At 43.8% G+C, this 57,671-nt stretch carries 51 protein-coding genes and 6 tRNA genes (2 of these 57 only partly in view); 29 read left to right on the top strand and 28 right to left on the bottom strand.

Translation table 11 applies throughout. The features are described 5' to 3' along the window. A protein-coding gene (locus BM528_RS07965) for a class II 3-deoxy-7-phosphoheptulonate synthase (protein ID WP_071979431.1) crosses the window boundary here: on the top strand, positions 1-1,094 show its 3' portion. It extends 250 nt beyond the left edge of the window; 1,094 of the gene's 1,344 nt are visible here — the last part of the coding sequence; the start codon falls outside the window, past its left edge; the stop codon is at positions 1,092-1,094. Positions 1,095-1,269: 175 nt separating this feature from the next. Here BM528_RS07965 and BM528_RS07960 read toward each other — a convergent pair whose 3' ends face one another. From BM528_RS07960 to BM528_RS07950, 3 genes are all read right to left on the bottom strand, one after another. Beyond that, on the bottom strand, positions 1,270-1,602 hold the full coding sequence (locus BM528_RS07960; protein WP_071979430.1) for a hypothetical protein: 333 nt from the start codon (positions 1,600-1,602) through the stop codon (positions 1,270-1,272). Positions 1,603-1,667: 65 nt separating this feature from the next. Continuing rightward, on the bottom strand, positions 1,668-1,883 hold the full coding sequence (locus BM528_RS07955) for a DUF3820 family protein (RefSeq protein WP_071979429.1): 216 nt from the start codon (positions 1,881-1,883) through the stop codon (positions 1,668-1,670). A 12-nt stretch (positions 1,884-1,895) separates the two neighbouring features. Continuing rightward, on the bottom strand, positions 1,896-3,686 hold the full coding sequence (locus tag BM528_RS07950) for an ABCB family ABC transporter ATP-binding protein/permease (protein WP_071979428.1): 1,791 nt from the start codon (positions 3,684-3,686) through the stop codon (positions 1,896-1,898). 248 nt (positions 3,687-3,934) lie between these two features. Between BM528_RS07950 and moaA the strand changes: the two genes are divergently transcribed. Together moaA and BM528_RS07940 are read left to right on the top strand one after the other, a co-directional pair. Then, positions 3,935-4,903 (top strand): GTP 3',8-cyclase MoaA, encoded by a 969-nt coding sequence (gene moaA, locus BM528_RS07945; RefSeq protein WP_071979427.1) that lies wholly within the window; start codon positions 3,935-3,937, stop codon positions 4,901-4,903. 85 nt (positions 4,904-4,988) lie between these two features. Then, positions 4,989-5,516, top strand: coding sequence for a GNAT family N-acetyltransferase (locus tag BM528_RS07940; RefSeq protein WP_071979426.1), 528 nt, complete (start codon positions 4,989-4,991; stop codon positions 5,514-5,516). Positions 5,517-5,690: 174 nt separating this feature from the next. Here the strand turns inward: BM528_RS07940 and BM528_RS07935 are convergent, their stop codons facing one another. Beyond that, complete coding sequence (locus tag BM528_RS07935; protein WP_071979425.1) at positions 5,691-6,032, bottom strand: carboxymuconolactone decarboxylase family protein; 342 nt, start codon at positions 6,030-6,032, stop codon at positions 5,691-5,693. Between the two features lie 242 nt (positions 6,033-6,274). On the opposite strand from BM528_RS07935, the gene BM528_RS07925 reads away from it, so the two are divergent. Continuing rightward, positions 6,275-10,528, top strand: a complete 4,254-nt coding sequence (locus BM528_RS07925) for a hybrid sensor histidine kinase/response regulator (protein ID WP_083595230.1) — start codon at positions 6,275-6,277, stop codon at positions 10,526-10,528. Between the two features lie 56 nt (positions 10,529-10,584). Here BM528_RS07925 and BM528_RS07920 read toward each other — a convergent pair whose 3' ends face one another. Next, positions 10,585-12,207: a response regulator gene (locus BM528_RS07920; protein ID WP_071979423.1), complete on the bottom strand. Its 1,623-nt coding sequence runs from the start codon at positions 12,205-12,207 to the stop codon at positions 10,585-10,587. 406 nt (positions 12,208-12,613) lie between these two features. On the opposite strand from BM528_RS07920, the gene BM528_RS07915 reads away from it, so the two are divergent. After that, positions 12,614-13,090, top strand: a complete 477-nt coding sequence (locus BM528_RS07915; protein ID WP_071979422.1) for an energy transducer TonB — start codon at positions 12,614-12,616, stop codon at positions 13,088-13,090. A gap of 839 nt (positions 13,091-13,929) precedes the next feature. Here the strand turns inward: BM528_RS07915 and BM528_RS07910 are convergent. The 3 genes from BM528_RS07910 to BM528_RS07900 form a co-directional block, all read right to left on the bottom strand. Next, positions 13,930-14,005, bottom strand: a tRNA-Val gene (locus BM528_RS07910). A gap of 23 nt (positions 14,006-14,028) precedes the next feature. Beyond that, positions 14,029-14,104 (bottom strand) — tRNA-Val (locus BM528_RS07905). 33 nt (positions 14,105-14,137) lie between these two features. Then, positions 14,138-14,213: transfer RNA gene (locus BM528_RS07900), tRNA-Val, on the bottom strand. A 290-nt stretch (positions 14,214-14,503) separates the two neighbouring features. Between BM528_RS07900 and gltX the strand changes: the two genes are divergently transcribed. From gltX to BM528_RS07845, 10 genes are all read left to right on the top strand, one after another. Then, positions 14,504-15,913 (top strand): glutamate--tRNA ligase, encoded by a 1,410-nt coding sequence (gltX, locus tag BM528_RS07895; RefSeq protein ID WP_071979421.1) that lies wholly within the window; start codon positions 14,504-14,506, stop codon positions 15,911-15,913. An 85-nt stretch (positions 15,914-15,998) separates the two neighbouring features. Next, a tRNA-Ala gene (locus tag BM528_RS07890) sits at positions 15,999-16,074 on the top strand. 166 nt (positions 16,075-16,240) lie between these two features. Next, positions 16,241-16,316 (top strand) — tRNA-Glu (locus BM528_RS07885). 235 nt (positions 16,317-16,551) lie between these two features. After that, positions 16,552-16,627: transfer RNA gene (locus BM528_RS07875), tRNA-Glu, on the top strand. A 349-nt stretch (positions 16,628-16,976) separates the two neighbouring features. Continuing rightward, entirely contained in the window at positions 16,977-17,882 is a 906-nt protein-coding gene (locus BM528_RS07870) for a M14 family metallopeptidase (protein ID WP_071979420.1), read from the top strand. Between the two features lie 84 nt (positions 17,883-17,966). After that, positions 17,967-18,155, top strand: coding sequence for a hypothetical protein (locus tag BM528_RS07865; protein WP_071979419.1), 189 nt, complete (start codon positions 17,967-17,969; stop codon positions 18,153-18,155). Between the two features lie 24 nt (positions 18,156-18,179). After that, on the top strand, positions 18,180-18,347 hold the full coding sequence (locus BM528_RS07860) for a DUF1289 domain-containing protein (RefSeq protein ID WP_232230599.1): 168 nt from the start codon (positions 18,180-18,182) through the stop codon (positions 18,345-18,347). A 292-nt stretch (positions 18,348-18,639) separates the two neighbouring features. Beyond that, positions 18,640-19,578, top strand: coding sequence for a tRNA dihydrouridine(16) synthase DusC (gene dusC / locus BM528_RS07855; protein WP_071979418.1), 939 nt, complete (start codon positions 18,640-18,642; stop codon positions 19,576-19,578). Positions 19,579-19,699: 121 nt separating this feature from the next. Beyond that, positions 19,700-21,127 carry an amidohydrolase gene (locus tag BM528_RS07850; RefSeq protein WP_071979417.1) on the top strand — a complete coding sequence of 476 codons (1,428 nt, stop codon included), beginning with the start codon at positions 19,700-19,702 and terminating at the stop codon, positions 21,125-21,127. Continuing rightward, positions 21,124-22,407, top strand: coding sequence for an amidohydrolase family protein (locus BM528_RS07845; protein WP_071979416.1), 1,284 nt, complete (start codon positions 21,124-21,126; stop codon positions 22,405-22,407). The genes BM528_RS07850 and BM528_RS07845 overlap by 4 nt, the downstream gene beginning before the upstream one ends. A 67-nt stretch (positions 22,408-22,474) precedes the next feature. On the opposite strand, the gene BM528_RS07840 is transcribed toward BM528_RS07845, so the two are convergent. The 3 genes from BM528_RS07840 to BM528_RS07830 form a co-directional block, all read right to left on the bottom strand. Further along, complete coding sequence (locus BM528_RS07840; RefSeq protein WP_071981215.1) at positions 22,475-23,527, bottom strand: transposase; 1,053 nt, start codon at positions 23,525-23,527, stop codon at positions 22,475-22,477. 291 nt (positions 23,528-23,818) lie between these two features. Next, entirely contained in the window at positions 23,819-24,013 is a 195-nt protein-coding gene (locus BM528_RS07835) for a hypothetical protein (protein WP_071979415.1), read from the bottom strand. Between the two features lie 53 nt (positions 24,014-24,066). Beyond that, positions 24,067-24,720, bottom strand: a complete 654-nt coding sequence (locus tag BM528_RS07830) for an arylesterase (RefSeq protein ID WP_071979414.1) — start codon at positions 24,718-24,720, stop codon at positions 24,067-24,069. 15 nt (positions 24,721-24,735) lie between these two features. Between BM528_RS07830 and BM528_RS07825 the strand changes: the two genes are divergently transcribed. Together BM528_RS07825 and BM528_RS07820 are read left to right on the top strand one after the other, a co-directional pair. Further along, positions 24,736-25,431, top strand: coding sequence for an ABC transporter ATP-binding protein (locus BM528_RS07825; protein WP_071981214.1), 696 nt, complete (start codon positions 24,736-24,738; stop codon positions 25,429-25,431). Next, entirely contained in the window at positions 25,432-27,954 is a 2,523-nt protein-coding gene (locus BM528_RS07820) for an ABC transporter permease (RefSeq protein ID WP_071979413.1), read from the top strand. Between the two features lie 380 nt (positions 27,955-28,334). Here the strand turns inward: BM528_RS07820 and BM528_RS07815 are convergent, their stop codons facing one another. Both BM528_RS07815 and folX read right to left on the bottom strand, forming a co-directional pair. Then, complete coding sequence (locus BM528_RS07815) at positions 28,335-29,228, bottom strand: TIGR01777 family oxidoreductase (RefSeq protein WP_071979412.1); 894 nt, start codon at positions 29,226-29,228, stop codon at positions 28,335-28,337. Between the two features lie 23 nt (positions 29,229-29,251). Continuing rightward, positions 29,252-29,620 carry a dihydroneopterin triphosphate 2'-epimerase gene (gene folX / locus BM528_RS07810; RefSeq protein WP_071979411.1) on the bottom strand — a complete coding sequence of 123 codons (369 nt, stop codon included), beginning with the start codon at positions 29,618-29,620 and terminating at the stop codon, positions 29,252-29,254. 73 nt (positions 29,621-29,693) lie between these two features. On the opposite strand from folX, the gene BM528_RS07805 reads away from it, so the two are divergent. Further along, positions 29,694-30,740, top strand: coding sequence for an AI-2E family transporter (locus tag BM528_RS07805; protein WP_071979410.1), 1,047 nt, complete (start codon positions 29,694-29,696; stop codon positions 30,738-30,740). Here the strand turns inward: BM528_RS07805 and BM528_RS07800 are convergent. The 3 genes from BM528_RS07800 to BM528_RS07790 are packed head-to-tail and all read right to left on the bottom strand — an operon-like array spanning position 30,730 to position 33,015. Beyond that, the gene (locus BM528_RS07800) at positions 30,730-32,073 is read right to left on the bottom strand and encodes an ATP-binding protein (RefSeq protein WP_071979409.1); all 1,344 of its coding nucleotides are present in this window, start codon (positions 32,071-32,073) and stop codon (positions 30,730-30,732) included. The genes BM528_RS07805 and BM528_RS07800 overlap by 11 nt on opposite strands. Further along, positions 32,070-32,744 (bottom strand): response regulator transcription factor, encoded by a 675-nt coding sequence (locus BM528_RS07795; protein WP_071979408.1) that lies wholly within the window; start codon positions 32,742-32,744, stop codon positions 32,070-32,072. The genes BM528_RS07800 and BM528_RS07795 overlap by 4 nt, the downstream gene beginning before the upstream one ends. A gap of 1 nt (position 32,745) precedes the next feature. After that, on the bottom strand, positions 32,746-33,015 hold the full coding sequence (locus BM528_RS07790) for a PepSY domain-containing protein (RefSeq protein ID WP_071979407.1): 270 nt from the start codon (positions 33,013-33,015) through the stop codon (positions 32,746-32,748). Positions 33,016-33,528: 513 nt separating this feature from the next. Between BM528_RS07790 and BM528_RS07785 the strand changes: the two genes are divergently transcribed. Further along, positions 33,529-33,993 (top strand): pyridoxamine 5'-phosphate oxidase family protein, encoded by a 465-nt coding sequence (locus BM528_RS07785; RefSeq protein WP_071979406.1) that lies wholly within the window; start codon positions 33,529-33,531, stop codon positions 33,991-33,993. 217 nt (positions 33,994-34,210) lie between these two features. Here BM528_RS07785 and BM528_RS07780 read toward each other — a convergent pair whose 3' ends face one another. From BM528_RS07780 to BM528_RS07750, 7 genes are read right to left on the bottom strand one after another with little or no spacing between them, the layout of a single operon-like run. Continuing rightward, complete coding sequence (locus BM528_RS07780; protein ID WP_071979405.1) at positions 34,211-34,510, bottom strand: YciI family protein; 300 nt, start codon at positions 34,508-34,510, stop codon at positions 34,211-34,213. A gap of 4 nt (positions 34,511-34,514) precedes the next feature. Next, a complete protein-coding gene (gene trpA / locus BM528_RS07775; RefSeq protein WP_071979404.1) occupies positions 34,515-35,324 on the bottom strand; it encodes a tryptophan synthase subunit alpha in 810 nt (269 codons plus the stop codon). Next, complete coding sequence (gene trpB / locus BM528_RS07770) at positions 35,324-36,505, bottom strand: tryptophan synthase subunit beta (RefSeq protein ID WP_071979403.1); 1,182 nt, start codon at positions 36,503-36,505, stop codon at positions 35,324-35,326. Before trpB ends, trpA begins: the two co-directional genes overlap by 1 nt. Positions 36,506-36,524: 19 nt before the next feature. After that, positions 36,525-37,922 (bottom strand): bifunctional indole-3-glycerol-phosphate synthase TrpC/phosphoribosylanthranilate isomerase TrpF, encoded by a 1,398-nt coding sequence (trpCF, locus tag BM528_RS07765; protein ID WP_071979402.1) that lies wholly within the window; start codon positions 37,920-37,922, stop codon positions 36,525-36,527. Next, the gene (trpD, locus tag BM528_RS07760; protein ID WP_071979401.1) at positions 37,915-38,946 is read right to left on the bottom strand and encodes an anthranilate phosphoribosyltransferase; all 1,032 of its coding nucleotides are present in this window, start codon (positions 38,944-38,946) and stop codon (positions 37,915-37,917) included. The genes trpCF and trpD overlap by 8 nt, the downstream gene beginning before the upstream one ends. Next, positions 38,939-39,607 carry an aminodeoxychorismate/anthranilate synthase component II gene (locus tag BM528_RS07755; RefSeq protein ID WP_071981213.1) on the bottom strand — a complete coding sequence of 223 codons (669 nt, stop codon included), beginning with the start codon at positions 39,605-39,607 and terminating at the stop codon, positions 38,939-38,941. The genes trpD and BM528_RS07755 overlap by 8 nt, the downstream gene beginning before the upstream one ends. Before the next feature lie 8 nt (positions 39,608-39,615). Beyond that, entirely contained in the window at positions 39,616-41,310 is a 1,695-nt protein-coding gene (locus BM528_RS07750) for an anthranilate synthase component 1 (protein ID WP_071979400.1), read from the bottom strand. A gap of 279 nt (positions 41,311-41,589) precedes the next feature. Between BM528_RS07750 and BM528_RS07745 the strand changes: the two genes are divergently transcribed. The 7 genes from BM528_RS07745 (at position 41,590) to BM528_RS07715 (ending at position 49,299) form a co-directional block, all read left to right on the top strand. After that, complete coding sequence (locus BM528_RS07745) at positions 41,590-42,438, top strand: PHP domain-containing protein (protein ID WP_071981212.1); 849 nt, start codon at positions 41,590-41,592, stop codon at positions 42,436-42,438. 21 nt (positions 42,439-42,459) lie between these two features. After that, positions 42,460-43,080, top strand: a complete 621-nt coding sequence (locus BM528_RS07740; RefSeq protein WP_071979399.1) for an L-threonylcarbamoyladenylate synthase — start codon at positions 42,460-42,462, stop codon at positions 43,078-43,080. A gap of 60 nt (positions 43,081-43,140) precedes the next feature. Next, entirely contained in the window at positions 43,141-43,971 is an 831-nt protein-coding gene (locus tag BM528_RS07735; RefSeq protein ID WP_232230639.1) for a segregation and condensation protein A, read from the top strand. Then, complete coding sequence (gene scpB / locus BM528_RS07730; protein WP_071979398.1) at positions 43,958-44,551, top strand: SMC-Scp complex subunit ScpB; 594 nt, start codon at positions 43,958-43,960, stop codon at positions 44,549-44,551. The genes BM528_RS07735 and scpB overlap by 14 nt, the downstream gene beginning before the upstream one ends. Before the next feature lie 42 nt (positions 44,552-44,593). Next, positions 44,594-45,493, top strand: a complete 900-nt coding sequence (gene rluB / locus BM528_RS07725) for a 23S rRNA pseudouridine(2605) synthase RluB (RefSeq protein WP_071979397.1) — start codon at positions 44,594-44,596, stop codon at positions 45,491-45,493. A 261-nt stretch (positions 45,494-45,754) separates the two neighbouring features. After that, the gene (gene dkgB / locus BM528_RS07720; protein ID WP_071979396.1) at positions 45,755-46,558 is read left to right on the top strand and encodes a 2,5-didehydrogluconate reductase DkgB; all 804 of its coding nucleotides are present in this window, start codon (positions 45,755-45,757) and stop codon (positions 46,556-46,558) included. 563 nt (positions 46,559-47,121) lie between these two features. Then, positions 47,122-49,299, top strand: coding sequence for a methyl-accepting chemotaxis protein (locus BM528_RS07715; protein WP_071979395.1), 2,178 nt, complete (start codon positions 47,122-47,124; stop codon positions 49,297-49,299). Positions 49,300-49,410: 111 nt separating this feature from the next. Here the strand turns inward: BM528_RS07715 and BM528_RS07710 are convergent, their stop codons facing one another. The 3 genes from BM528_RS07710 to BM528_RS07700 form a co-directional block, all read right to left on the bottom strand. Further along, a complete protein-coding gene (locus tag BM528_RS07710) occupies positions 49,411-50,340 on the bottom strand; it encodes a hypothetical protein (RefSeq protein WP_071981210.1) in 930 nt (309 codons plus the stop codon). 152 nt (positions 50,341-50,492) lie between these two features. Continuing rightward, entirely contained in the window at positions 50,493-51,356 is an 864-nt protein-coding gene (locus BM528_RS07705; RefSeq protein ID WP_071979394.1) for a formyl transferase, read from the bottom strand. A 35-nt stretch (positions 51,357-51,391) separates the two neighbouring features. Next, entirely contained in the window at positions 51,392-51,811 is a 420-nt protein-coding gene (locus BM528_RS07700) for an MAPEG family protein (RefSeq protein ID WP_071979393.1), read from the bottom strand. Positions 51,812-52,128: 317 nt separating this feature from the next. On the opposite strand from BM528_RS07700, the gene BM528_RS07695 reads away from it, so the two are divergent. Then, complete coding sequence (locus BM528_RS07695) at positions 52,129-53,394, top strand: GGDEF domain-containing protein (protein ID WP_071979392.1); 1,266 nt, start codon at positions 52,129-52,131, stop codon at positions 53,392-53,394. Positions 53,395-53,423: 29 nt separating this feature from the next. Here the strand turns inward: BM528_RS07695 and BM528_RS07690 are convergent, their stop codons facing one another. Next, positions 53,424-53,993, bottom strand: a complete 570-nt coding sequence (locus tag BM528_RS07690) for a sugar O-acetyltransferase (protein WP_071979391.1) — start codon at positions 53,991-53,993, stop codon at positions 53,424-53,426. Positions 53,994-54,039: 46 nt separating this feature from the next. Then, positions 54,040-54,711 (bottom strand): hypothetical protein, encoded by a 672-nt coding sequence (locus tag BM528_RS07685; RefSeq protein ID WP_071979390.1) that lies wholly within the window; start codon positions 54,709-54,711, stop codon positions 54,040-54,042. Positions 54,712-55,192: 481 nt separating this feature from the next. Between BM528_RS07685 and BM528_RS07680 the strand changes: the two genes are divergently transcribed. Further along, positions 55,193-56,479, top strand: a complete 1,287-nt coding sequence (locus tag BM528_RS07680) for a DUF445 domain-containing protein (protein ID WP_071979389.1) — start codon at positions 55,193-55,195, stop codon at positions 56,477-56,479. Positions 56,480-56,700: 221 nt separating this feature from the next. Continuing rightward, a protein-coding gene (gene zapE / locus BM528_RS07675) for a cell division protein ZapE (RefSeq protein ID WP_071979388.1) crosses the window boundary here: on the top strand, positions 56,701-57,671 show its 5' portion. Its footprint extends 511 nt past the window's final position; only the first 971 of its 1,482 coding nucleotides appear in the window; its start codon is at positions 56,701-56,703; its stop codon lies beyond the right edge, outside the window.

Genomic DNA, 57,671 nt, shown 5'->3' with positions numbered 1-57,671 from the left:
TTAAAGTGCTGTTACAAATGGCCATTGTGTTGACGTTTGCCGGTCGCTGTCCGGTAACAAAGGTGGCACGTATGGCTGGCCAGTATGCCAAGCCTCGCTCATCAAATTTTGAAACGCGAAACGGTGTGACACTACCAAGCTATCGCGGCGATATCATTAATAATTTTGAGTTCACTGAAGAGGCTCGCCGTCCCGATCCAAATCGTTTGCTTGAGGCTTATCACCGCAGCGCCTCTACTCTTAACTTATTACGCGCATTTGCACAAGGTGGTTTGGCAGATCTTCACGAGGTCAATCGTTGGAATATGGCTTTTGTCGAAAACAGCCCTCTTAAAGAACGCTACACCGACATGGCTACAAGAATTCAAGACTCGTTAGAGTTTATGGACGTTATTGGTATTAATGCGAACTCAAGTTCTACATTGCACGAGACGTCGTTGTTTACGTCTCATGAAGCACTATTGCTAAACTATGAGCAGGCACTGACTCGCACCGATACATTAACCGGAAAACCTTACGATTGTTCTGCGCACATGGTGTGGATTGGTGAGCGCACTCGTCAACTCGATCACGCTCATATTGAGTTTTTCCGTGGGATCCACAACCCTATTGGGGTAAAAGTGGGGCCGAGCATGGAAGAAGACGAACTCATTCGCCTAATTGACAAATTGAACCCCCTCAACGACCCAGGTCGCTTAACGCTTATCACCCGAATGGGAGCTGATAATCTTGCTGAAAACCTACCGCGTTTATTGAAGCGAGTGAAAGATGAAGGCCGTCACGTGGTATGGAGCTCGGATCCTATGCACGGCAACACTTTCTCTGCATCTTCTGGCTACAAGACCCGGAATTTCGATGCAATATTGCGAGAAATTAAGCAGTTTTTCCAAGCCCATGAATCTGAGGGAACCCACGCAGGTGGTATTCATTTAGAGATGACGGGTCAGCATGTGACTGAATGCACCGGCGGAGCCTATCAGATAAGTGATGAAGATTTGGCGCAGGCGTACAAAACCCAATGTGACCCAAGATTAAATGCAGACCAAGTGTTAGAAATGGCGTTTCTAGTTGCCGACCACTTGCGAAACGCTTAGGTTAAAAAATACTGCTCATTTTGAAAAAGCGCTGTTGGAGAGGAATCTGACAGCGCTTTTTTGTTCCTATAAAGATAAGGTAACAACCATAATTGGCGATTTTGAGATAGTCGCGCTGTTAGTATGCATTTGTTAGCATTCAGCTCTTCGTATGAGTTTGAAGTAAAAGGCCTTGCTATCCTTTTAAACCGCTTAAGATTTGCTGACGCTCATCCTCAGAGAGTACGCCCGTAAAAATTGTTTCTCGCCTAAGATTTGCCGTCCTTTCATCATCGCTAAGTAATAAAGATTTGAACAGCTCTGGGTTATCAAAAGTCTCCAAAATACTCTGCCACAGCATATAGCTGCCGTACCGCATAAGCTTATTTTTATAACGCTGCTCTAGGGTTTGGTGCACCTGACCTAGCAATTCAGGTTGATTCACGACTTTTTGCGCGATAGCTTCGTGAATTTTCAAGATTCGTGCGTTTACTTCGCTTCGTTTTTGTTTTCGAGGTCTTACTGACATTATCTGCTTTTATTTATGGTTGGTGATATGTAATGGCCGCTAGCGCAAGGCTCAGTTGCCAAGGCTCAATCATCAATGAGCAGAGGTTCAACTACCGACTCAAGACCGTTGAGCTTTATCTCGTACATTAGCGCAAGTTGTTCACCTAACTTACCTGCTGGAAATCCCTGCTTGTTGAACCATACCAAGTACGGCTCCGGAAGGTGAAACAAGCGTCTTCCCGCATACTTTCCAAAAGGCATGGTTTGATTGATAGCGTCTTTAATATCAGCTGGGTCCATTTTACTTCTTCGCTAGTTTTCAAGTTTATCGCGTTGCTGATTTTGCCAAAGTGAGGCGTATTCACCCTGCTTAACAAGTAATGTCTCGTGGGTACCACGTTCAACTATTTGTCCATCATCAATCACCAAAATTTCATCGGCGTCAACTATGGTAGATAAACGGTGGGCAATAACAAGACTTGTATGACCTTTTGCTGCGTCTCTAAGCGCGGATAAAATGGCTTTTTCCGATGCGCTATCAAGAGAGCTGGTCGCTTCATCAAATATCATAATAGAGGCGCCTTTCAATAGAGCTCGAGCAATAGCCACTCGCTGCTTTTCGCCACCAGACAGTTTGAGGCCTCGCTCTCCCACGGTGGTATTTAAACCTTCGGGTAATTTTTCAATAAATGCTTCAAGGTGAGCAAGTTTAATGACTTGTTCAATCTCCTCATCACAGGCATCCGGGTTTCCGTAGCGAATATTCTCACGTAACGACGCGTTAAATAGCACTGTGTCTTGCGGAACAATTCCAATATGTGAGCGAAGACTATCTTGTGTCAGTGTATTTATGGGCTGCCCGTCGATACAAATTTCACCTGAATTCGGTTCGTAAAACCGAAAAAGCAGTTTCATTATGGTAGATTTTCCCGCACCGCTTGGACCAACCACGGCTACCTTTTTTCCTGCAGGAACGCTGAAGCTTATGCCTTTTAAAATTTTGCGTTTTTCACCATAAGAAAAGTGAACATCGTTAAAGCTCACAGTAGGATTTGAGGTTTGCAATGTTTTTGCGTCAGCAGCGTCTTTTATAGCGGGAACCTGCTCGAGCAGATTAAATAGCTTATCGATATTGGCTAGGCTGCCGCGAATTTCTCTGTAAACAAACCCAAGGAAATTAAGAGGCATAAATATTTGCATAGTAAACGCGTTTATCAGAACAAAGTCACCAATGGTCATCTCTTCATTTAAAACCCCCAGCGCAGCATTAGCCATCATGGCAGTCATGGCGATGGCAATAATACTGGCCTGGCCCGCGTTAAGCGTAAAAAGTGATAGGCGGTTCTTGCGCCTGGCAATTTCCCATGCGGCCAAATCTTCGTCGTAGCGGTTAGCTTCAAAGCGTTCATTGTTGAAATACTTAACTGTTTCAAAATTCAGTAAACTATCTACAGCACGAGAGTTAGTTGTTGAGTCTGCTTCATTCATTTGCTTCACAAACTGGGTTCGCCAATCTGTGGCTTTCATAGAGAATCCCACATAAACAACAACGCTAATAACAATAATTAGCGCAAAAGAAATACCGAATTGAAATAACAGAAGACCAACCACTAAGCTTATTTCCAATAAGGTAGGCACAATGTTGAACACCATAAAACGCATTAAAAAGCTAATGCCGTTTGTGCCCCGTTCAATGTCTCTGGATAGCCCTCCAGTTCGGCGATTTAAATGAAAACCAAGATCCAAATTATGCAGGTGCTTGAAAACCTTAAGGCCGACACGACGCATTGCTCGCTCGGTAACCCGACCAAATAAGGTATCGCGAATTTCTCCCAATAATACATTGAGTAAACGTAGAACACCGTAGGCAACTATCAAGCTGATAGGCACTGCCACCGCAAGGGTTGAGAGATCCCCATTTAGACTGTCCACTGTGTATTTCAAAACGTATGGCAGCCCTATACTGGCGAGCTTAGCGGCTACTAGGCACAAAATAGCCAAAGCAACACGCTGTTTAAATTCAAAAAGATAGGGGATGAGTTGTGATAAAACTTGCCATTTTACTGGTTCGTCGTCGTTAATGGGTTGGCGATTTCTTCTCATTTTATACTGCAATAACTACCTGAATTAGGTTTGTAAGTAGGTGCATAGCACGCTTAAACAAGAGTGCTCGCGCTGGGTCGTGTCATTTTTACGTATCTAGGATACGAAATGAAATAATACAAAGATTATATTGGTCTTATTTAACCTAATGAAAAGCATTACAATGCTAAAGTAGAACTTTGTGTAGGGTACACAAAATATAGCACTGTTAATACGCTGAAAATAAGGCCATAGCAATAGGAGTTAGTTTGTTAGAAGATAGTTTTGGAAGACAGTTTCATTATTTACGCTTATCGGTAACTGAAGCATGTAACTTCCGCTGTCAGTATTGCTTGCCTGATGGCTACGACGGCCCCACAAGCGAACACTTTATGACGCTAAAAGAAATAGATACCTTACTTCAGGCATTCGCTCGCTTGGGTACCTCTAAAGTCCGCCTCACGGGTGGCGAACCCACTCTACGACGAGATTTTATCGATATTCTTAGGCTTACTGCCAATACCCCAGGAATTGAAAGAGTTGCAATGACCACGCATGGCGCTCGTATGGAAAAGTTCGCATCAACGTGGAAAGAAGCCGGACTGGACCAAGTTAATGTGAGCATAGACAGCCTAGATCCCAGGCAATTTGCTGCAATAACGGGGCAAGATAAATTGCGCTCAGTATTAAGAGGGTTAGATGCAGCCATCGAGGCTGATTTAGAGGTTAAAGTAAACTCAGTTCTACTTAATGACTTCTCGCAAAGCCGATTACAACGTTTTTTAAGCTGGCTGAAAGATATGCCTGTAACGCTTCGTTTTATAGAACTAATGGAAACTGGCGACCTTGCGCAATTTTTCAATAAGCAGCATCAAAGTGGGTCTCCGCTTAAAAAACAACTGGAAAATATGGGATGGCAGCCCCTGTTAAGAAGAAAAGATGCTGGACCTGCACAAGAGTTTTTTCATCCTGACTATGCCGGTAGAATAGGGTTAATCATGCCTTACAGCAAAGACTTTTGTAAAACCTGTAATCGGCTGCGTGTTTCTGCTCCAGGTAAATTGCATCTGTGTCTTTTCAGTGAAAATGGTATTGATATGAGAGACTTGCTGTCTACAGGAAATGTAGAAGAGGTTATTCAGTTTTTACAGCACGCCTTAAGTCAAAAAGATGCTACCCACTACTTACACGAGGGCAAAACGGGAGCGACCAAACATTTAGCCATGTTAGGTGGTTAAATGACCAGAGCCGATTAAAAAATTATTTGGATCTGGATAAAAATAGGATATATTCGAAAAAAATAATAAGATCGACAGGAAGTATATGCAAATCAGGGATAGTGAGCGTCTTACCTACCATTACGTAACGGAAGCCGATGCTGATTTTCTTTGGGAGCTTGACCAAGACGAAATGGTCATGAAGTTTATCAACGGCGGCAAAAAATCCTCCAGAGAAGACATTCAAAATATATTTGTTCCCCGCTTCCAAGCTTATTCCAATCCCGCATTAGGTTGGGGTCTTTGGCGTGTAGAAACCCTCGATAACAAAGAAAGCATTGGATGGGTTTTGGTACGTCCTTTTGGCTTTTTTACTAAAAGCCCAGAAAGCGATAATATTGAATTGGGCTGGCGTTTTAAACGCAGTAGCTGGGGAAAGGGCTATGCTACCGAGGCCGCCAATGCAGTTAAAGAGAGTCTCTACGAAATAGGCATGGATAAGTTTTCAGCCATTGCAAACCCTGAAAACCAAGCGTCTATCAACATTATGAAAAAATTGGGTATGCGGTTTAGCCACGAACTAGAATACAAAGATAGCGTTTTTCAAGAATTAGTTGTGGTTTATACAACCTGAATACATAGGTACAACACTCAAAAGCCCGCCGATTTAACATTGCCTGACTTCCAAGTGGAACTATTTTGGTTGGGCCTTATATTCACATTTGCTAGCTCAAACTCAAAACCCGAAAAATAAATCTATATAGTGCTGATTTCTAAAAATACGGTTACCCATTAGCGTTAGCGCTTTTTAGTCGCTAAATTCGTCAAAAGCGCGAAGTGCATCAGCCGCATACATAAATGACGGCCCGCCACCCATATAAATAGCCATACCACAAACTTCTTCAATTTCGTTTCTTGTTGCCCCCAGATGAACCAGCGCTTTCGCGTGAAAACCAATACATCCGTCGCAACGAGTGGCGATGCCAATGGAAAGTGCAATGAGCTCTTTAGTTTTTTTATCCAGAGCACCATCGGCGGTAGCCGCTTTCGCCATTTCAGAGAACCCTTTCATCACCTCAGGCATGCCTTTTTTTACTTCGGCCAAATAAGGGTTAAGATCCTCGGTAATTTGTTTATACGATTTAGGCATTGTTTTCTCCCAATGTTTGTACTTGAGCAAGTAGAAAAGGGTTCCAGCTCAACACTTTTGATAGTTGATACTAAGAGTATAGCGACTGCAGCCTACGTTATTTTGATTAGTATCAAAAATTATACGAAAAGCGCTGTAGAATGCGTCTTTGGTAGCATAGAAATAGAACGCATTATGGACTATGGTTTAAGGCAGTGGTCGGCCCGACATAAAACTATTTAGAGAGCGTGTGTTTGCTTAAAATGACGACCTTTCCCTCCTTTTTTCTACACGTGCTTTACGTATCGTTTTTGTTTTTTCTGTTGAGTGCAAAAGGCTATTCAGCTGCTTCAGACACGCTTACTAATGATTATTCTATCGATCAATTTACTGCCACCGACGGCTTCGTTTCCTCGGAAATCTATTCCATTATTCAAGATCAGCAGGGGTTTATTTGGTTTGGTACCGCTGAAAATGGTGTTATGCGTTACGATGGTAAGAACGTAAAGCTATACGAGGCTAGCAGCGACGCAGTAAAAGGCTTGTCCCATAACGATGCAGGAAACCTGATGCTGGATAAAAACGGCAATATTTGGGTTGGAACATGGGGAGGCGGTGTCAATAAGTACAGCCCTACTACCGGGAAATTTCAGCGTTTCCTTCATGATCCAGACAATGTTAACTCAATCTCATCAAATCGGGTTCAATCGTTGTTTCATGATAAAACCGGTGATATTTGGCTGGGCACCTACAACAAAGGGTTAAATCGTTATTTAGGCAATGGGAAATTTCAGCGGGTTCAGAGAGGGGAAGATAGCCAAGTCGGTTTATCTCATAATCGTATTTGGGACATAATCGACAACGACGAAAAGACCTTATGGGTAGCAACCAGCTATGGCTTAAATTTACTCAACAAAGACACCCTAACAGCAACATATTACTTTCCCGATAAGTCCAATAAAACTGCTACAGGCGCAAATGAAGTTCGTAGCTTGCTTTTGGCTAGTGATGGCCGTTTTTATGTAGCAACTCAAGAGGGCCCTTTTCTATTTTTACCTGAAAATGGTGTCTTCATTCCTCAATTGACAAAAAATGGCAAAACATTAGGCCAAGTTAATTCGATGATTGAAGATCACGAAGGTACTGTATGGTTTGTCACTACAAACGGGTTATTCAAGCGCTCGCAAAGCGATAACGAGGTGCAAAAAACAGACTTTGGATTTGATAATGGTCTTAGGATAATCTTTGAAGATCATACCCATACAAAGTGGATAACAAGCGAAGTACATGGCATTTTTAAGCTTTCACCACGCCGAAAAGTTAAGATAATTGATAGCGAGTTACTCGTAGCGCCTAATGGAATTGAACTAGACGAAAATGGCGATGTGCTGATAGTTAATGCCAAGGCTGAAGTGTATAAATGGAAAACTGATGAGCAGCGCCTGCATCGAGTGTCGAACTCGGTGTTCAGTTCTTTTGATGATTACGCAGAAAATGGGGTTATTGAACGGCCCATTATTCTACCAATCGAAAACAATATGTTTTGGGTTGCACAGGATGACTTTTTAGTAAAATTTGACGCAGTTACGAAAGATGTAACCCGAGTGGAGTATCCGAAAGACGATGCTGAATATCGTCATTTTAGAGAATTCAGGGCGTTAGCGTTAGATGACAACGACAACCTGTGGATTGGAACCTATAAAAATGGTGTTTACGTTTACAACAATGACAGCAATACCTTTAAGCACTTAACTCAGAAGGACGGATTGCCTCACCCTGAAATACTGGCCATTTTTAAAGATCGCGACGGAAATATGTGGGTGGGCACAGGGAAGGGCGTGAGTGTTTGGCGAGAAGACGAAAAACGATTCGACACGTTTAGCTCAACGGAAAAAAATAATAGCTTGTTAGGCAATATCGTTGAAGATATATACCAAAGCAGAAATGGTAATATTTGGGTTGCCACCCAAAAAGGACTCAACCTTTATCAGCCCGATACGCAAAGTTTCAAACGATTTAGTGAGCAACAAGGATTGCCTGCACCGCTTATTCGCGCTGTATCAGACGGCGAAAACGAGGGGCTATGGCTAACTACCAACAAAGGCATTTTTCTATACGACCCATATAAACAGCAAGCGCTAAATTACAATAGTAGCTCAAAGTTCGCGGGTCAGAATTACTACTCCAGTAGCCTGTTGAAATCTTCCCAAGGTACTTTTTTTACTAGTAGCCAACGAGGCATAGAGTACTTTAATTACGAGGAGTCAGACCAGCAGGAGCTCAATGCGAATATCGTTTTAACTGACTTTAACGTTATGGGGGAGCCTGCTAGTACCGATACCCCTCTGTCATATGTTAAAGATGTCTATCTTTCTCACGAAGACTATTTCTTTTCTTTTGAATTTGCCCTGCTTGATTTCTCTGCCGCAACTGTGCCGCACTTTGCTTATAAGCTTGAAGGCTATGATGAGCAATGGATAGACATTGGAAACTACAATAACGTGTCATTTACCAATTTAAATGGCGGTACGTATACGTTATTAGTGAGAGCATTAAAACAAAACGGTGAATGGAGTTCAGCACAATTAGCCATTAATGTGCACGTAGAGTCGAAACCATGGAAAACCTGGTGGGCGTATACCCTCTACGGTGTTTTACTCACTGCAACGGTAATGCTGATCATTTACCTACGCACACGGCTACATCAAACAGAGATTACCAAGCAAAAGCGCTTCGTACAGGTTTTAGAGCAACAAGTTTCTGAAAAAACGGCGTCTCTTGAGCAGCAGGCTCGCGAATTAAAAGTGGCTTTAAACAAGGCGGAGGAAGCAACTAAACTTAAATCAGAGTTTCTTGCCAATATGAGCCATGAAATTCGCACCCCATTAAATGGCGTGGTTGGTATGCTTAGCCTATTAAAAAACAGTGGTTTAAATGCCGAGCAGGCGCATCAAGCCAACATAGCCAACTCAAGTGCGAATTCGTTGCTCGTGCTCATTAACGATATTCTCGACTTTTCAAAAATAGAGGCCGACAAGCTTGATATCGAGTCAGTAGATTTTGATTTGCGAGCGCTAATTGAAGAGCTTGCGTACTCAATTGCACATACTGCCCAAGAGAAGGGATTGGAAGTTATCGTTGATGTTTCAAAAGTGCAAACGTCAAAAGTTAATTCAGCCCCCAACCGTATTAAGCAAATTCTTAATAACTTGTTAAGCAACGCAGTGAAGTTCACAGAGCAGGGTGAAATAAACATTACTGCAGAACTTCTACCTCATAAAGATGCAAATTGTTATTTGATGCGATGCGTTGTGGAAGATACGGGAATTGGTATTGAGAAGCACAAGTTAGAACATCTTTTTGAATCGTTTACGCAGGTAGATGCGTCTACTACCCGTCGCTATGGTGGAACAGGCCTTGGCTTAACTATCACTAAAAAGTTATGTGAACTTCTAGGTGGTGACGTGAGGGTATCGAGTGATATCGGCAGCGGAAGCTGTTTTGAAGTAACTTGTGAAGTGAAAAAAGTAAACGAAGCTACTGACGTATTGCCAACCATAGAAAACGTTAATCATCACTGGCTTATTGTTGCCCCAAATTTATCAAGCCAACGAGCGCTGGAAAAGCAACTCAACTTATGGGGAGCTAAAACATCGCTTGCTAGCACAGCTAAAAGTGCGCTTTCTGTTTATGAAGAAAGCATTGTTGGCAAGAGTCCTATAACTATCATTTTGTTCGATAAAACCACGCCAGATATGGCCGCTGCGTCTTTTTGTCATGCCATAAGAACCTATAAAACACCAAACAATCCCCGAGTTGTTACCATGACTTTGTTAAAAGATTTGGACAGTGCGCAACAGGCTAAAGAGTTTGGATTATATGCTAGCTTTCCTAAGCCTTTGTCAACCAACGCGCTTAGGTTTGTGCTTGAGGACGAACCAAGCTCAAGTTCTCATCAGCACTATCAGCACCGTCATAAGCAAAGCGGTGAAGAGCGCCCCTCAGATACTCAAGACGATTATATAGGCAGCTCTGCAGAGAACGATAACAGCTCGACATATTCATTATCGAAAGGTGCCGTATCGAAAGGTGCAGTATCAAAAGGTGCAGTATCTGAGGGACACCACATATTGTTAGTTGAAGACAATGCAATAAATCAAATTGTCGCCACAAGTATTATCGAAGGTGCTGGTTTTATCGTTGATGTTGCAAACAATGGAAAAGAGGCGATTGAACTATTGCAAGCCGCTGGGGAAGACTGCGTATATTCACTCATTGTTATGGACTGTCAGATGCCGGAAATGGACGGGTTTGAAGCGACGAGGCAAATCAGAAAAGGAACAGCAGGAGCGCAGTACCATCAAGTTCCCATTGTAGCCATGACGGCCAATGCGATGCAAAGCGATAAAGAAATGTGCATGAAAGCCGGAATGGATGACTTTCTTACCAAGCCCATAGAGCAAGAGAAAGTTATTGCTACGCTACGAAAATGGCTACAAACAGAAGTGTCAGATTAAGTCGATATTATTTCGCGCTATGCTGTTCGCGCTATGCACGCCTTTTACTATTCATGTTAATGGTTTGTCAGGATGCTTTTCACACTGTCGTAACGACTTTGCTGCTCTTCAGATAACTGCGCTGTTTCGAGTGTTTCTCGGCATGATCTAATTGCTTGAACAGTATCACCTGGTAACGCTTCACGAGATTTTCTTGCTCGTACTATGGCCTGTAAATAGTTTAACGCAATAGACGGATTTTTGGGCATCACTCTGAATGCTTGTGAAAACGTAGTGTAAGATTGCTCTAAATTACCACGCTTATATTCGGCTACCGCAGAATTGTTGAGCGCTTTAGGACTTAATGAAATTGCCGTTTTCTCTTCTTTTTCTTGCCTAATATAACGACACATTAACTCGTCACTGTTCTCATCTGTTCTCAATTGTTTAGCGAGCGCATCGAATATTTTCAACGACTCGGTTTTCAGTCCAACTTCATGTAAGGCTTTTGCTCTATCGAGCAGCGCCTCTGTAGATTGTTGTTTTGCATGGACGCTATGAAAGTCAGCTAACAGAGATTGAGCTTTGGTTACGTCATCTTTCAAATAATGAATTCTCGCGTCTATAACCTTAAGCTCTTCGTTCAGTTCTGTTTTCGGATGGGCTTGTTTAAGTTGTTGAAGGTAGCTGGTGGCCTGTTTGACAATTTTATTAACGTCAGCAGGGTCAGAGGTCATGGCAAAGTCTACACCCGCCCGAGCAGCATTAAGATAATTATCTGGGGCGTCATGAATTGAATCTTTCGCATATCTGACAACATGTTTAGCACTGGCGAACTGGCTTTCGTAATTGTGAGTTATACGCGCTAAGTTTACAGCTTGGCGATGACGGGATATTTTTCTAGGCGAAATCTGACACGCTAAGCGCGTGCATTCTAAGGCATCATCAAAGGCTTCATGCTTAATTTTCAATGTGGCCAACAGGTCATAGGCAGCAAGTTCGGCATCGGGCCGCATAGCTAATTGTAAAACCTCTCGTTCTGCATCATCAAAATCTTCCAGCGCTATTAAGCATTTCGCTATACCTATCTTAGCCCAGCTAAAGTCTTGAACATTTACAATGCCATCATAGAAAGCCAGAGCTTGACTAAATCGTTGATTAAGAAATAGAAGATCACCTTTTATTTTCATAGCAAGCGGAAAATGTTCCGCATACTCAGGTTGTAAAAGAAATTGCTCTATTTCATAAAGCGCTCTTTCATGCTCCCCAGAGTCCATAAATTGATAAACATTTTTCAGCGCAGCTTTCCGAGACAAAACCCGAGAAAGACGTCTTTCTAATTCGTTTACAGAAAAAGGTTTAGCAATGAATTCATCGGGTTGGAGTTCTATAATGGCATGCACAACCTCTGCTGAAGTATCTGCACTTGTAAAGATAAACGCATTGGTTAACGACAGCGCGTGTTCAGATTGTAATTGTTCAAGAAGAAAGTAGCCCCCTTGCTCAGAGCGCAGGTTATAAGAACAGATAATTGCGTCGTATTCGAATTCCTGAAGCGCAGCAATGGCAGAAGACGGGCGGTCGACGTGGTCTATTTTTTTAAACCCCAGTTGCTCGAGAGCATAATGCAAATGACTCTTAGCTAATACTTGATCTTCTGCAATAAGTAACTTGGTGCCCTTCGCTAGATTGTATTTCATTTTAATGTCACGTCGCTAAATTCTGTCATTATGCTCAAATCCCTAGCTATTTTTAAGAGCTTACACGGTTACACAACTAAATCAGCTATGTAATTTTACTAATGCACGTTTTAAAACTTACATTCTGATGAAGCGCTAAAACGCGATAAATATAATATAATCCTTTATCGGCCTGTATGCTCGAAAATTAAACACTTTAAAGGTTGGAAGCAACAATTTAAGTGACGAGTTTGGTTTTTGCTAGATAGAGAACTTAAGAGTTCCAATTTCTCGTTGCATTGCTAATAAAGATTATAAGGAGAGATGAGATAGCCTCAGACGCTCGTTTCAATTGAAATTGTTTTTCTAAGCGGCTAATGATACTTTACATTTTCGAAACTTAATTGAGCAGCTAAATGGACTTAATATGCGTTATCTATCACTGGGACTAATTATTGTTAGCTTGTCAGCATGTGAAAGCTCCCAATACCGGCAGCCTGAAAACACTAAATTCGAGCAGAAAGTTTCCAAAAGCCATCGCGACAATAACGGTGTTGTGAGGCGTTTTGCACCGCGGTATCCAATCAGTGCGGCCAAAACGGGAGAAATGGGCTGCGCAACAATAGAGTATGTTATCACGCCATCGTTGGAGATCACTGAAATGGAAGTTATAGATGCAACAGCCGGTCATTTTGCCATTGAATCGATGAAAGTAATTCCTAAGTGGAAATGGAGTAACTTAAGTGGCGATGTAATCACTTCGCCGGTTACGCGCAGAACGAGGTTTGAGTTTTGTCTCAAGGACGGCAGTAATAACTGCACGGTAGAAGAAGTGAATAAACGCACTTCATGTTCTGGTGAAGATGTGGTTGTCGCAGCAGGCTCAGTAATAAGACGCAGGTGAGCGCTTTAGGGATATTCTGGGGTTTGCTTAAACTGCCCAACTTGGTTAGCAGTTTGCCTCATTTTAGACGACAGCAAGACCTGGCTCAGGTTACCGTCGTCTCAATACTTCAAACTCTTGCTCAATAACATCTCTACGCTGGTGTATTGGCTTTAGTTGTTCCTCGAAAGGATCGTTGGGTGCTTCAAGCTGAATAATACTAGGTGTTACCAGCCTGCAATTACCCATCACTGCATCGGAACAATAATTCATACTCAATGTGTTGAGGCGGGCCTGATGTTGGGTATTGGAACAAGCGCTAACTAAACAAACTGCTGCAACGGCGAACAAGCATACTCTTGCTTTAAAGCAAATATCAGCTTTCGTTGAGCGGGAACCAGTCTGGCGTACCTGCTTACGTTTTATAGTTGTGGTTATCATCGAATATTAAGACATAATTTACAATTTGTTTGAATATAGCATAAGCGCTATTTACGACAACTCAGCTAAGTTGCATTTTGCAAGAAGATTGCTTTCTATCATCGATAAACGACGGCGTTAAAGCGTATCCTCCATAACATAAAGAGCTAATGTGGCGAATGAAATGAATTTTGTAAAAGAATGGTGGACGCTGCTGTGGCTCGCAACGAAGTTGTTGAACCGTCGAGTCTTATGGCAACTGAAATAAATAAGGAAATAGAGTGGTGGACGCTGCTGTGGCTCGCAACGAAGTTGTTGAACCATCGAGTCTTATGGCAAATGAAATGAATTTTGTAAAAGAGTGGTGGACGCTGCTGTGGCTCGCAATGAAGTTGTTGAACCATCGAGTCTTATGAAAATTTTAGGATAAAAAGAGAAAGTGGTGGACGCTACTGGGCTTGAACCAGTGACCCTCGCCTTGTAAGGGCGATGCTCTCCCAACTGAGCTAAGCGTCCGATAGAGATGAATTCGAAAAGAGTGGTGGACGCTACTGGGCTTGAACCAGTGACCCTCGCCTTGTAAGGGCGATGCTCTCCCAACTGAGCTAAGCGTCCATTTTATTTCGCAATTCTAGTAACAAGCAAGATTGGTGGACGCTACTGGGCTTGAACCAGTGACCCTCGCCTTGTAAGGGCGATGCTCTCCCAACTGAGCTAAGCGTCCGTCTTGTTTGTTGACTTGCCTTGGCAAGTGGGGCGGTATTATAGAGTTGCTTCTGATAGTGTCAACAATAAAATTAAAGAAAATTACTGTATGCGCGAAAATTAAACGTTTTGGCGAAATTTTAAATTAATCGATGAAAAACACACCGTTATTAATCAACTACAGCAAGTGAAATAATGAATTGTTTCTTTTTAATTAATTTTACAGAGTAGAGCAAGCGACTTTTGTCCTTACTCGTACACTGGTAGAATGCGCGCAGATTAGAACTTATTAAACAATAGAGAGTAGCCATGTCGGTTGTAACACGATTTGCACCTAGCCCTACTGGGTATCTTCATGTCGGTGGCGCACGCACTGCGCTGTATTCTTGGCTTTATGCAAAAAGTAAAGGCGGTGAATTTGTTCTTCGTATAGAAGATACCGATATAGAGCGTTCAACAGAGGAAGCAAAACAAGCCATTTTAGACGGTATGCAATGGCTTGGCTTAAACTGGGATACAGGTCCGGTTTATCAAACTGAACGTTTTGATCGTTATAAAGAGCTTATTCAAAAGTTATTAGACGAAGGTAAAGCGTATAAGTGCTTTATGAGCTCAGAAGAGTTAGATGCCATCCGTGAAGCGCAAAAAGAGAAAGGTGAAAAACCTCGCTACCCGGGAACCTGGCGCGATAGAACAGATCACCCAGAAGGGCAGCCATTCGTTGTTCGGTTCAAAAATCCGCTGGAAGGGTCGGTCACAATAAACGACCACGTTCGTGGAACAATTGAAATAAGCAATAGCGAACTGGACGATTTAGTTATTCAGCGCACAGACGGTACACCTACCTATAACTTTTGCGTTGTTGTTGACGACTGGGATATGAATATAACGCATGTTGTGCGCGGTGAAGACCACATCAACAACACACCTCGTCAAATTAATATATTAAAAGCGCTGGGTGCCCCTATCCCTGAATACGCCCATGTATCCATGATACTAGGCGACGATGGTAAGAAATTGTCGAAGCGTCACGGTGCAGTTAGCGTAATGCAGTATCGCGATGACGGCTTTTTACCTCAGGCAGTATTGAACTATCTTGTTAGATTAGGCTGGTCTCATGGCGATCAAGAAGTATTTACACTTGATGAAATGATTGAGCACTTCAGTCTAGATGGAATAGGGCAGTCCGCTTCTGCATTCAACACTGAGAAACTTATTTGGTTGAATCAGCACTATATTAAGTCTATGCCAGCAAGTGACGTTGCTAAACATGCAAAATGGCATTTTGACCAGTTGAATATTGATATAACAACGGGCCCTTCTCTAGAATCGGTTATTGCAATTCAAGCCGACCGCGTGAAGACTCTGAAAGAGCTTGCGGAGATCTCAACGTACTTTTATCAAGACTATGATGAATTTGACGCCAACGCCGCGAAAAAGCACCTTCGCCCTGTTGCTAGAGGCCCATTAGAGTTGGTGAAAGATAAGCTATTAGCGCTTGAAGAATGGACACCACAAAGCATTCAATCTGCTATCAATGCTACGGCTGAAGAATTAGAAGTAGGTATGGGGAAAGTAGGCATGCCGCTGCGTGTAGCATCAACAGGCGGTGGCAATTCTCCGTCGCTTGATGTAACTCTACATTTGCTGTCAAAAGACAAAGTTGGTGAGAGAATCGACAAAGCGCTTACTTTTATAGCAAACAGAGAAAATTCATAAAAAAACCGTTGACATGACAGGGGGGGATGCCTAGAATGCGCCCCGCTGTCACGGAACAGTCATATTAAATTGACTGCGACACAACGGGGCCATAGCTCAGCTGGGAGAGCGCCTGCATGGCATGCAGGAGGTCGGCGGTTCGATCCCGCCTGGCTCCACCAAGTTACACTTCACATTCAGTGTGCAAGATAAAAAAAGTAACTTGATAGGCTAACTGATAGCTCGGGTTGAGTGTAATCGGTTGCGACAATATTTCATTACATCGTTGTTTGTTCAGTGAACATACGGTGTGTTTGATTCAAACAGTTATGTTTGAAACGATTTATTGTCCCCTTCGTCTAGAGGCCTAGGACACCGCCCTTTCACGGCGGTAACAGGGGTTCGAATCCCCTAGGGGACGCCATTTTAATCGCGTCACAGTCAGGCCTAGGACACCGCCCTTTCACGGCGGTAACAGGGGTTCGAATCCCCTAGGGGACGCCATTTTAATCGCGTCACAGTCGGTCAATACTGTGAAATAGCCTGGGGTTTTTTAAACTCCTGACTGAAAGTTTGGTAAGGAAAAGGTCGCTCAGTTCGCTGGCTCACTTCGCCTTACTGAAAATATCGAAAGCGTAGCTTTCGAAAAAAGATTTTCAGTCCCCTTCGTCTAGAGGCCTAGGACACCGCCCTTTCACGGCGGTAACAGGGGTTCGAATCCCCTAGGGGACGCCATATAAAAAAACCAGCCATCAGGCTGGTTTTTTTGTTTTTGGGGTCTGAATCTTTATCTATACGGGCTGGTATTGTTGCTCATTAGTGCTGCGTTTCGCCTCACTGTTCCTTTTCTCTTTCCTTTTTTGCAGACAACAGACGCTAACCGAAGGGAGCGTTATAGAAGCACTTTGCTCAAAATTCGTAGAACAAAGAACAACAGCCCTAATTATTTAAGTGCAAAAAAAATTATACAATGCGCACTTAAATGGTGACTTTCATTTAATGCGGCGCACCGCTTGGCGCATACTTTGTTAGTGGCAGATGATATTATTGAAAGTAAAGCTTATATAAAAAGAATGAGGTCATTATGCAGGATTATTCAATTGGAACGCCTGGCAAACCGTGGGGCGCCGAAGAGAAAGCTCAATGGTATGATCAGCAAAGCGTGAAGCGCAGCGTTAAAGAAGAGGTTTTTGATAAGTTAACACATATCATTCCAGACGGATTTCGACTGCAACAATATGGAGCACTGCCATACGATGAAGAGCGTTATCCTCTTTATGCTGTAGTACCGAATTCATTCGACGAAAGTAAGCCCTCGGCATTAGTTACCGGCGGAGTTCATGGTTATGAGACTAGCGGAGTGCAGGGAGCACTAAAATTTATTCAAACGCAGTTGGCGGCTTATGCCGTTGATTTCAATATTGTTGTTGTACCCTGTGTAAGCCCTTGGGGATATGAGACCATCAATAGATGGAATCCGTTAGCGATAGATCCCAACCGTTCTTTTCATGCGGATTCACCAGCACCTGAGTCACAACAGTTAATGCACTTTATTGAATCGCTGGGCATGGAGTTGTCGTTACATATCGACTTGCACGAAACGACTGACACAGATAACAGCGAGTTTAGACCTGCTTTGGCGGCGCGAGATGGAACGACTCACGACAACTGGAATATTCCAGACGGCTTTTACACAGTAGCAAACACACCCAATCCACAGCTTGCTTTCCAACAGGCAGTAATCGACGCTGTTCGCAAGGTTACTCATATAGCCCCCGCTGATGAAAATGGAAAGATTATTGGTGCCGATGTTATGAGCGAAGGGGTTATCTGTTATGACAAGAAGTCGCTGTTTTTATGCGGTGGTATGACTGACGCTAAATACGTCACCACAACGGAAGTATATCCAGACAGTGACAATGCAACGCCAGAAAACTGTAATGATGCTCAAGTTGCAGCGGTGTGCGCTGCGCTCGATTTTATAAAATAAGTCTTACACGTGATAAATTATTTAGACGCTTGAACGTTTAGACGTCTAGATGTATATTGAGCCTTCTTTCAAAGGAGGCTTTCTGTGTTTACTTTTTCGGCAGTAATATATAACGGCAATAAACAAATATTAATTCGACACGATTGTAAAACCGACACTGAGTTTTCTGATTATTTAGAATCGCAATTCGGCTGTCACGTTTGTTTGTGGTCGAACAAAGAGCTTTCTGAAAGCACGCTGGCAAACATAGCAGCGGCAAAGAAAGTTCAGTAATCCTTAGACGCAAAGAAGTAAAAAATGATGTACCCAATTTCTCCTTGCAAAGCGCAATGCAAACTCGACGAAAATGATATATGTGCCGGTTGTCATCGAACCATTGACGAAATAGTTAACTGGGCTAATTACACCAACGAACAAAAGATCGCAGTGTTCGAAAGACTCGAAACGCAATCTCACCCCGACTAATAAAAACCGAATAAAAATAAAAACCGGACAGTCACTTAATTAGAAAGCGAACAACGGACAGTCACTTAAAGCGAATTAAATTCAACATCGGACAGTCACTCAAAACACTCATCCCCTTCAACATAAACCAAAACGAACTTCCTATGTTCAAATCATAAACATAGACTCACAAACCTATTTTTAATAAGTTAGCTCAAACGTCTTATAATTAACGTTCATCGCGTAGCTAGGTACTCGTCTTTTTGGTAAACTCCGCGCCGATTTTAGATACTTATTTCGAGCCAAATTCCGAATGAAAATAATGTTAGCCCCGATGGAAGGGGTAGTTGATCACCTAATGAGAGATATGTTGACCCGCGTTGGCGGTTTTGATCAATGTGTGACGGAATTTGTTCGCGTAGTCGACCAGAAATTACCTAAAAAAACTTTTTATAAGATTTGTCCAGAGCTTCATACCGATGGTAAAACTGCGTCGGGTGTTCCTGTGCGGGTTCAATTACTAGGGCAGCACGCACAGTGGCTTGCTGAAAATGCGGAAACAGCGGTAGAACTGGGCTCGCCGGGCGTAGATTTGAACTTTGGATGTCCGGCCAAAACAGTCAACAAAAGTAAAGGGGGCGCGGTGCTCCTTAGAGAAACTCAAACGCTTTACGATATTGTGAAAGCGGTTAGAGATGCTGTACCTCAGCATATACCAGTATCGGCAAAAATTAGGCTCGGTTTTGAGGATAAATCGTTAGCGGTTGATAATGCGATAGCGATAACGGAAGCCGGTGCCTCTGAGCTTGTCGTGCATGCACGAACGAAAACAGAAGGGTATAAACCGCCAGCATATTGGAACTGGATTGCAAAAATTAAGCAACACACGGATATACCTTTGGTCGCCAACGGTGAGATATGGAACGCAGATGATGCGAAAAACTGTCAAGAGCAATCCGATTGTATAAATTTGATGGTTGGACGTGGAGCCCTTGCGATGCCGAACCTTGCGCGCAGCATAAAGCATGGCGACACACCGATGCCATGGCCTGAGTTAGCTGCCTTGCTAATACAATATTCTGGCTATGAGATCTATGGTGATAAGGGAAGGTACTATCCGAATAGAATAAAGCAATGGTGTGGCTACTTGAAGAGACAGTATCCGCAAGCTGAAGTGTTATTCAATGATATTAGGCGGCTCACTAACTCCCAAGATATTGTAGATGTGTTAGCACGCCAGTCTTCTCAATAAAACGCAGGTTTATCCCAGACCTGCTTGGTTTTAGGAGGGTAATTGACTACTCTGAAATGGCAACAGAGAGTAAGTTACATGTCTCACTTCTTAAAACAATTAAAACTAATCTGGGGAACTCATGAAATCAGCAACATCAAAGCTGACGCTGCTGTTGGTCTGCACTATGTCCTTGCTTACGGCAGGATGCAGCGCGAAGCCTAACAAAAGTGATGCGCAGCCATCAAAAGTCACTATAAACCCAAATCCGTATCCAAGCACTTACAAGCCAATAGAGGGAGAGCCAACCCTCATCACTAACGTCACCATCTTAGATGGCGTGGGGAATCGGTTTGATAATGGCAGTATCTATTTTGTGGACGGAAAAATTCAAGCCATAGCTGAAAGTGGACAGACACTCGACGTCTCTGAAAATGCAAAAATCATTGATGGAAAGGGTAAGTGGGTCACGCCAGGAATTATTGATAATCACAGTCACTTAGGCGTGTATCCATCACCTTCAACTCGCTCTCACTCCGATGGAAATGAAATGACTAACCCTGTCACTGCGCAGGTTTGGGCTGAGCATTCGGTATGGCCACAAGATCCTGGTTTTGGTCGAGCACTGGCCGGCGGGGTAACAACATTACAAATTTTGCCTGGGTCTGCGAACTTATTTGGCGGACGTTCTGTGATTTTGAAAAATGTGCCGAACAGAACTATGCAAGATATGAAGTTTCCCGATGCGCCATACGGAATGAAAATGGCTTGTGGTGAAAACCCTAAGCGAGTATACGGTCAAAAGGGTGGCCCGATGACGCGTATGGGGAATGTTGCAGGTTATCGTCAGGCATGGTCTGACGCACAAGATTACATGCGCAAGTGGGAAGCGTATGAAAGAGACTATGAAGCAGGAAAAAACCCTAAAGCGCCTAAGCGAGATCTTAAACTCGAGACGTTAGCCGGTGTGCTAGAGGGAGATATTCGAGTACATATGCATTGCTACCGCGCCGACGAGATGACGGTGATGATGGATGTAATGAAAGAGTTTAACTATCAAATTGGCACTTTCCATCACGCTGTCGAGGCCTACAAAATTGCTGATAAGTTGAAAGAAAACGACGTTTGCTCGGCAATGTGGGCCGATTGGTGGGGCTTTAAGATGGAAGCCTACGATGGCATTCGCGAAAATATTCCTGCAGTGCACAATGCTGGTGCTTGCGCTATTGTTCATTCAGACAGTGACCTAGGGATCCAAAGACTTAACCAAGAAGCTGCGAAAGCGTGGTCTGATGGAAAGCGCGCTGGTATTGATATCCCCATGAAAGATGCTTGGTTGTGGCTTTCAGCAAATCCTGCAAAATCATTGGGTATATTCGATAAGACTGGTTCGCTAGAAGCGGGGAAGCAAGCTGATATCGTACTGTGGAACGGCAATCCTTTTTCTACCTACACCAAGGCTGAACATGTTTATATCGATGGTGGTTTAGCATACTCACTAACAGATAGTTCAACCTGGCCAGTGAGTGACTTTGAGTTAGGACAAGTTGGTGAAGGAGATAGCAAATGAAAAAATTAATCACACTAGTTGCCGCTCTCTCAATGGTCTCTTCAATTGCGGCGGAAAATATTGCTATCGTTGGTGGCAAAGTGCACACCATGACATCTGCCGGCGTATTAGAAAAAGGTACCGTATTATTATCTGACGGGCGAATAAGCGCAGTTTTTGCTGATGGTGAAGTTCCACAAGGTTATAAGGTTATTGATGCAAGCGGCAAGGTAGTTACGCCAGGTTTTGTAGGCGCACTTACATCTTTAGGGCTAGTCGAGGTTTCATCATCGTCTGGGGTTGTGGACTCTAGCGTAGAAAAAACGCCAATCACAAATACTGGCGCGGCGTTTGACGTTCAGTATGCCATTAATGCCGATAGTTCTTTGATTCCAGTAACGCGTTTAGAGGGAGTAACTTCAGCCGCTACTACTGTGAGTAATGGTGAATTTTTGTTTGGCGGTAAAGGGGCTGTTATAAGTCTTGACGGATTTGCGCCTGTGCTGAAAGCCGGTGCTTTCATGACAGTAGATGCTGGTAGCGGTGGTGCTGAAATCTCTGGCGGCTCACGAGCTTCACTATGGGTGATGCTAGACAAGGTGTTCAACGAGGCGAAAAATGCCAAAGATAACCTTTCTGCTGAAAAGCCCTGGTATGGCATTAATACCCGTTTAGATGTAAGTGCACTTAAGCAGGTGATTGCAGGTGACATGCCATTGTTCATGCGTGCTGATAGGGCATCTGATATCCGCCAAGTCATTGCGTTTAAGAAAAGACATTCGTCTATAAATGTCATTCTTGTTCATGGCGTAGAAGCTTGGAGAGTGGCCAATGAATTGGCTGATGCTGAGATACCGGTAATAATAGACCCTGAATATAATTTGCCGGGTGGCTTTGATCAGATGGGGGCCACGCTTAAAAATGCTGCTAGGTTGCATAACGCTGGGGTGCAAGTTGCTATTGGCATGGATACTCATAACATTCGACTGGCAGCGCAGCATGCGGGGAATGCAGTTGCAAATGGTCTGGATTACGAGGCTGGCCTGGCAAGTCTTACTAAGGTACCAGCTCAGATTTTAGGGCTAGAAAGCCAGCTGGGAAGTTTGGTTAAGGGCGCAAGAGCAGACGTTGTAATTTGGTCTGGAGATCCACTGGAAGTAACGCAAGCTGCTGAATCTGTTTTTATTGGAGGAAAGGCCATCAAAATGGAGTCAAGGCAAACTAAGCTTCGAGATAGGTATTTAACGCTACAAGATTCTGAGTACACTATGCCTTCTCAATACGAACGCAGTGCTCAGTAATTTGTGATAACCGATAAAGTGGCTGCAGCCTATTTCAGAGTAAATTCAGAATTAGCGCAGCCATTTTTTATGACAGATATTGAATAGCGTTTTTCACGTTTGGCCTAGTGCCTCTATTACACTTCTCGGCGAAGGTGGTCATATTATCAGGCTCACCCACGGGGCCGGAAAAAAGCATTTCGAACCGGCTGGTTATGATATGCCATTTATTTTGCTCTAAACCCAATCTTGATAGCAGTCGAGTTGGGAACCTTGGTGGTTCACGATTAGTCTTTGTTTGTTTTGCCGTTAGTGTTGCACACAGCAATTCCTTGTAGTCATGAAAATTAAATGACAAGTGATCTGTGTTGTTTAGTGAAAGAGCGCTCGGCGATTTATCCTTACAGTCTTTGACATTCGGTGCTTGGTCTTTAAACAACATAAGATATTTGGGATGTTTTCTCGCTTTGTGAGCATTCAGACGATAGTGGATACTCGTATATTTAGAGTTATTCAAGGAAGTTGCGATGTTCGCTCTAATTGGATTTAGGTCGACATAGGCCATAACGGCCGCTAGTGCTTTTTCGTCCAAAATGGCTTGCGAGCGAAATCGTCTTTCCCAAAAATAGCCTTTACAATCGTCCTCTTTGTTTGCCCTTCGAGCGATATACTCGTTAAGCAACCTCATAAACCAGCTAACGCTTTGTAGCCTTTCTCGATATTGCACAGATAATGCTTTCAGTTCGTTCAACTCTGCTTCGGAGCAAGCTTGAGGATAGCTGGCCGAGCCTTCCTTCTCTAGCGCTCTATTCTCTAGATAGAATCGAACAACAGGAGGACATTTATAAAACATTCTCCACCGCAAGAAAACTTCGTCCATCGACCAGCCCTCTGCACGACCTTTTGCGATGTGAAGCACGACATGAATATGATTGTGCATAACAGCATAGGCACATAAGTCGATAGCAAACGCCTGGGTTAATTTGTGTAACCTATCGGTAAACCACTTGCGCCTATGTTCGTAGTTGATGCCAGTTTTAACATCTTTACCGCATAGAAAAGACTGTCTAACACAGCGTGAAGTGCAGTGATAATAGGGCGTAATGTCTGTATTAATTTGTTTGTAGCGAGGTAAAGGCATGTCCATATCCCAACTGTTTTTTATTATTATGAACAAAAAACTAAGGATGTGAACTGAGCTTTAGAGCAGGATTGTATCGATCATTCATAGCCGGTAGCTCGTTTAAACACACATAGTGAAGCCTAAACGTGAAGCTAAATTGTGGACAGTCACTCGTGCGAGTAGTGGGAGTAGTGGACAGTCATTCACAAACGAATAAGTGACTGTCCCATAGAGATTTATCAAAACAGTTTAGCTGTTAACTGAGCGCTAACTAAGTGACTGTCCAATGCCAGTACGGCTTTACCTCAATTAGGCAAAAACATCCACTCGGCTGCCCAGTCTGCTATCCGAGCGGTTTGTACTTGGTTCATTCGACTGTTGGGGCTGACTTGTTTGGCTCGACTGGCGCTCCTGTTCAGAACGTAACTCTTGACGCTGCGGAGCCTGTGGCGTCGACTCTAAAATAGTTGATACCGGTGCAGAGTTAACTGAAGAAACATCCATAAAGACTCCTCTTTTGAAAAACCATATTTATTCATTAAAAGATAGCACAAAAATCATTCAGCTAATATTAAACTTCTGAGGCTTTTGTCCATCAACTCAGCTATCTTTGGCTGCGCTTCGGCATTTGGGTGAATTCCATCGTTTTGCATTAAGCTGTCGTTAAGTGCAATCTCTTCAAGAAAGAAAGGAACAAGATGAACAGCATTCCTTTCAGCAACTATGGAATAACTTTCCGTGAACATCTTTGTATATCTATTACCGTAATTTGAGGGGATCTGCATCTGTTGAAGAAAAACTTCGGCACCACTTTTTTTCGCTGCTTTCACTAAAGCATCTAAATTATTTCTAATTTTCTTTATATTATGCCCCTGCAATCCGTCGTTTCCACCCAACTCAATTAAAATGTGAGACGGCATATGCTGTTCAATAAGACGAGGTAGCCTGGCTAGTCCGCCGTCTGTTGTTTCACCACTTACCGCAGCATTTACAATATCGATCGGAATGTTGTCGTTTTGCCAATGCTTTTGTAACAAACTAACCCAACCTTGGTGCTGCTGTAATCCGTACGCTGCCGATAAACTATCGCCAACAACAAGTAAGGTTGCTTCATGGGCGCTAGACGAGGATTTCTCTTGATCTGAAAGCGCTTGAAACGGTATTAAGACAATGAGCAAAAATGCAAAAAATTGACGATAACTAACGAACACGAATTGATGACCCCTATGATTAAAACAAGCACGGTAACTAAAACGGTAAATACGAGCGAAGGCTCTTTGCAGATCCTTCAGCCAATCTCTTTTGAAGTCAAGGCTGGTGAGTCCGTTGCAATTATTGGTGCGTCAGGCTCCGGTAAATCAACTTTACTTGGTCTATTAGCTGGGCTTGATGAAGTCACCAGCGGAGAAATATACCTAGATGGTGAAGCGCTTCATAACATGGATGAAGAACGGCGAGCCGTTCTTAGAGGGAGCAAAGTAGGGTTTATCTTCCAAAGCTTTATGCTGGTACAGAGCCTTACCGCGCTAGAGAATGTTATGTTGCCTGCCGAGATCTCAGGTCTCGACAACCCCAAAAAGCTGGCTATGGATATACTTGAACAAGTAGGGCTTGCACACCGCGCTCATCATTTTCCCAATCAGCTATCAGGCGGAGAGCAGCAGCGGGTTGCAATTGCCAGGGCATTTATTACCTCGCCAAAGATTCTATTTGCCGACGAACCAACCGGAAATTTGGATGCTAAAAACAGTGGCAAAATAGAAGAGCTGCTTTTTGAGCTAAACCGAAATACTGGTACTACGCTTGTGCTTGTAACTCACGATACTGAGTTAGCAGAGCATTGTGATAGACAGCTTACGATGCATGCAGGTGAATTGACAGAAACCACATCTGCATCTACATCACCTAGCGAGGTTAGCTAGATGTCTATGACTTTTAATCTCGCGTGGCGACTATTTAAACACGAGGCCCGACGTGGCGAGCTCACGATAATACTGCTTGCCATTGTATTGTCGGTAGGGGCTGTTCTCTCACTTTCGCTTTTCAGTGAGCGCTTGCAGGGCGCGCTTAAATCTCGCTCGGCAGCGTTTATCGCAGCCGATGCGCAGCTTCGTTCAGATAAGCCTATTGATGAAAGTTGGCTGGTGAAAGCAAAAGCCGAAGACTTAAACACAGCGAAGCAAGTATCGACACGCTCAATGGTATTCAAAGACGACGATATGTCGTTGGTAGATTTAAGAGCGGTAAACGAACACTATCCTCTCAAGGGTATGGTTAGCGTAGCCGACGTGCCTTTTGGACAGAAAAAGGACACCAACACACTTCCGGAGCCTGGGGAAGCTTGGGTGCAGTCAAGACTCTTCCAATCGCTTAAATTGCAGCTGGGAGATAAAATTGATATTGGTGACGCTCGGGTGACGGTAACTCGAGTACTTGCAGATATTCCTGATGCGGGTTTTAGTGTTTTTAACACCGACCCTATTGTACTGATGAGAATGGAAGACTTGCCGTCTGCAAATATCACCGGCCCTGGAAGTAGAGCGAGATATATCAGCTATTTTGCTGGAGAAGCCTCGGATGTAAAGAGTTACTCATCGTGGTTATTACCCCAACTAAACGACGATCTTCATTCGTGGCGCACAGTACAGGACGATGAGTCTGTTATTGGCCGCTCAGTGGCCCGCGCTGAGCGTTATTTCCTTTTAGCTAGCTTGTTGGCAATTGTATTGGCTGCGGTGTCTATAGCTGTAGCTGCCCAGCGTTATGCTCAACGCCACTTCGATCCTGTTGCGATTATGAAAACATTAGGCGCAACTAAACAAACCATCAGGAAAGTGTACCTAATTCAAATTCTGTTGATAACGCTGCTGGGTATTCTTATTGGACTGGTTGTGGGCTTTATAGGTCAGCATGTAGTAGTGTCTTTGGTAGCCGATAGAGTAGATGTATCTTTGAATGTGTGGCATTGGCGGCCGGTAATTATCGCCATTGCGACTGGCGCTACTTGTGCAATATTATTTTCGCTCTATCCGCTGTTGCAGCTTTTTTCTGTGCCTCCGCTTCGAGTATTACGCAAAGATTTAGATGCGAGCCTGCGCTCTAGAAGTATTCAGTTTGTTGCTTCAGGCGGGGCCATTTTTGCGCTGATGTGGATGTACAGCCAAGATTTAAAAATTAGCGCTATTCTCTTCGCCTCTGGCGCCGCGTTGGTAATTGGCCTTCTTGTTGCTACTTACTTCCTTATTGCAATAGGTAGAAAGCTTGGAAGCGGCAGTATCGGGCCATGGCAGCTTGCTTGGGCACGTATAAAGCGCAGAGCAATGGATAATAGTGTACAGCTTATCAGCTTCTCCATCACCATCATGCTGTTGCTGGTTGTTTTAGTGATGAGAAACGATATGGTTTCACAGTGGCGTGCTCAGCTACCTCAGGGGACGCCTAACTATTTCCTAACAAACATAACCCCTGATATTCAGAAACGATTGGACAGACACTTTTCTGTTAACGGTGTTGATATTAATGAATTTTTCCCAGTAACTCGTGGGCGCTTTGTTTCTGTCAATGGAGAAGGGGTTAACACTGAAGTTTCAAAAGAAGAAGAGTCATCTAATGAGGGCAGAAGAGGGCTTGGCCGAGAAGCTAATCTCACGTGGGGCAACTCGCTGCAAAAAGAGAATGAAATAATAGAGGGAGTTTGGCATGGCGAGCTAGACTCAGATTACGACAAGGGTTGGTATCCAGTATCGGTTGAAGAGGGCGTGGCAGAGCGTTTAGATATCAAGATGGGAGACATGCTCAACTTCAATGTCGGTAGCGAAATAGTGCAAACGAAGGTCACGAGCCTTCGAAAAGTAAACTGGCAGACCATGCAGCCCAACTTCTTTTTTGTTATTCACCCAGAAGCGATGGCGGCATTCAGTCCTACCTATATAACCAGCTTTTATCTTCCTACTGATAGGAAAGACGAGTTAACCAAGCTATTAAAGCCTTTTGCCTCTGTCACCATGTTTGATGTTGATGCACGAATTAACCAACTAAGAGATATTGTTGAGCAAGTTTCAGTGGCTGTTGAATTTATTCTAGTGCTTGTATTGATGGCTGGCAGCTTAGTACTTATTGCTCAAGTGCAGGCCAGCATGGACGAACGCCGCCAAGAAATAGCGATTTTGCGTACTTTAGGGGCCAAAGGCAGCTTAATTAGAAAGAGTGTTGTGTTTGAGTTTTTGATCATTGGCACCGTTGCCGGTTTTATGGCGGCGCTGGCAAATGAACTAAGCCTGTATTTACTGCAAACGAACGTGTTTCAAATGTCTGCCACACTTCATGTTGAGTATTGGCTTGTAGCTCCCGCCGTTGGTGCGCTTGTTGTCGGAGTACTTGGAGCCATAGGATGTTGGAGACTATTAACGCTCAATACCGGCGAATTGCTTCGAAAAATGGTTTAAGGGACTCCGTATTAAGCGTATTGAAAAGTTTGTGGACAGTCACTCGTTAAATGAGTGTCTGTCCGTTTTCTCTGTCTCTTGCTGCGTTCTGGACTGCCCAATGAGTCCGGACAATGAGTGACTGTCCAATTACACCTTCATTACATGTTACTGGCCGGTATTCGCTTCAGGTAATATTTGGAGTTATTCCGAGTGACTGTCCGATGTCGCTAACTGGGGGCGTTCGCCGTCACTTCTATTAATTGAATTGGAGCGCTACTTCTTCAAAATTTTTGCTAGATACAAGGAATGAAAGGAGTTGTCTGCAAGCGTTGCTTACAGACAGCTGTTCGTTGAATATTAGAATTAGTTATTTCGCTTATTTGCTCAGGGTTTAATAGCTAGCTGTAAATAGCTGCTAGGGCCTTATCAACCGTGGGGTATTCAAAGGTAAAACCGGCTTTAACCAGTTTGTCAGGTATCACGTTTTGCCCTTCTAGAAGCATGGTAGAGGACTCACCCATCGCTATCTTCATTACAAAACTAGGGACAAAAAACAGACAGGGGCGGGATAGTGCTTTTGCTAATTGTTTAGAAAAGGTTTTGTTCGTCACAGGCTCTGGGGCGGTTAAGTTGAACGGACCTTTGCATTCATGGTTATTAAGCAAGAACTCGATGCCGCTAACCATATCATCAAGGTGGATCCACGAAAGATACTGTTTACCGCTTCCTAAACTGCCGCCTACACCAAGCTTAAACGGAAGCGCCATTTTTTCTAATGCTCCGCCATTCTTTGATAACACCACGCCAGTACGTAACGTTGCTACACGGGTCTCTTCCGTGTTCACGCTCATGGCAATATTTTCCCATTTTTCACACAAGTCTTGAGTGAACTCCTTGTGAACAGGCGTCTCCTCGGTAACGATCTTATTTCCCTGACGCCCGTAATAGCCTATAGCTGAGCCAGAAATAAAGGTTTTTACAGGTGTGCTACTGCTATTCATTTTGGCGACCAGTTGAGTGGTTATATCCCAACGGCTATCGCATATGATTTTCTTTTGAGTGTCTGTCCACCTTTTATCGGCTATAGGCTCTCCGGCAAGATTAACAACAGCATCAAACCCGCCAATATCGTCTATCTCAGATACACTCTCAATGGTTTTAATATCAGAGCCCAATGACTGTTGCGCACTATTTGGATTGCGGGTTAACACAGTAAAGCTGTGGGTGTTTTTGAGCTTTTTGATTAAGCTGCTGCCAATTAACCCGGTGCCGCCAGTAATAAGAATGTTCAAAAGATAACTCCCTGCTGAATTAATTATTCAGACTTGTTGCAGGAAAGAGTAAGCGACACCGAGTCAGAGAATCGCAGTGCATGAGGCTTATCAACTTCAACTTGGGCAAAGCGCACAGAGCTATGCTCAGATGCAATAGTCAATACGTCGGCGGTTAGCTTTTCTAAAAGAGAAAAACGATTGTCTTCGACTAGCTTGATAATTGCTTTGGTGATTGTCTTGTAATTAAGCGCATCCTTCATGTTATCAGTGTTAGAGGCCTTTCCTGCGTCATAGTCGATTTTTACGTTCACCACAACGTCCTGTTTGTTTTTTATCTCGTCTTCATTAATACCGATATAGGTGCGAAGGCGTAAATTTTTGATTTTTATGGTGGCAAGGTTGAAAGTCATTACATTCTCTTGTTTGTAGTTAATTATAAGTCGTTGTAAAGTGTTGCTGTTTTAATTAGGAATGTAGCACACAATGTCCATGGAACTACGATCGCCCACAGCAAAATTTCTCGTTGTATTTGCGAGTTTGGTTGTTGTTATGGCAGGTATCAAATCAGCAAGTGCCATTATGGTACCCTTCTTTTTATCCATATTTATAGCTATAGCCTGCGGCCCGATTATCCATTGGACATCACGCTTTGGCGTACCTAAATGGTTATCTATATCCTTTGTTATACTACTTATCGTAGTTTTCGGATTTCTCTTAGCTGGGCTAGTGGGTCAATCGATGGCAGAGTTTCGAGAAAACCTGCCGCAATACAGGAGTAAGCTCGATTCTGAATTTGAATGGGTAGTTGGAAAGTTAGCCGACTTCAATATCCATATCAACAGTGAGCTCATAGCCAATCATTTAGACCCCGCTACCGCGATGTCGGTAGCCACTAACTTTATAAGTGGTATGGGAGGAGTATTATCTAACCTTTTCCTTATACTGCTAACCGTAATCTTTATGCTGTTTGAAGCAGACAGTATACCAAGACGCCTGCACATCGCATTAGCCGACCCAGACATGAAGCTTCAACACATCGATAAGTTTATTCGCTCGGTAAATAGTTATTTAGCCATAAAAACAGTGGTGAGCTTAGGAACCGGGATCATCATCGGTACTTGGCTCTATGTAATGGGAATTGACCACTTTATGCTTTGGGCTGTATTGGCATTTATGCTTAATTTTATCCCCAATATTGGTTCTATAATCGCTGCAGTACCGGCGGTATTAATTGCCTTTGTACAATATGGAATTGCCTCGGCGGGGTTTGTTGCTTTAGGGTTTCTGTTAGTGAACACAATTATGGGCAACATGGTTGAGCCGAGACTAATGGGCAAAGGAATGGGGCTGTCTACCTTGGTCGTATTTCTCTCATTAATCTTTTGGGGCTGGCTATTGGGCACGGTAGGAATGTTGCTTTCTGTGCCCCTAACCATGGTTGTAAAAATCGCATTGGAGTCTAGGGAAGAGAGTAGGTGGTTAGCCGTATTACTCTCCAGCGAAGGCAATAGAAAACAGGTTAGTGGTTAGGAAACTTAACTACTACCCGAGCACCACCAAGATGGCTATTTTCAATGTGCATTTTACCTTCGTAAATTGAGACGAGATCGCTCACTAGTGCTAAACCTATGCCCTGACCCTCGGCATAGGTATCTAGCCGAGCTCCTCGCTCAAGCAGCTCTTGTTTTTTACCATCGACAATACCAGGCCCATCATCCTCTATAGTAATAATGAGCCACTCGCTTTCGATACTTGCAGATACACACACTCGAGATACTGCTGCCTTGCATGCGTTATCTAAAAGGTTGCCACAGAGTTCTAGCAAATCTGTCTCATCACCCTTAAATGCAATAGTTTGAGAGTTGGGGGAATGCGAACATTCACATTCAATCGACAGATTTTTATCTTGATAAATTTTGTCCATGGCGTCTGCTATCTTGAGCAATACAGGCTCGACAGGGATAGCAGCTTGCCAACCTGTTTTGCCAGCACTCGCGCGTTTCAATTGTCGCTGAATAATATTGTCAATCTGCGTTAGGGATTCTTTTATTTCAGGTTGCAGGTTTTTAGACCCTAGTGCCACGGCAAGAGGTGTTTTTAAGCTATGAGCTAAATCACCAAGGCTATTTTTATAGCGCTTTCGCTGGGTAGCTTCAAAGTGAAGTAATTCGTTAATAGAATGCTTTAATGAGTCGAATTCGACAGGGTAGCGGTTGTTTAGCGCACTTTTTTTACCTTTAGAGGCGAGTGATATTTCGTCAATTATCTTTTTAACCGGCAGTAAAATTAGGCTTATACCAACAATAATGAAAATGAGCAGAGCGGCGGATAGTGTGATTATCCATTGCCATGTTGTCGCTAAGAAGGTTTGACGTTCTTTCTCAAACACGGCTTTATTGTTGAAAATGTAAAAATGTACCGGCTCAAAATCTTGGCTTGAAAGAAACTCTGCGGTAAACGCGTAAACGAAAAAGTTGCTGTCGATGTCGAATTTAGGAGTGTAGTCATCGCTGAATACTTCGTTGCCAACCGGGACATCCATGTTTGGCGGCGTAAAAACATACTCCAACGCAGACGCCGACTGCCATATAACCTCATTGCGAAAAACAATTAGGCCTAAGTATCCAGAACCGGGTAAATTTAGCTCTTCTTCAAATAACACTTCCGGCATCACAGGCGAATCGCCTTCTAATTCGAATGCGGTTAGCAGGCTTAAGTTCATCAAGCGCAGCTCGCTCATTTTGGCTTCTGTCAAACTTTCAGTGAAAGCCTCTTCGAGAATAATGACGGTAAACGGTGCGAAAAGAGCGAGTAGGGTAAAGGCTAGTAACACACTTCTCACGCGAAGTGAAAGTTGTCTCATAAGTTTCGGTTTATCCTATAGCCTCGTCCTCGAAGAGTCTCAATGGGCTTAAGCGTACCGTCGGGGTCGAGTTTTTTGCGCAGCCGGCCAATAAACACCTCGATAACGTTACTATCAAGATCGAAATCTTGATCGTATATGTGCTCAGTAAGTTCGGTTTTCGACACTACTTTTTGAGGATTCATCATTAGGTATTCCATTACCTTGTATTCATAAGCGGTAAGATCGAATGGGGTTTCGTTTACAGCGAGTTCTTCCGTCACTGTATTAAGCGCTATCGGGCCAAACTGTATAACTGGGTTGGCTTGTCCGGACGCTCTTCTAATAAGCGCTTTTGTTCGCGCTAAAAGCTCTTCATTGTGAAACGGCTTGGTCAGGTAATCATCAGCACCTGCGTCAAGGCCTTCCACCTTTTCTTGCCATCGGTCTCGAGCCGTCAAAATAAGAATTGGACAAGGGATATTGTCTTTACGGGCCTGTCGAATTACATCAAAACCATCTAACTTCGGCATACCAATATCAATAATGGCGAGGTCGTAAGCATATTCTTTAATTAAAAAAAGCGCATGTTCACCGTTGTCTGCAAGGTCTACGCTATAACCATTTTGCTGCAACAAAGCATCGAGTTGCGTAAGGAGCCTACTGTCATCCTCTGCTATTAAAATTCGCATGTTAATCCTTGTCTTTGGACTTTTTAACTTTACCTGAACGTTTATCAACATCCACGGAAACCACGCGGCCCGACTTTTTCAACACTTTGACGCGATAAGTTGACGAGGTTTGCTCTATTTTCAAAACACGGCCGTTTGCAGCGCTGCTGGCTTTTGATGCAGCCTGGCTTTTTGAAACCTCATTACTTTTTTTTTGCTGAGCATATGCAGTATTTACGCTTACCAGCGCAAGGCATGCACTGAATAAAGCTGCTCTAAGCAATAACCACATAAAACCTCACTATAGAAAAAATGCGTTCAGGCTCACTGACTCTTTTGAGTATAAAAGGTAATGATGAACCCACCCTGAATTTGTAATGAGTTTACCCTGTGAAATAAACCCTGTACATAAGTTGAACCTGAAAGTGGACAGTCACTCGAATGACACCAAATTTAAATGCGACTCGAAATCAAGCAAAATCGGACAGTCACTTAATATTAACTAATGAGCTTTTATGAGTGACTGTCCGGAATCAACTGATGAGTGACTGTCCGATGCCGCTCATTCGAAATTATTTTTTGCTTTGAGCGCAACTAAGTGACTGTCCCTTTTTCACTTTTTGTTTATTTCTTCGTTCCATCTTAGCCTGCAATACTTGCTCTAACGACTGCTGGTGGTCATTTAAACAGGTTGAAGTTGAGTTTTAAAAGCAGTGCTTCTGTCCCATCTGTCCTAGTGGCATGACATGTGCGTTAACTCTGGTACCAAAGTTTTTATTATGAAAACGTTCTCTACGGAGGAACCATGTCAGACGATATCAAAACAAAAATGTGGAAAGCCATGTCACAGAGCCCAAAGGTAATGGTGAGCCTTGTAAATAAAGATATGCACGCAGAACCTATGTATGCGCAATTAGACAGTGACGCTGATGGAAGGTTTTGGTTTTACACAACCAAAGACAACCGAATTGCTCAGGGCGGAAAGGCAATGATCCATTTTGCGTCTAAGGGACACGACGTGTTTGCCTGTATTCGCGGAACGCTAGTTACCGAAAGCCGCTCTGAAATTATAGACAAGTATTGGTCTAACCCCGTGGAGGCCTGGTACGAAGAGGGCAAAGACGATCCAAGCCTGCTTATGCTCAGATTTGAGTTAGATGATGCTGAAATTTGGGACGCAGACCCGTCTATCAAAGGGGTATTTAAAATGCTGACGGGCAAGAATGTTCAGCCTGAAGAAATGGGCGATCACAAAAAGATCGACTTATAAAAGATGAGGTATTGTTTTAAAGCTTAAAACGATGGAGAGGAAAGCCATAGGTGCTATCTGCGTTCAATAAACATAAAAAGAAAGCTTGGTACGCGCATGCCTCTCCTCGTAGAGTAGAAACGCATGCGAAAACAAGCTTTCTTTCAATCTTTTTCTCTTTCTTTCTGGCAACCGACTCTCGCCAACTTTAAAAATAAGACGGTAGCCAACGCTAGCGTTACGGCAATACCTTTTTATAAGGCTTCACTATAACGCTTTCATATACACCGGCTTCAATGTAAGGGTCGTTGTCTGCCCATGCTTGCGCATCTTCCAAGGAATCAAACTCTGCCACAACCAGCGAACCTGTAAATCCAGCAGGGCCGGGATCAGGGCTATCAATTGCAGGGAAAGGACCAGCCAAAACTAGGCGGCCCTCGCTTTTAAGGGCATTCAGTCTTTCTAAATGCGCAGGCCGAGCAGCAAGACGTTTCTCTAAGCTTTCAGCGACATCAGTAGCACAAATCATGTAAAGCATATGCTTAGCCTTTTATTGTTGCAGCTTTCATTGAGGATACAAAACTATCCAATTCACTAAGCATTTTTTCACTGTTATCCAGGTTCGCAGCAATAATATTGACGGTAGCAGAACCCGATATCGCTCCTGCAGCCCCGGCATCAATCGCGCTTTTTACTTGCACAGGCGTTGAAATACCAAAACCAAGAAGTGCTGGCGCGGCATTGTGTTTGTTTAGTCGCTCAATGAGGTCAGAAGCAGGAACGTTGGCAGCAGTTTCAGCACCAGTTACACCCGCGCGTCCTAGCAGATATGTATAACCCGTAGAGTACTCGCCAATTTTCTCCATGGTTTCATCCGTGGCATTTGGCGGTGCGATAAGGATTTGCGATACACCAGTATCCTGCGCAGCCTGTTGAAACGGTGCAGCCTCGCGAATAGGAACATCAGCAACTAATATGGAGTCAACACCGGCATCCTGTGCCTTTTTGTAGAAGTTACCAATACCTTGTGCCATCACAAGATTGCTGTACAGCAGTAAACCAATGGGCACTTCAGGGTACTTATCTCGTACTCGTGAAATTAACGCCATGCAATCTGCCACCTTTATTTTGTGGCTTAACGCACGAATACTTGCAGCCTGTATTGTTGGACCATCGGCAATAGGATCTGAGTAAGGAATGCCAAGCTCGAGCGCATCGGCGCCACTTTCTACTAACTGGCAAATAATGGCTTCAGATTGCGCTAAATCTGGGTCGCCTACCATAACAAACGGTACGAACGCGCCTTGGTTTTTCTCGTTAAGACGAGAGAACATGTCTGCATATCTATCCATTATATATCATCTCCTAATACTCTAATTACATGCTCTAGGTCTTTGTCGCCACGGCCTGAAAGATTAACAACGATAATGGTCTCTTCTTCTGCTTCATCTGCCATATTCAAAGCGTGAGCTAGTGCATGAGATGGCTCAAGTGCAGGAATAATACCTTCTTTTCGTGCCAACAGTTTAAACGCGTTGAGCGCTTCTTCGTCGGTTGCTGCCACGTACTCTGCACGACCAATATCGTGTAAGTAAGCATGCTGAGGGCCAACAGCTGGGTAATCTAAACCAGCAGACACAGAGTAGCTCTCTTCAATTTGACCTTCGTTGTCTTGCATAATGAAGGTGTAAGCACCATGCAAAATGCCTTTTGTGCCGGTTACTATAGTGGCACCGTGATCTTTAGTGTGCACACCTTTACCTGCAGGCTCAACACCCACTAGGCGAACTGAAGGCTCATCAATAAAGTCTGCGAACATACCAATAGCATTTGAACCGCCACCCACACATGCCACAACAGCATCAGGCAATCTGCCTTCTTTTTCCATAATTTGCGCACGAGTTTCTTCACCCATCATGCGGTGATATTCGCGTACAATGGTGGGGAAAGGGTGCGGGCCTGCTGCAGTACCTAAAAGGTAGTGAGCAGTGTCATAGTTAGCAGACCAATCGCGCATCGCTTCGTTAACGGCATCTTTCAGTGTACCTGAGCCGGCGTTTACAGGAATAACTTCCGCGCCCATAAGCTTCATTCTAAAAACGTTTGGCGCTTGGCGCTCAACGTCCTTAGCACCCATGTAAATACGCGCTTTTAAGCCAAGTAATGCACAGGCTAGTGCAGTAGCAACACCGTGTTGACCAGCACCAGTTTCAGCGATAACTTCTTTTTTACCCATACGCTTTGTCAATAATGCTTGACCTAGCACCTGATTGGTTTTGTGCGCGCCACCGTGAAGTAAGTCTTCACGCTTTAGATAAAGTTTTACTTTAGGGTTACTCACTAAATTGCGAGTCAGAGTCATCGAGGTGGGACGACCGGCATAATCTTTAAGAAGCGACAAAAACTCTTTATTGAAGCTTGGATCTTCTTTTGCGTCTAAGAATTCCTTCTCCAACTGATCAAGAGCTGGAATTAGCAATTCGGGCACGTACATGCCACCAAATTCGCCAAATTTTGTATCTAACTGGTTCATACGTTGTCCTGTTTTTTAATTAATAGCGGCGGCAGACTGTGAATAATTCAGCAAGCTTTTCTGCTGATTTGTCACCCGGTGCATTTTCAACACCAGAATTTACGTCTAGCACACCGCAGCCAGTGGCAATAGCATCTTCAACGTTATCTGGGCTAATGCCACCCGCAAGAATGATATTTTGTTTTTGTTCAATATTGTCAAGTAATGACCAATCAAACGATTCCCCAGTACCACCTTTAGCACTGCCTACTTGGCAATCTAAAAGTACGCGGTGTACTAGTTTGTTATCTAAATGGCTATTTACTTCGCTAGGTATTGAATCTTTTACGCCAACCGCCACCCAAATTTCACATTGGCTAGGCAGTTTGCCGGCTAGCTCGTTAATGTAAGCATCGTCTTCGCTTCCGTGTAACTGCACGGCGAAAAGATTTGCTGATGAGGCTATATCTGCAACTTCATCCACTGAGTGATTTACAAACACTCCCACATAGGCACCAGGTGCCGATTGTGTGATGCCCAAAGCGGTATCTTTACTTACGCAGCGAGGAGATTTTTCAGCGAAAATCAACCCGCCAAAACTAGCGCCGTGTTCAAAGGCCATTTGAGCTTGAGATGGGCTGGTTAGGCCGCACACTTTTACAGCACCATTCACAAGTGTTTTTACCGCACGGGGAAGGTCTTTTTGTGCCATTAATGCACTGCCCACAAGAAATCCTTGTGACACTGCTGAGAGTCTTAACACATCGTCGTGGGTGTAAATGCCAGACTCTGAGATAACAACAAAATCATGAGTTGCACCTTCAAGCATGGGTACGAGTCGTTCGGTAGTCGCGAGGTCGGTAGAAAGGTCGCGCAAGTCGCGGTTATTAATACCAATGATACCTGCTTCAAGAGCGATAGCGCGCTCCATCTCTTCTTCGTTACTCACTTCGGTGAGAATATCTAAGTTCAATGAATCCGCAACGTCGGCGAGTTCTTTGTAGCTTGCATCGTCTAACACGCTTAGCATTAATAGCACGGCATCAGCATTATAATACCGAGCCAAATACACTTGGTAAGTGTCTACAAAAAAATCTTTGTTCAAAACAGGCTGCGCCACTCGTTCAGTAACGTAACTGAGATATTCAAAGGTACCCTGAAAATACTTCTCGTCGGTAAGTACTGATATACCTGCAGCGTACGGTGTGTAGGCAGCAAGAATTTCATCTAGGTCGAAATTTTCTCTAATGAGCCCTTTCGAGGGCGATGCTTTTTTACATTCAAAAATAAAGCCTGCATTTGGCTCGCTCAACGCGGCGAAAAGACTTTCTTGTGAAGGCGTAAGCTGCGACTTAAATGTGTCTAGCGGCAGTGCAGACTTTCTTGCTGCAACTTCTTCTCTTTTATCGGCAACTATTTTCTCAAGCACATTAGCCATTCGTGCCTACCTCCTGAGTAATTTTTGCTACGTGTGATAACACCTGCATGGGCGCACCTTTTTTCATTGCTTCCATTGCCATTTCCGCGCCGTCTTTAAAGTTCGATACTTTACCTGTTACCTTTAACAGGGCGCCGCAGTTCATGGCTATAGCAGCACGGTGAGCTTCTTTACCTTCACCGTTTAGCGCTGCTTGAATATATTCTTTATTTTCCTCTGGCTCTCCACCTTCAATGGCAGAAAGAGGGTAACTAGATAACCCAAAGTCACTGGCGGTTACGGTAACCTCGCGAATATCACCGTGTTCAAGGTCGTAAATGATTGATTCACCGTGAAGTGCAAGCTCGTCTAGCCCGTCGCCATGAACTATCATTGCGCGATGCTGACCGAGCAGCATAAGGGTTTTTGCGTAAGGTTCAAGCAACTCGGGAGAGTATACGCCGAAAACACCGTGAGTTGGACCCGCAGGGTTGGCAAGTGGGCCTAAAATGTTAAACAGTGTTCTGGTCTTGAGCGCAGCTCGCACGGGGGCTGCGTACCTCATGCCTGCGTGATAAACAGGCGCAAAAAGAAATGTGAAATTTGCTTCATCTAAACACTTGCGCGATTGCTCAGGGCTTATTTCAAGGTTTAAACCAAACTGACGAAACAAATCAGCAGAACCAGACTTACTAGACACACTTCTGTTGCCGTGTTTGGCAACTTTTACACCGCATGCCGCGGCAACGACCCCTGCGGCACTCGAAATATTTATCGTGTTGTGACCGTCACCGCCGGTACCAACAATATCAGCAAACTCATAATCTGGCGTAGGGAAGGGAAGTGCATTCGCTACCATCGCGCTTGCCGCACCCGCTATTTCTCCTGGAGACTCTTTTTTCATCTTTAGTGATGTAAGTACTGCGGCAATCATGGCATCGCTTTGCTCACCGTGCATAATACTGTTAAACAAGCTGAAAGCCTCAGATTGTGACAATGATTCATGCAACATAAGTTGCTCTAGAAGTGTGGCAGCATTAAGCATGAGCAATTCCTTGTGATGTGAGGTAATCAATGCTCTGTTTAAGCAAAAGACTCCCCTGCGCTGTTAATATCGATTCTGGATGAAATTGAAAGCCGAGCATATGGTCGGATTCATTATACACCGCCATAATGGCCTCGCTTCCATCTTCGTTAAGACACGAAGCACAAGCCGTCAAATTATCTGGCAACGAATGCGCAACTAGCGAGTGATATCTGGCTACATGTAAAGGCTGTGGCAACCCCTGAAACATGTCTTTCGCTGAGTGACTAATCGCGGATGATTTACCGTGCATAACCTGAGCGGCACGCCCTACAACACCCCCGTAATGCTCTACAATAGCCTGATGACCCAAACAAATGCCGATAACGGGAAACTGGCCTGCGACTTTTTCTAATAAAGCAGGCATGCAGCCGGCATCGCTAGGTGCTCCAGGGCCAGGTGATAGCATAAGAAGTACCGGACCTTTTGTGGCTTGCTCTTGCATACGTTCAAACAGCATGTCGGCAGATACGGTATTACGATACACTTTGATATCTAGGTTTAACGTTCTGAGTTCGTCTACTAGGTTGTAGGTAAAAGAGTCTACATTATCTAATAAAAACAACGTGGTTTGAGTTGTAGTGTTTTGTGAGTTCACAGGTGTATCCGTTGGTGTTTTCATCGCTGTGTTCATGCCGAGCCCTCATTGTTTGAGGCCTGCTCGCTGGCTTGCTTTTCACCAGCCTGAGCCTTTAGCTCAAATTCTTCTTCAAGTGATGCGCGCACTGCACCAATAACCGCTTGCGCTTTTGCTCTGGTTTCATCAGCTTCAGCCTGAGGAATTGAGTCGTGCACTACACCGGCACCAGCTTGAATATAGGCTGTGTTATTTTTTACAAAGGCAGAACGAATAACAATACAGGTATCCATATCGCCTTGCCCATTGATGTAGCCTACTGCACCGCCATAGCTGCCTCGTCGTTTTTGCTCGACTTGGCGAATAAGCGTCGCTGCACTTACTTTTGGAGCACCAACCAGTGTGCCCATGTTCATACACGCTTGATAGGCATTTAGCGCATCTACGTCATCGCGAAGCTGACCCACCACACGTGAAACAAGGTGCATTACATGAGAGTAACGGTCTACTTTAAATAGGTCTTTAACAAAGCGGGTACCTGGTTGGCTCACCTTCGCCACGTCGTTGCGAGCAAGATCAACCAGCATAATATGCTCAGATTTCTCTTTGGTATCTTCGCGCAAGTCTAATTCAATTCGACCGTCTAAATCATGGTTAATACTACCATCGGCATGTTTACCGCGAGGACGGGTTCCTGCAATAGGGTAAATTTCTACCTGGTTGGTTTCGCTATCGTATTTTAATGCAGACTCTGGTGACGCACCGAAAATAGCGAATTCGGCATCTTGCATATAGAACATGTAAGGGCTGGGATTTTGTTCTTTTAATTTTGCATAGGCAAGAAGAGGAGAAGGGCATGGCAGGGAGAAAGTGCGCGATGGTACTACCTGAAAAATATCCCCCGCTAATATGTGCTGTTTTAAATCGAGTACGTGGTTGCAATACACTTCGTCGCTCATATCTGTACTTACGAGTGACTGTCCGTTTTGTGCTTGTCTGAACTGAGTTCTTGCAGTATCGCGGTTCTTTTGGCCCGTTAGCTGCGGTGTTTCTGGCATAGCGTGCAGCTGCTGATGCAATGATTCTAAACGCTGTGCAACCGCAAAATACTGTTGTGCTACGTCTGCACCGCTAAAAACACTGCCTAATAGTTTAGTTTCGCGAGTTTGATGATCTACAGTAATAAGCGTTTCAGCTAAATAGAAAACAAAGTCTGGACAGTCATTTTCTCCGTCAGCCACATTGGGAAGATTTTCAAATCCGGCCAACATATCGTAGGCAAAAACGCCCCCTAAAAATACCGCGTGGGGGTGTTGTCTTATTGGGATTATTTTATTCACAATGATGCGTAGTGCGTCCATAACACTAGCCGCTTTCAGTCTACTATCTTCATCTAACTCAGCTGATGCGATATCGGCCTCAAGAGAGACAGACATCTCATCATTACCCGTCACATTTAACCCCTCCGGGCATTCAGAGAGGAAAAGCGGAAGCACCGATTTGCCGTTGGCCGTTAATGCAGTCACAGTCACTTTATTTTCATTACACTCAAGGCGTAAAGCGGCGTCTACCATTAATAAGCTCTGAAGATCGTCTTTCGAATCTATCTCTGCAGATTCAAGAAGTAAGGCATTACTTTTTTCACCGCAAATATGCGCAAAAGCGGCAAGAGGGTCGTCAATATATCGGCCCGCCTGTTCGATGGTTTCTACCTTGCCTGGAGATGTCCCCAGTTCTGCTAAACTCATTTTTGCTTACTCTCCAACTGCAAAAAGATAAAAAAAAGGCCCGTACTAACGGGCCTTTTGTGTATTCATTCACGCACTACCATGCACACCGCCCGCTAAACTAGGGAGTGCCACCACCAAGCTGCAATTTTCATTGCTGTCGAATTTAATAAAGAATGCATGAATAACTCTGTGTTTGGTTCAAACTTCAATAGGCATTGAAGCTGTAAAAACGTATACTCTGTGCCTATAGAAGAAAACAAAACGCCTTTTGTGTCAACCTTAAATTTGCATAATACATTGAAAATAGATCTACATAGCCATACAAAATTTTCTGACGGCCATCTCACGCCCGCTGAACTCGTGCTTCGCGCGCACACTATGCAGGTGGATGTCCTTGCAATTACAGACCACGATACCGTTGCTGGACTGAGCGAAGCCCATGCTACTCAAGCACAGCAAAAACGTGCGCTTACGCTTATTGACGGTGTAGAAATATCGACGCTTTGGCACAGTTTTGATATCCACGTGGTAGGGTTGAATGTCAATCGCAATTGCCCAACCTTTCTTGCGCGTTTACAGCAGCAGGCAGACACTCGGGAAGAGCGAGCTGAATTAATTGCAGAAAAATTAGAAAAATGTGGTTTTGAGGGCGTTCTAGCGCGAGCAAAAGCACTTGCCGGCGTTGGGCAAGTAACCCGCGCCCATTTTGCGAGGGTGCTGGTGAACAATTACGGTGTTCCCACCATGAACGCCGCGTTCAAAAAATATTTAGGCAAAGGTAAACGGGCTGCCGTTAAAGCGCAGTGGCCAAGTATAGATACTGCGATATCGTGGATTCAAGACGCGGGTGGGCAAGCGGTATTGGCACATCCTGCGCATTACGACATGACGGCAAAATGGCTGCGAAGACTTGTCGCTTTCTTTGAGCAAAGTGGTGGTGATGCAATCGAAACTGCGTTTCCTGGCATTAACAAAACCAAACAAGAACTTATTAACGAGCTAGCAGAAAATCACGGCCTTTACGCCTCTGCGGGTTCCGATTTTCACTTTCCGTCTCGTTGGGCTGAACTTGGAAAGAATTTAGGTATAAACAGCAAGTTGACACCTGTCTGGCATAATTGGCAGCATATCGAGCAGCGTACCTAACACACAAGATTGAGAGAAACTATGAGCCAATTTTTTTACGTTCACCCAGACAACCCGCAAAAGCGCCTCATTAGCCAAGCTTGTGAGTTAATTCGCAACGGCGAAGTGGTGGTTTATCCTACCGACTCTGGCTATGCCATTGGATGCCAAATTGAAGATAAAAAAGCGCTTGAGCAGCTTTGTCGCATTCGTCAAATAGGTAAAGACCATAATTTTACCTTGATGTGCCGTGACATGTCAGAACTGTCCATTTACGCAAAAGTTGATAATACAGCGTTCCGTCAAATCAAAAATAATACGCCAGGGCACTACACCTTTGTATTAAAAGCTACCCGTGAAGTACCCAAGCGCTTGCAAAACCCCAAGCGAAAAACAATTGGTATTCGCGTGCCCGACAACGCTATTGCTCTGGCGTTATTGGAAGAGCTTGGAGAGCCGCTAATGTCTACGTCATTAATTTTACCTGGCAATACCGCGGCAGAATCAGACCCTGACGTTATTCGTGAAAACCTCGAAAAGCAAGTCGGGCTAATTATTCATGGCGGATACATTGGTGAGCATTTAACTACCGTTGTCGACCTTTCAGACGATACCCCTGTTATTTTGCGCGAGGGTACCGGTGACATTACGCCGTTCCAATAATGAGAAAAACTGTTGAACAGTAATGCAGGCAAAATACAGGTTAGCTCAGAGCACAGCGTTGTGGGGAATGACGCCAGTGCAGCAGCAACCGCGCCTGTTCAACAGCCATTACCGTTAGCATTTATTAACGGCGAAGCGCTAATTGAAAAACCTGAAGACTTATTTATCCCGCCCGACGCGCTGGAGGTGATTTTAGAAACCTTCGAGGGCCCCCTTGATTTATTACTTTATTTAATTAGAAAGCAAAAGTTTGACATTACCGTGTTGCCCATTGCCGATGTAACTAAGCAATACATGGAATATGTGGACGCCATGATGGCGTTAAAGCTAGAACTTGCTGCTGAATACCTACTCATGGCGGCCATTTTGGCTGAGATAAAGTCTCGCTTGTTATTGCCTAAGCGAAGTGATGAAAGTGAGGAAGAGGAGGACCCTCGTGCTGAGCTTATTCGCCGTTTAAAAGAATATGAATTGGTAAAACAAGCGGCAGAAGACCTGGACCTGCAGCCCAGACTAGAGCGCGATATCTTTGAGGTGAGTGTATCGACGAGTTCTAACGTGGTTCCCATACGCGTTGAGCCAGATGTTTCGCTTGCCGAAGTAGTACTGGCATTTAGTCAAGCAATGAAGCGCGCAGAGGCATTCGAGCACCATACTATTGCCAGAGAAGCATTGAGCACGCGAGAAAGAATGTCGATGATTTTAGATTTACTCAACAATACCGATTATTCTCCGCTAGAGGCGCTCTTTACCCCGGAAGAGGGGCGTGCCGGTGTTGTAGTATCATTTCTCGCGGTTTTAGAGCTGGTAAAAGCGCAGCTTATTTTTTGTGTGCAGGCGGGTCCTTACGCTAAAATTCATGTAAAATTAGGCGCTCATGAAGAAGATTAATACGGCCCAGCTCAAGCAGCTGGTTGAAGCTGCTATATTTGTTGCAGATAAACCCATTAGCCGACAGCAGCTAAAAGATACTGTGCTAAACGAATTCACAGTGGCTGACCGAACGTTAAGCAAAATACTCAATGAGCTGAAGCTAGACTATCAGCCGCGAGGAATACAGCTTATTGAAGTAGCTAGCGGCTTTCGTTTTCAGTCTCTTGATGCGCTTAGCCCCTGGTTAAGTAAATTATGGCAGGAAAGTGCGCCTAAGTATTCGCGCGCAATGTTAGAAACATTGGCGCTTATTGCCTATCGCCAACCCATTACCCGCGGTGAAATTGAGCAGGTTCGAGGCGTGGCGGTAAGCAGCAATATTATAAAAACACTCACAGAACGAGGTTGGATTAAAGTTGTAGGGCACAAAGAAGTGCCGGGGCGTCCTGCGCTTTATGCTACAACAAAAGAGTTTCTTGATTACTTTTCAATGTCATCGCTGGCCGATTTGCCAGGTGCCGATGCCTTTGAAAATATGGCGGAAAATAGTGAATCTGACCCGACGCTTAAGGTGTTAAATGAGGCACCGTCTAAATAGACCGTGCGACCGTAAACAAGCAAAAATAGAGTGAAGTTACCCATGACTGAAAAGTTGCAAAAAGTACTAGCTAATCAAGGGCTAGGCTCGCGACGTGAAATGGAGCGTTGGATTGATGATGGCAGAGTGTCGGTAGACGGCGCTGTGGCAAAACTTGGCGACCGCGTAGATGGTACGGCCAATATCCGTGTAGACGGTCACTTGCTGTCTCGTCAAACCGAGCAGCCTGTGTGCCGTGTGCTTATGTATAACAAGCCGGAAGGCGAGCTATGCAGTAGGCACGATCCCGAAGGGCGCGATACTGTATTCGACCGACTCCCCGCTATCCGCCTAGGCCGCTGGATTACAGTGGGTCGTTTAGACATGAACACCAGTGGTTTACTGTTGTTCACCAACGACGGTGAATTGGCGAATCGCTTAATGCACCCTAAATGCGAAGTAGAACGAGAGTATGCCGTTCGGGTGTTTGGTGAAGTGACAGGCAAAACCATCAGCACCCTGAAAAAAGGCGTTCAGTTAGAAGACGGTGAAGCAAAATTTTTAACCGTATCTGGTACGCCTACACCACAAACCGGTGAAGACGAGAGTATGAACCGCTGGTACAACGTTACTCTTAAAGAAGGACGCAATCGCGAAGTACGTCGTCTTTGGGAATCGCAGGGAGTTCAGGTTAGTCGTCTTATCCGCGTTAAATACGGACCTATTGAGCTTCAAAAGCGCCTTCCGCAAGGTGCTTGGGTAGAACTTGAACTATCAGATGTTAACGCGCTGAGAAAGCATGTGCAGCTAGCTGATGAAACACAAACCATGGTAAATGTGAACCAACAAGGCAAGCTGGATCACGTTAGGTTAAGCCGCATGCGTCGCTCTGTGAAAAAGCACAAGGTGCGCAAGCAGCAAGGGCTTAAGCAGCGAACTGCGAGACCTGCAAAGAGCAAATAAATGCCCAGCTACCCAGGAACATAAGCGCTCTTGAGAAAGAGCGCTTTTTTCTTTGTCCCGCTAAATCTGCCTAACAGCCATTCCTGCATTCCCACGCTTCGCTGGGTAACTTGCCAGCGCCTTCTGAGTGGGCAATTATCTATGCGAACTAATAGTATTAATCCAGTTTTCCTGTTTTATAACAAACGAAAAGTCGATCCTCTTTCTAATGTGTCCGTAGGAAAAAGCGAACAAGATGTTTTTTAACGACAAGGAGAAAGTATGAATGACATGCCGCAAATGGGAATGGGGACGTTCCGTTTAGAGGGTAGCCAAGCAAGACAAGCAGTCGTCGACGCACTAAGTGTAGGGTTTAGACACATTGATACTGCGCAATTCTACGGAAATGAATCTGAGGTAGGTGATGCTATCCAAACCAGTGGTTTAAGCCGTTCCGATATTTTTGTGACTACCAAAGTATGGTACGAGTCCCTCGGTGAAGACCAGTTTATGGCAAGTGTTCACGAAAGCTTGGAAAAGCTAAAATTAGAATACGTCGATCTTCTCTTAATTCATTGGCCTTATCCCGGTGACGATATCACCCTTGAAAGCTACTTAGGCCGACTTAAACAGGTAAAAGAACTTGGTTTAGCTCGTCATATTGGCGTATCTAACTTTACCATCGACCAGCTGGATCAAGCTGAAAAGATTTTAGGTAAAGGTGAGCTTTACACTAACCAAATCGAGTTGCATCCTTTTATGCAAAATCGCGCTGTAGTTGAAGCTTGTAGAGAAAAAGACATCAAGATAACTGCGTACATGCCATTTGCTGTAGGCAAGGTAATGAAAGACGATACACTCATTAGTATTGGCGCAAAATACGATGCCTCACCAGCGCAGGTGGTGTTGTCATGGATGGAGAAGCGCCATATATACGCCATACCCTCTTCTACCAGCAAAACGCACTTGGCGGAAAATCTGGCTTATGGCGGCGTACAGCTTTCTGAGGAAGATTTGACCGCTATCGATGAGCTCGATAATGGCGAGCGAATTGTCGACCCAGACTTCGCTCCAAAATGGGACTAGCTCTATAGTCTGCATCTCGCTCAAATACTATTGTGTAGGGCATTTCATCTAAATTTTTCTTGATGAAAGCAATACAAATCCGCTGCGATTACATAATAATCGCAGCGGATTTTTTTCTCTCACTTTTATATCTCCCACGTGGCCTTAAACCACTAATTAGCGTAACGCTTACCTCTTTGGTATGTGTAAATTGGATAAGTGTCGCTTTTGTCTTTGTCTCGTTCCCACTCTTTGTTTTAAGTTTTTATAACCACATTTATATTTTAAGTTATTGAAATTTATAAGTAAAAATATTTTAATTTGAAATATTAAATTATTTTCATAAAACTATTCCAAAGTATAATGGTGGTTGGGTGTTTGTTACTCATACTTAAAAGGCTAACTTCAACGTTAGCATCTATAAGTTGGCTATCTTAAGAGTTTTAACCGTTTTAGAAAGCTACATTCTGATGTTTGATAGAACGCAGGTAGTTCGACTTTGTATTACAAGCCCTCAAAATGGAGCTTTTACTGGACTTGTTTTTAATTAATAACAGTAATAACAGTACAGAAAGGTGAATAACATGGGCGTGATGACATGGCTAGATGAATTTACATCAGCGACCGACGCAAAGCAGTCCCAACGAAACGAACAAGCACTGAATGCAACAACCTGCTGTATTATGATGGCAGATGCAGACCGCAATATAATTTATGCAAACGAAGCGGTTAAAAAGTTGCTTAAAGATAACGAGCAGAAATTAAAAGCCATCCTTCCCACGTTTTCAGCCGATAACCTGGTGGGACAGAATATCGATCAATTTCATAAAAACCCCTCTCATCAGCGCCATGTTCTCGCCGAACTGAAATCTACCATGGAGTCCTCGGTTAGTATTGGCGACTTAAATTTTAAACTCACCCTAACGCCTCTTTTCGATCAATCTAATCGTAATATTGGCACTATGGTTGAGTGGGTCGACCAATCCGAATTACTTATAAAAACGACCATGCTAAATGTATTGAATAACGCTCAAGCGGTAGTTGAAATGAACGCGGATGGAGTTATCGAAAATGCCAATGACAAATTCCAAGAAATTCTGGGGTTCTCGAAAGATGAACTTGTTGGAAAGCAATATAAAACTTTGCATACCAGTGATTACAAAAAGTCGGAAGAGTGCTCAAGCCTATGGCGTGATCTAAAAGAGGGAAACGAGCAAAATGGTGAATACTGCATTGTAGATAAAAATGGAGAGGAAGTGTGGATACAATCTACTTTTAATCCAGTAAAAAACAGTGCGGGCAAAGTGATTCGAATAGTCCAATTTGCAACCGATGTCACCGAGTCGAAACTGAAAAATGCCTACTTTGAGGGGCAAATCGATGCAATAAATAAAGCACAGCCGATAGTGGAATTTGACTTAGAGGGCAAGGTACTTTCAGCCAATGACAATTTCCTCGATATGATGGGGTACGACCTTAGAGAGATAAAGGGTCGCCATCACAGCTTGTTTGTCGATGAAGAGTTCAAGCGCAGTATTGAATATAACCAGCTGTGGGAACAATTGAGAGAAGGTGTGTTGGTGAGCGGTGAGTTTAAACGCGTAGGCCGCGGGTCAAAAGAAGTGTGGGTACAGGCGTCTTATAATCCAATACTCGATCAAAACGGAAAGCCTTTTAAAGTTGTTCAGTTCGCGGTAAACATCACTGGTAGAAAACAGGCGATAAACGATATCAAGTTTATAATGGGCGAGCTGGTTAAGGGCAATTTAAAATGCAAAATCGACCGTCAATTTGAGGGGGAATTTCAAGTTCTCGGTGAGGCCATTAACCAATTTATCGAACAAATGAGCAGTACCATAGGCTCTATCTATGACGCCGTAGAAACTATCACTACTTCATCTACGGAAATAGCAACAGGTAACAGCGATCTTTCCAGTAGAACAGAACAGCAGGCGTCTAGCTTAGAAGAAACTGCATCGAGTATGGAAGAGCTTACCGGAACGGTAAAACTTAACGCCGAAAATGCAGAGCAGGCCAATAAGTTGGCATCGCAAAGCTGTTTGGTAGCCACGCAGGGCGGCGATCTTATTGGCCAAGTTGTTGATACCATGTCGTCGATTAATGAGTCTGCGCAAGAAATTTCTGACATTATTGGAGTTATTGATGGCATTGCATTTCAAACAAATATTCTCGCACTGAATGCGGCTGTTGAGGCCGCACGAGCAGGTGAGCAGGGCAGAGGTTTTGCGGTAGTAGCCTCAGAAGTAAGAAGTCTTGCACAGCGCTCTGCTGAGGCGGCAAAGGAAATTAAAGAGCTTATCTCCAACTCAGTAAGCAAAATAGACAGTGGAAATACCCTCGTTAGGCAATCTGGAGACACCATGCAAGAAGTTGTCACTTCGATTAAGCGGGTTAACGATATAATGAGCGAGATAGCAGCGGCAAGCTCCGAACAGGCTTCTGGAATTGAAGAAGTCAGTAAAGCCGTGGTGCAAATGGACGAAGTAACACAGCAAAATGCAGCACTTGTAGAAGAAGCGGCAGCCGCTGCAGAGAGCCTTCAGCAGCAAGCTGGCAACTTATCAAATAGAGTCTCTGTGTTTGATATCGGCGATAGAAATTTGCAAAGCAACCACTCTTCATTGATACCGAGAGAAACTCATACAAACAGCGAGCGACCAAAGCAGATAGAAAGCCTTGGCAGCACAGTAACGAACCTTAAACCCAAGGTACCCGAGCACGGCGAGTGGGAGTCATTCTAGGGTAAGCCATTTCAGCTTAATAAGCACCCATCCTAACCTGTTGCGCTTAATATTGAATCAAGCTCTAAAGCAGGTCTGATGGGTGTTTTTGTATTAAACACGCCCTTGTAGTCACCGGTTCAAAGAGAGCTTTATGCCCGCAAGCAAGCGGCTAACACTATCAACGGTATCTACTCTTACAAACCAGTCCAACCCATGCTGTGTAGACAATACGCTGCTTATTTCTACTGACCCACCATGCCCAGTGCCTAAAAAGTCCTCGGTAAGCTCTACTCGCTGGCCAAATCCGTCATCCACATAGGAATAATAGGCAAAGTACTCAATGGGATAAGGTAGGCTCAAAAATGTGCCGGAGAATTCTCCACTCATACCTGCAACAAACTTATTTGCTGAAGCATCTATTCGCTGAACGTTTTCAAAAAACACGGTGTTGTTAGTGGCATAATTAAACCGATATTCAGCACGCAGAAAATCTCCACGCAGCATTCGCTCTATGCTGGCCTCATAGCTGTGTCGCTGTCCCATTCTCGCCGAGTATTCAACTTCAAAATAGTTATCACCACTGTTTCCCTTTCCAAAACCTAACGCGTGGTTAGCCTGCTCGTTGGCAAGCTGTCCGATAACGACTTCGAGCGCGCTGTTGTTTTGAAGATGGCGGACATGCCTAAGGCCGGTTATCCAGCCGTCTTTTGAAAGACCAGTAGAGGAAACTCGTCCTTTGTACGTTGGAATAACACCAAATTCGGTTTTTCCGTAATCACCTTGGTGACGAATATAAAGTCGCCTTGCGTACAGATAATCTGTGTTACTACTGCCAATGGTGTTGTGACTTGAAGAAAACCCGTCTCCCGTTACAACAAAACTGTTGAGAGACCAGGTTTTAGATAGCGCCAAAGAGGGGTAATAACGAAAACGGTACTGCTCTCGACTTGGTCTATTCGAGCGATTGTCGTAACGCAGTTGAATATCTAGTTTCTGGGAAAAGTGTAGTTCGTTGGCATTAGTTTCTTTTGAGTAATTGAAAACGCTTCCCAAAATAATGAAACCGAACAATTTAGCCAGTAAAACTCTGTTCACACATTATCCCTATAGTTGGTTTCACTTTGTTACTACGCACAACATAAATCTACACAATATAAACCCGCAGAGCATAAACCTAAACAAAATAAACCCGCAGAGCATAAACCAGTATTTTACATTACAACGCCATTGGGCATAAATCGTTTTGCTAGCGTGATCAATTTATCGTGATTAACCCACCGATAGCCTTTTTGCTCAAAGAGTGTTATCGACGCTTGATCGGGCATTGTGAAATAACCTGCTTGCGACATATCCTGTGATAGTGCGTCTAACTGTTTGCCATCGGCAATTCGTTTCACAGCATCAATCATTGCCTCTAAACCCTGAGGATAAATGGCAAGCATGTTGTCAAAGTACGACTTATCATAATCAGTAACGATAGGGTGAATAGATACGATATCACCGGTGTCAATTCCAGCGTCCTGTATTCGGTGCAACGTACAGCCTATCTGTGGCTCGCCTTTTAGCATCGACCAGAATGTCGCCATAATTCCTCGGTACTGAGGCAGTAATCCTGAATGCAAATTTAAAACGCCATTCTGAGGCACATTAAGCGCTGGCTCTTTCAATATTCGACCGAAACGAACTGACAAAACTAATTCGGGATTACTTGCTGTTAAACGCTCAAGCCCATTGCCTTCGTTAATATTGGAGACAATATGAATGTCAATGCCACGTTGTTTCATGGCGTCAAATGTGAGCAATGGGGCGTCCTTGTTTTGCGAGCTCTCTATAGAGGAGTCAAGGTGTCCTTGTTTATTAGTTCCCTTATTACACTCTAACGCGGGAAAAAGTATTTGCGTAAATAGGGCGTTCTCATAAAACGAAAGCGCCTCTAATGCATCCGGTCTTTTGTTATTACCGCCAACCTGTGACGTCATCAATATACTAAACTGGTGTTCGGGGAGTGCATTAATTAACTGGTTGGCGGCTAAATTACTGGCAATATCTAAATTGCAAAGCAGTGTAATACGCATGGTTTCTCTTCCAAATATGGCCCTATGAAATCAAGTTACGCCACTAGCCGCATTCCCAATAACACCAGCATGGTGATATTCGCAACAACACCAATTAAAAAGAAATAGCTACGGGGGCTGGGGTTTTTCTCAGTGGCTATCGCATAATACAGCACCATGTGAATGAACCTGGCAATTAGATAAACCCAGATACAAAGTGCAAATACCGTACTTTGATAATTTAACACAAAGGCAAGCATTATCGTCCCTATAAATAATGCACTATTTTCAAGAGTGTTATGGAACGTGCGGTGTGCTCGAAATACAAAACTATTGTGAGACAATTCGTCATCTATCTTGCCGGGAACAGCATTAGGTTGTTTTGCTTTACTAATAGTTGCTACACCCCACTGCACAAGTAAAAGTAGTAAGTAAAGGAAAAAAGCAAAATATGCCGAAAAGGTGATATCTGTCATTAGTTAGTCCTTATTCTATTTATCTATGTATTACTTATTCATAACATTCATTAATAAAAAAAGATGTGCAAAAAGCAGGCCTTGGCTAAAATAAGAAAGGATAGCGCTTGTGCACTTGCTTTAACGTAGATAGTTCTGCTGACTTCATATGATACAAACGAAAAACAGCTGAGATATTTATGTAAGAAATTCTAATTAAACTATAAAAAATACATGGGCCGTTTGCGCTTCGATAGTTGATAAGCGTATTTGCAGCGAGTATTGATGATATGCTTTTGCTCAAAAGCAAACGAGAGAAAAGGGCGTAAATAACAAAAATGATTCACGCATTATCGCTGCCTTTATTCATTACCTCTGCGGTCTGCTTATTACTAAGTTTATTCTTTGTACTCTTGTATTATCGCTTGACGTCCCGCCATGAGGAGTCGGTAAAATATTACTTAATTTTCTCCATTGGGGCCCTCGTCAGCAGTATCTTTTTTGGTGCCTTTGCCGTGCTGCTCAACTCAAGTGACAACCTTATTTATCTGAGCGTTTCAAATCGTATTACGGTGATTGCCGCCATGTTTACCACCGTGATCAGCTTGCACTTTTATCTGTCCTTCTTCGAATATGAGGCACCCACCTCGTTGAAATGGTGCTATGGGGTTTGCGCGGCTTTTTCGATTGCTACCGCTATACCCAGCTCGCTTTTTCTCGACAATGCTTTTTATGCAACGTCCTCTTATTACACGGGCTTAGTCTACGGGCCGCTATTTCAGGTATGGGGGGCATGGATTTTGATATTGGCCGTATACGGTATTTCCGTATTAGTCCGGGTCTTCAACCGACAGCAAAGAAAACAGGACAATGGCAACTCAAGTACCGTTTTACTTTTATTAATAGCCAATATGTTTTGGATGTTCACCGGCGTGTGTGACATGTTAACGGGAATTCAGGTTATTGATCTTCCGCCGCTGACATGGGTTGGTTCTTTCTTTGTTACGTCCTGCATTGCATGGGCGCTGGTGCTACATATCGATGATCTTTATGAGGAAAGGCGCTTACTAAGCGACCGTTTAATGTATGACCATTTAACCCAAGCTTTTTCTCGCAGTTACTTAGAAATACGTCTCACTGAGGCGATAAATTTGATGATGAGGGGAGAGCTAAAGTGGCTATCTGTCTGCGTTTTTGATGTAGATAATTTTAAAGCGATAAACGATAAATATGGTCATGCAAGCGGAGATGCGCTGCTCACGCAAGTCACGGGTATAATAAAAGAAAACATTCGCCAATCTGACTGCATTGCTCGGCTTGGCGGCGATGAATTTGTTATTTTATTCACCGATACACAAAACGAAAATCATGCCCCAGTTATTGTTGAGCGTATTCGCAGCTATGTTGCGAAAGCTCAGTTCGGAGAAGGAGAGCGCAGGTTTAACGCGTCTTGCTCATTCGGTGTCGTCAGTGTAACGCCTGAACAACTTACCATGAAAGACTTGCCGAATCAGATGCTATCGTGCGCAGATGAGGCGCTCTACAGTGCTAAACACAAAGGCAAAAACCTTGTTGGCTTTGCTACTTTAAGCGACCTTTCTTAATCTGCTAAACCCGCGCTCTTTGAACATTTTTACTCAGTAGAATGAGTATCGATAACTTTAATCACGCGAGCGGGGTTACCACCAATAATGACGTTATCGCCGAAGGACTTGGTAACCACAGCGCCAGAAGCGACAACCACATTATTGCCAAGTGTCACGCCAGGGTTAATTACTGCCATGCCTCCCACCCAACAGTTGTCTCCAAGGGTGATAGGTTTTGCAAACTCAATGCCGGTGGCTCTTTGCTTTGGATCTGTAGGGTGTGTCGCCGTGTAAATGCCCACCTGTGGAGCCAACATGCAGTTATCACCAATGGTCACTCTGGCGGCGTCTAAAATTACGCAATTGAAATTAGCGTAAAAATTTTCGCCAACTAATATGTTCTCGCCATAGTCACATTTGAACGTAGACTCGATATACAAACGCTTTCCAGTTTTACCAAATAATGTCTTGAGTAACTGAGTTCGTTTTTTGTGCTCGGTCTGACAGGTGCTATTGAGAATATCTAGCTGTTTACGGCAGTTCTTGCGAAGTGCCGTAAGTGTTTTATCAGAGGGGAAATAAAGCTCGCCTGCAAGCATTTTCTCTTGTTCGGTCATGTGAGTGTGATTACCAAGGGACGATATCTTCCGCAATTTTTCTTAGCTATTTCGCATGGTCATAGCTTACAACAACTTTCTTATCTATGTCTGCGCTTTCGATATTTAAGTCGACTCTACGCTTTAAAATTATGTTGCCGTGAAGGGTTACGTTCTTGCCAATCGTTAACGTTGGTAACTTGTCCTTGTCGTTGCCCCAGTTACTTTCATTGTGCTCATAAATAATGTCTCCGTATATTTCACTGTTGCCAGTAATATCTATGTCGCCATTAAGGGTGCTAATATCGTTATTCACCGTTACATCAGTAATACTGATATCACCATTTACGGTTTCAATATTGCCACCAACACTGCCGTTAGCTTGTAATGAAATATCACCATTAACCGTCTCAATGCTTCGTTTAACAGTAAGATGAGATGATGCAGCAACGTCGCCATTCACTATATCAATGCTGTCGACGGTAACATGGCTACTCATATCTAAATTACCGTTAACAATACTTATTTCGGCTGCACTGCCATGCTCTTTAATATCTATATTACCATTCACTGACGATATATCGCCTGCGTGTTTACCACTGGCAATGTTAATATTTCCCAGCATCGTGCTTACGTCGTTGCCATCTAAAGCACTGGCATTTCCCACGTGAATAACGCAGCCGCTTAGCAATGTGGTTCCAAGCACTATAACAGCGGCAGATAAAAAAGATTTGTTCATTGCAATAACCTTAAAAGTAAACAGTTAAAAAATTAAAAAAGAAAGTTGAGGAGTTTCCAGCATCACTAATTTAGGATTTAAACTCCTTCTATGTTTAGGCTTAACACGTACTGTGCCAAATGGTTTAAGTATTTAAAATCAATGACTTACGGTTTTTAGATGCTTTTTTAATGTGTTTTTGTGGCAGGTTTGGTGACAAAGTTGTTAAAAGCGCTAATTTGTTAAGTTTCTTGCTATTTATGGTGTTTAATTAATCGCGAGTCAGTTGTGTGGAAGACAGGAGAGAAGTAGTACTAAATTATGCATATCGCTTTGGGGCATTGCGTTATGGGGCAATGACTCATCCTTTATTCTACCTATTTTCAATGGGCGCGATATTTGCAGCTCTTTATTTACTCACTATTAGTACGAACTGAAGAAAATCATGTGTGCAAAGATAAGATGCTACATTTAATGCCACTAAGTCGAAAAAGGAAAATGCATGCTGGATAAGCACCTACAGTTGCAAAGAGCGAAAAGACAGGCTCTGGCATGCTTGATGATAGCAGCTGCTATTTTTGTTATTACTGTTCTCACACAAAAGTACAGCCCTCAGGTTTCCTCGAGTTGGTGGCTGGAACTTATAAAAATGGCCAGTGAAGCGGCTTTGGTGGGCGGTTTAGCAGATTGGTTTGCAGTAACTGCTCTGTTTAAACCTATTCCCTCAGCGTATCCCATTCCTCATACTAACATTGTAGCCAGTAACAAAAGCGCAATTGCCAATAATCTCTCGGAATTCGTGAAAGAAAAATTCTTTAACCCTATGGCAATTGAAAAACTAATCAGTGAAAGCGACCCCGCTAAAGGCGCTGGCAGATGGCTTGAGTCGCCACAAAATGCGCAGAAATTAAGCCGCTTTTTGTGTGATGCACTCAGCGGTATGTTGAAGGTGTTAGACGACAAACCCGTAAAAGACTTCATTTCAAGAACCGCTGAAAAAGGGGTAAGAAGCTTAGAGTTAAATCAGTTAATTGCTACTTCGTTGAATGCCGTTACTAAAGAAGGACAGCACCAAGTAGTACTCGACAGATTACTTGGGAAATTAGCTGGGCTACTCAGTCAGCCCGATACCCAAGAATATATTGCCGATACGTTAATTGTTTGGCTAAAAACTGAGTACAGCAGAGTAGAGAAAATATTGCCATCTAGTTGGTTAAGTGAGCAGGGGGCACTTATTGCTGTTAAGGCGGTTTCGTCTATTTTAGAAGACATTTACCAAGATCAATCTCACCCCATTCGACTGGCTTTCGACGAGCAAGTGAACGAATTTCTGCACGATTTGCAGCATAGTGATGACATGGAGCAAAAGGTTAACGGCTTCAAAGAAAAGATCATTGATGACCCTGCGTTGAAAGGGTATTTACATTCATCATGGCAACGTTTTAGCGAATGGTTACTGCGCTCGCTAGAAGAGAAAGAGGGGAGAGCAGAACAAAAAGTGTCTGGTCTTCTGCAGGATTTAGGCAGTTCCTTGCGAGGCGATAGTGAGCTGTCTAAAGCATTTAACAAGCATATTGGTGAAGCTGCAAAATATATGGCACCTGAGCTCGCTCAATTTTTAACCGCACACATAAGAGACACGATTAACACCTGGAATGAAAAAGATATGGCCGAGCAAGTAGAGCTTAATATTGGAAGAGATCTTCAAAAAGTGCGCATCAACGGCACTATTGTCGGTGGTTGCATTGGCGCAGCATTGTATGGCATCGAAGTGTTAATTGGTCTTTAAGAGATCTCTGACTATCGCTGATTTTGGCTAGCTTGTTTTAAACGCCGCTTTGAAAGCTAACGACGAAACAACAAAACGCTAAGCCAGTGCAGCCTGGCTTTACTAACTCAGAGTACCTGTTTGCTCAGACGCTGTAGTTGTAGGTTTATACAAATTCATTTGATACCTATACAAAGATCTAACGTAACATCCACCATGTTAATAAACTCATCAGTTCCACGATGAAGACGAAGACGATGATGAACACGACGATAGCACAACCTCGCGTCGCTTGGCGGTGCTCCTCGACAGGCCCAGTGACAGCGGCGTATGAACTCAAGGTGGACGCGGGGGAGGTGCGACGAGATGACGCGCAGGTCGCTCTGGCGGCAAAATTCGATGCCCTGCACGAGTCTCTCACCTCGCTGCCACCAGTACCCACAAGCACTGACGATCAGACAGCGAGTCGCTTTACAAGTAGCGGGCCTCTGTCACTGGCGCGATCCTTAACATCCGCCCAGTCTTTTCTTCGAAAGAAGTTCAATTTGTGGTCTTTTGGTCCACCACCGCGAGGCATATATATTCATGGGCCGGTCGGGGTCGGCAAGAGTTTTCTAATGGATCTCTTTTACTCGTTGGTTAATGTTCCTGATGATGATTCTGGCTGTAATAATGACAGTCACAAGCAAGCAAAAATTACCAAACGCCGCGTCCACTTTCATGAATTTATGCTAGATGTCCATCATCGAATCTTTGCGTACAAGCAGGAGCACCCACGTGGTGATGCGATTCCCATCATTGCACAACAATTGGCACAAGAAGCCCAACTCCTCTGTTTCGATGAATTTCAAGTGACAGACGTCGCCGATGCCATGATTTTGAAACGACTGTTTTTGTTATTATTGGATTGCAATGTCGTTGTGGTAGCCACCTCGAACCGCTCCCCCGATACCTTGTACGAGGGAGGCATTAACCGCTCTCTTTTTTTGCCATTCATAGACATGTTGAAAGACACGTTCGACATTATCTCCATGGAGGATTCCCAGAAGGATTATCGACTCGAAAGTCGAGCGGATGGTCAATCCTATTTTTGGTCAAATAAGGATATGCAAGGCGATAATAATATTAACAACAACATACAGGCGCAATTGGAAGAAATATTTGGTGGCACTGCATCCACAACTGAAGCCGAGAGCATTCCCGTCCACTTTGG

The sequence above is a fragment of the Alteromonas sp. RW2A1 genome (assembly GCF_001886475.1).
Lineage (GTDB): Bacteria > Pseudomonadota > Gammaproteobacteria > Enterobacterales > Alteromonadaceae > Alteromonas > Alteromonas hispanica.
Note: the sequence above shows the minus strand (reverse complement) of the source record. Positions and strands in the feature narration are given on the sequence as shown.

Coding starts and splice junctions, on each gene's coding strand:
- BM528_RS07960 (WP_071979430.1), bottom strand. CDS start 1,602: ATGTCAGTAAGACCTCGAAAACAAAAACGAAGCGAAGTAAACGCACGA.
- BM528_RS07955 (WP_071979429.1), bottom strand. CDS start 1,883: ATGGACCCAGCTGATATTAAAGACGCTATCAATCAAACCATGCCTTTT.
- BM528_RS07950 (WP_071979428.1), bottom strand. CDS start 3,686: ATGAGAAGAAATCGCCAACCCATTAACGACGACGAACCAGTAAAATGG.
- BM528_RS07940 (WP_071979426.1), top strand. CDS start 4,989: ATGCAAATCAGGGATAGTGAGCGTCTTACCTACCATTACGTAACGGAA.
- BM528_RS07935 (WP_071979425.1), bottom strand. CDS start 6,032: ATGCCTAAATCGTATAAACAAATTACCGAGGATCTTAACCCTTATTTG.
- BM528_RS07925 (WP_083595230.1), top strand. CDS start 6,275: ATGACGACCTTTCCCTCCTTTTTTCTACACGTGCTTTACGTATCGTTT.
- BM528_RS07920 (WP_071979423.1), bottom strand. CDS start 12,207: ATGAAATACAATCTAGCGAAGGGCACCAAGTTACTTATTGCAGAAGAT.
- BM528_RS07915 (WP_071979422.1), top strand. CDS start 12,614: ATGCGTTATCTATCACTGGGACTAATTATTGTTAGCTTGTCAGCATGT.
- gltX (WP_071979421.1), top strand. CDS start 14,504: ATGTCGGTTGTAACACGATTTGCACCTAGCCCTACTGGGTATCTTCAT.
- BM528_RS07870 (WP_071979420.1), top strand. CDS start 16,977: ATGCAGGATTATTCAATTGGAACGCCTGGCAAACCGTGGGGCGCCGAA.
- BM528_RS07860 (WP_232230599.1), top strand. CDS start 18,180: ATGATGTACCCAATTTCTCCTTGCAAAGCGCAATGCAAACTCGACGAA.
- dusC (WP_071979418.1), top strand. CDS start 18,640: ATGAAAATAATGTTAGCCCCGATGGAAGGGGTAGTTGATCACCTAATG.
- BM528_RS07850 (WP_071979417.1), top strand. CDS start 19,700: ATGAAATCAGCAACATCAAAGCTGACGCTGCTGTTGGTCTGCACTATG.
- BM528_RS07845 (WP_071979416.1), top strand. CDS start 21,124: ATGAAAAAATTAATCACACTAGTTGCCGCTCTCTCAATGGTCTCTTCA.
- BM528_RS07840 (WP_071981215.1), bottom strand. CDS start 23,527: ATGCCTTTACCTCGCTACAAACAAATTAATACAGACATTACGCCCTAT.
- BM528_RS07835 (WP_071979415.1), bottom strand. CDS start 24,013: ATGGATGTTTCTTCAGTTAACTCTGCACCGGTATCAACTATTTTAGAG.
- BM528_RS07825 (WP_071981214.1), top strand. CDS start 24,736: ATGATTAAAACAAGCACGGTAACTAAAACGGTAAATACGAGCGAAGGC.
- BM528_RS07820 (WP_071979413.1), top strand. CDS start 25,432: ATGTCTATGACTTTTAATCTCGCGTGGCGACTATTTAAACACGAGGCC.
- folX (WP_071979411.1), bottom strand. CDS start 29,620: ATGACTTTCAACCTTGCCACCATAAAAATCAAAAATTTACGCCTTCGC.
- BM528_RS07805 (WP_071979410.1), top strand. CDS start 29,694: ATGTCCATGGAACTACGATCGCCCACAGCAAAATTTCTCGTTGTATTT.
- BM528_RS07800 (WP_071979409.1), bottom strand. CDS start 32,073: ATGAGACAACTTTCACTTCGCGTGAGAAGTGTGTTACTAGCCTTTACC.
- BM528_RS07795 (WP_071979408.1), bottom strand. CDS start 32,744: ATGCGAATTTTAATAGCAGAGGATGACAGTAGGCTCCTTACGCAACTC.
- BM528_RS07790 (WP_071979407.1), bottom strand. CDS start 33,015: ATGTGGTTATTGCTTAGAGCAGCTTTATTCAGTGCATGCCTTGCGCTG.
- BM528_RS07785 (WP_071979406.1), top strand. CDS start 33,529: ATGTCAGACGATATCAAAACAAAAATGTGGAAAGCCATGTCACAGAGC.
- BM528_RS07780 (WP_071979405.1), bottom strand. CDS start 34,510: ATGCTTTACATGATTTGTGCTACTGATGTCGCTGAAAGCTTAGAGAAA.
- trpA (WP_071979404.1), bottom strand. CDS start 35,324: ATGGATAGATATGCAGACATGTTCTCTCGTCTTAACGAGAAAAACCAA.
- trpB (WP_071979403.1), bottom strand. CDS start 36,505: ATGAACCAGTTAGATACAAAATTTGGCGAATTTGGTGGCATGTACGTG.
- trpCF (WP_071979402.1), bottom strand. CDS start 37,922: ATGGCTAATGTGCTTGAGAAAATAGTTGCCGATAAAAGAGAAGAAGTT.
- trpD (WP_071979401.1), bottom strand. CDS start 38,946: ATGCTTAATGCTGCCACACTTCTAGAGCAACTTATGTTGCATGAATCA.
- BM528_RS07755 (WP_071981213.1), bottom strand. CDS start 39,607: ATGAAAACACCAACGGATACACCTGTGAACTCACAAAACACTACAACT.
- BM528_RS07750 (WP_071979400.1), bottom strand. CDS start 41,310: ATGAGTTTAGCAGAACTGGGGACATCTCCAGGCAAGGTAGAAACCATC.
- BM528_RS07740 (WP_071979399.1), top strand. CDS start 42,460: ATGAGCCAATTTTTTTACGTTCACCCAGACAACCCGCAAAAGCGCCTC.
- scpB (WP_071979398.1), top strand. CDS start 43,958: ATGAAGAAGATTAATACGGCCCAGCTCAAGCAGCTGGTTGAAGCTGCT.
- rluB (WP_071979397.1), top strand. CDS start 44,594: ATGACTGAAAAGTTGCAAAAAGTACTAGCTAATCAAGGGCTAGGCTCG.
- dkgB (WP_071979396.1), top strand. CDS start 45,755: ATGAATGACATGCCGCAAATGGGAATGGGGACGTTCCGTTTAGAGGGT.
- BM528_RS07715 (WP_071979395.1), top strand. CDS start 47,122: ATGGGCGTGATGACATGGCTAGATGAATTTACATCAGCGACCGACGCA.
- BM528_RS07705 (WP_071979394.1), bottom strand. CDS start 51,356: ATGCGTATTACACTGCTTTGCAATTTAGATATTGCCAGTAATTTAGCC.
- BM528_RS07700 (WP_071979393.1), bottom strand. CDS start 51,811: ATGACAGATATCACCTTTTCGGCATATTTTGCTTTTTTCCTTTACTTA.
- BM528_RS07695 (WP_071979392.1), top strand. CDS start 52,129: ATGATTCACGCATTATCGCTGCCTTTATTCATTACCTCTGCGGTCTGC.
- BM528_RS07690 (WP_071979391.1), bottom strand. CDS start 53,993: ATGACCGAACAAGAGAAAATGCTTGCAGGCGAGCTTTATTTCCCCTCT.
- BM528_RS07685 (WP_071979390.1), bottom strand. CDS start 54,711: ATGAACAAATCTTTTTTATCTGCCGCTGTTATAGTGCTTGGAACCACA.
- BM528_RS07680 (WP_071979389.1), top strand. CDS start 55,193: ATGCTGGATAAGCACCTACAGTTGCAAAGAGCGAAAAGACAGGCTCTG.